The organism is Clostridioides sp. ZZV15-6383, assembly GCF_020657735.1.
In the GTDB taxonomy this organism is placed as follows: domain Bacteria; phylum Bacillota; class Clostridia; order Peptostreptococcales; family Peptostreptococcaceae; genus Clostridioides; species Clostridioides difficile_D.
In genome coordinates, this window is record NZ_JAGWCV010000013.1 from 1 (window position 1) to 57,671 (window position 57,671).

At 29.1% G+C, this 57,671-nt stretch carries 56 protein-coding genes and 1 riboswitch (1 of these 57 running past the window's edge); of the genes, 47 read left to right on the top strand and 9 right to left on the bottom strand.

The features are described 5' to 3' along the window. The first annotated feature begins 4 nt into the window (after positions 1 to 4). Positions 5 to 82: an IS3 family transposase gene (locus KGF42_RS20440; RefSeq protein WP_227826039.1), complete on the top strand. Its 78-nt coding sequence runs from the start codon at positions 5 to 7 to the stop codon at positions 80 to 82. A 196-nt stretch (positions 83 to 278) separates the two neighbouring features. Here the strand turns inward: KGF42_RS20440 and KGF42_RS06875 are convergent, their stop codons facing one another. Continuing rightward, entirely contained in the window at positions 279 to 1,817 is a 1,539-nt protein-coding gene (locus tag KGF42_RS06875) for an ABC-F family ATP-binding cassette domain-containing protein (protein ID WP_227826014.1), read from the bottom strand. A 32-nt stretch (positions 1,818 to 1,849) separates the two neighbouring features. On the opposite strand from KGF42_RS06875, the gene KGF42_RS19815 reads away from it, so the two are divergent. The 3 genes from KGF42_RS19815 (at position 1,850) to KGF42_RS06885 (ending at position 3,938) form a co-directional block, all read left to right on the top strand. Then, on the top strand, positions 1,850 to 1,975 hold the full coding sequence (locus KGF42_RS19815; RefSeq protein WP_255650934.1) for a hypothetical protein: 126 nt from the start codon (positions 1,850 to 1,852) through the stop codon (positions 1,973 to 1,975). Positions 1,976 to 2,819: 844 nt separating this feature from the next. Next, entirely contained in the window at positions 2,820 to 3,281 is a 462-nt protein-coding gene (locus tag KGF42_RS06880) for an Lrp/AsnC family transcriptional regulator (protein WP_413926998.1), read from the top strand. 72 nt (positions 3,282 to 3,353) lie between these two features. Continuing rightward, positions 3,354 to 3,938 carry a DJ-1/PfpI family protein gene (locus tag KGF42_RS06885; RefSeq protein ID WP_227826015.1) on the top strand — a complete coding sequence of 195 codons (585 nt, stop codon included), beginning with the start codon at positions 3,354 to 3,356 and terminating at the stop codon, positions 3,936 to 3,938. Between the two features lie 4 nt (positions 3,939 to 3,942). On the opposite strand, the gene KGF42_RS06890 is transcribed toward KGF42_RS06885, so the two are convergent. Together KGF42_RS06890 and KGF42_RS06895 are read right to left on the bottom strand one after the other, a co-directional pair. Beyond that, the gene (locus tag KGF42_RS06890; protein ID WP_054275236.1) at positions 3,943 to 4,266 is read right to left on the bottom strand and encodes a winged helix-turn-helix transcriptional regulator; all 324 of its coding nucleotides are present in this window, start codon (positions 4,264 to 4,266) and stop codon (positions 3,943 to 3,945) included. Between the two features lie 342 nt (positions 4,267 to 4,608). After that, entirely contained in the window at positions 4,609 to 4,965 is a 357-nt protein-coding gene (locus tag KGF42_RS06895; protein WP_227826016.1) for a phenylalanine--tRNA ligase beta subunit-related protein, read from the bottom strand. Between the two features lie 88 nt (positions 4,966 to 5,053). Between KGF42_RS06895 and KGF42_RS06900 the strand changes: the two genes are divergently transcribed. The 7 genes from KGF42_RS06900 (at position 5,054) to KGF42_RS06930 (ending at position 11,897) form a co-directional block, all read left to right on the top strand. After that, on the top strand, positions 5,054 to 5,527 hold the full coding sequence (locus tag KGF42_RS06900; RefSeq protein ID WP_227826017.1) for a helix-turn-helix domain-containing protein: 474 nt from the start codon (positions 5,054 to 5,056) through the stop codon (positions 5,525 to 5,527). Further along, positions 5,524 to 6,102 carry an ATP-dependent Clp protease proteolytic subunit gene (locus KGF42_RS06905; RefSeq protein WP_227826018.1) on the top strand — a complete coding sequence of 193 codons (579 nt, stop codon included), beginning with the start codon at positions 5,524 to 5,526 and terminating at the stop codon, positions 6,100 to 6,102. The genes KGF42_RS06900 and KGF42_RS06905 overlap by 4 nt, the downstream gene beginning before the upstream one ends. Positions 6,103 to 6,409: 307 nt before the next feature. After that, positions 6,410 to 7,486, top strand: coding sequence for a glycosyltransferase (locus KGF42_RS06910; protein ID WP_227826019.1), 1,077 nt, complete (start codon positions 6,410 to 6,412; stop codon positions 7,484 to 7,486). Between the two features lie 66 nt (positions 7,487 to 7,552). Next, on the top strand, positions 7,553 to 9,505 hold the full coding sequence (locus KGF42_RS06915; protein WP_227826020.1) for an exosporium glycoprotein BclB-related protein: 1,953 nt from the start codon (positions 7,553 to 7,555) through the stop codon (positions 9,503 to 9,505). Positions 9,506 to 9,674: 169 nt separating this feature from the next. Next, positions 9,675 to 10,436 carry an epoxyqueuosine reductase gene (locus KGF42_RS06920; RefSeq protein ID WP_227826021.1) on the top strand — a complete coding sequence of 254 codons (762 nt, stop codon included), beginning with the start codon at positions 9,675 to 9,677 and terminating at the stop codon, positions 10,434 to 10,436. A 314-nt stretch (positions 10,437 to 10,750) separates the two neighbouring features. Then, positions 10,751 to 11,026, top strand: coding sequence for a CD3324 family protein (locus KGF42_RS06925; RefSeq protein WP_227822282.1), 276 nt, complete (start codon positions 10,751 to 10,753; stop codon positions 11,024 to 11,026). 295 nt (positions 11,027 to 11,321) lie between these two features. Next, positions 11,322 to 11,897, top strand: a complete 576-nt coding sequence (locus KGF42_RS06930) for a DUF1062 domain-containing protein (protein ID WP_227822283.1) — start codon at positions 11,322 to 11,324, stop codon at positions 11,895 to 11,897. A gap of 106 nt (positions 11,898 to 12,003) precedes the next feature. Here the strand turns inward: KGF42_RS06930 and KGF42_RS06935 are convergent, their stop codons facing one another. After that, entirely contained in the window at positions 12,004 to 12,837 is an 834-nt protein-coding gene (locus KGF42_RS06935; protein ID WP_038809763.1) for a prenyltransferase, read from the bottom strand. Positions 12,838 to 12,904: 67 nt separating this feature from the next. Continuing rightward, on the bottom strand, positions 12,905 to 13,534 hold the full coding sequence (locus tag KGF42_RS06940) for a DUF3786 domain-containing protein (protein WP_227822284.1): 630 nt from the start codon (positions 13,532 to 13,534) through the stop codon (positions 12,905 to 12,907). A 292-nt stretch (positions 13,535 to 13,826) separates the two neighbouring features. Between KGF42_RS06940 and cprR the strand changes: the two genes are divergently transcribed. The 8 genes from cprR (at position 13,827) to KGF42_RS06980 (ending at position 21,723) form a co-directional block, all read left to right on the top strand. Further along, positions 13,827 to 14,486 carry a two-component system response regulator CprR gene (cprR, locus tag KGF42_RS06945; RefSeq protein ID WP_227822285.1) on the top strand — a complete coding sequence of 220 codons (660 nt, stop codon included), beginning with the start codon at positions 13,827 to 13,829 and terminating at the stop codon, positions 14,484 to 14,486. Positions 14,487 to 14,697: 211 nt separating this feature from the next. Next, entirely contained in the window at positions 14,698 to 15,756 is a 1,059-nt protein-coding gene (locus KGF42_RS06950) for a lysylphosphatidylglycerol synthase transmembrane domain-containing protein (protein ID WP_054275224.1), read from the top strand. A 252-nt stretch (positions 15,757 to 16,008) separates the two neighbouring features. Next, positions 16,009 to 18,153: a formate dehydrogenase subunit alpha gene (fdhF, locus tag KGF42_RS06955; RefSeq protein ID WP_227822286.1), complete on the top strand. Its 2,145-nt coding sequence runs from the start codon at positions 16,009 to 16,011 to the stop codon at positions 18,151 to 18,153. Positions 18,154 to 18,201: 48 nt separating this feature from the next. Further along, positions 18,202 to 19,035 (top strand): formate dehydrogenase accessory sulfurtransferase FdhD, encoded by an 834-nt coding sequence (fdhD, locus tag KGF42_RS06960; protein WP_227826022.1) that lies wholly within the window; start codon positions 18,202 to 18,204, stop codon positions 19,033 to 19,035. A 10-nt stretch (positions 19,036 to 19,045) separates the two neighbouring features. Then, positions 19,046 to 19,219, top strand: a complete 174-nt coding sequence (locus KGF42_RS06965) for a hypothetical protein (RefSeq protein ID WP_227826023.1) — start codon at positions 19,046 to 19,048, stop codon at positions 19,217 to 19,219. A 36-nt stretch (positions 19,220 to 19,255) separates the two neighbouring features. After that, positions 19,256 to 19,807, top strand: a complete 552-nt coding sequence (locus KGF42_RS06970) for a 4Fe-4S dicluster domain-containing protein (protein WP_054275220.1) — start codon at positions 19,256 to 19,258, stop codon at positions 19,805 to 19,807. A gap of 24 nt (positions 19,808 to 19,831) precedes the next feature. Continuing rightward, positions 19,832 to 21,208, top strand: a complete 1,377-nt coding sequence (locus tag KGF42_RS06975; protein ID WP_227826024.1) for a [FeFe] hydrogenase, group A — start codon at positions 19,832 to 19,834, stop codon at positions 21,206 to 21,208. Beyond that, entirely contained in the window at positions 21,208 to 21,723 is a 516-nt protein-coding gene (locus tag KGF42_RS06980; RefSeq protein ID WP_021386201.1) for a 4Fe-4S dicluster domain-containing protein, read from the top strand. Before KGF42_RS06975 ends, KGF42_RS06980 begins: the two co-directional genes overlap by 1 nt. Positions 21,724 to 21,799: 76 nt before the next feature. Here the strand turns inward: KGF42_RS06980 and KGF42_RS06985 are convergent, their stop codons facing one another. After that, complete coding sequence (locus KGF42_RS06985; protein ID WP_227822289.1) at positions 21,800 to 23,083, bottom strand: conjugated bile salt MFS transporter; 1,284 nt, start codon at positions 23,081 to 23,083, stop codon at positions 21,800 to 21,802. Positions 23,084 to 23,271: 188 nt separating this feature from the next. Here KGF42_RS06985 and KGF42_RS06990 point away from each other — a divergent pair, with 188 nt between their 5' ends. From KGF42_RS06990 to clpX, 8 genes are all read left to right on the top strand, one after another. After that, on the top strand, positions 23,272 to 23,694 hold the full coding sequence (locus KGF42_RS06990; RefSeq protein WP_227826025.1) for a DUF3783 domain-containing protein: 423 nt from the start codon (positions 23,272 to 23,274) through the stop codon (positions 23,692 to 23,694). Positions 23,695 to 23,795: 101 nt separating this feature from the next. Then, positions 23,796 to 24,734: a phosphoglycerate dehydrogenase gene (locus KGF42_RS06995; RefSeq protein WP_227822291.1), complete on the top strand. Its 939-nt coding sequence runs from the start codon at positions 23,796 to 23,798 to the stop codon at positions 24,732 to 24,734. 187 nt (positions 24,735 to 24,921) lie between these two features. Then, positions 24,922 to 26,946, top strand: a complete 2,025-nt coding sequence (ligA, locus tag KGF42_RS07000) for an NAD-dependent DNA ligase LigA (RefSeq protein WP_227826026.1) — start codon at positions 24,922 to 24,924, stop codon at positions 26,944 to 26,946. Between the two features lie 159 nt (positions 26,947 to 27,105). Further along, positions 27,106 to 28,455 carry a ribonuclease PH gene (gene rph / locus KGF42_RS07005; protein ID WP_227822293.1) on the top strand — a complete coding sequence of 450 codons (1,350 nt, stop codon included), beginning with the start codon at positions 27,106 to 27,108 and terminating at the stop codon, positions 28,453 to 28,455. Then, a complete protein-coding gene (locus KGF42_RS07010; RefSeq protein ID WP_054275213.1) occupies positions 28,455 to 28,925 on the top strand; it encodes a metallophosphoesterase family protein in 471 nt (156 codons plus the stop codon). Before rph ends, KGF42_RS07010 begins: the two co-directional genes overlap by 1 nt. A 193-nt stretch (positions 28,926 to 29,118) precedes the next feature. Further along, entirely contained in the window at positions 29,119 to 30,405 is a 1,287-nt protein-coding gene (tig, locus tag KGF42_RS07015) for a trigger factor (RefSeq protein WP_227826027.1), read from the top strand. Positions 30,406 to 30,554: 149 nt separating this feature from the next. Beyond that, on the top strand, positions 30,555 to 31,139 hold the full coding sequence (gene clpP / locus KGF42_RS07020) for an ATP-dependent Clp endopeptidase proteolytic subunit ClpP (RefSeq protein ID WP_021386274.1): 585 nt from the start codon (positions 30,555 to 30,557) through the stop codon (positions 31,137 to 31,139). An 18-nt stretch (positions 31,140 to 31,157) separates the two neighbouring features. Further along, positions 31,158 to 32,408, top strand: a complete 1,251-nt coding sequence (gene clpX / locus KGF42_RS07025; protein WP_003417105.1) for an ATP-dependent Clp protease ATP-binding subunit ClpX — start codon at positions 31,158 to 31,160, stop codon at positions 32,406 to 32,408. Positions 32,409 to 32,478: 70 nt separating this feature from the next. On the opposite strand, the gene KGF42_RS07030 is transcribed toward clpX, so the two are convergent. Together KGF42_RS07030 and KGF42_RS07035 are read right to left on the bottom strand one after the other, a co-directional pair. After that, positions 32,479 to 33,006, bottom strand: a complete 528-nt coding sequence (locus tag KGF42_RS07030) for a chromate transporter (protein ID WP_054275210.1) — start codon at positions 33,004 to 33,006, stop codon at positions 32,479 to 32,481. Continuing rightward, positions 32,994 to 33,506: a chromate transporter gene (locus tag KGF42_RS07035; protein WP_003417110.1), complete on the bottom strand. Its 513-nt coding sequence runs from the start codon at positions 33,504 to 33,506 to the stop codon at positions 32,994 to 32,996. The genes KGF42_RS07030 and KGF42_RS07035 overlap by 13 nt, the downstream gene beginning before the upstream one ends. A 179-nt stretch (positions 33,507 to 33,685) precedes the next feature. Between KGF42_RS07035 and lon the strand changes: the two genes are divergently transcribed. Both lon and yihA read left to right on the top strand, forming a co-directional pair. Beyond that, a complete protein-coding gene (gene lon / locus KGF42_RS07040; protein WP_227822295.1) occupies positions 33,686 to 36,049 on the top strand; it encodes an endopeptidase La in 2,364 nt (787 codons plus the stop codon). Continuing rightward, positions 36,039 to 36,650: a ribosome biogenesis GTP-binding protein YihA/YsxC gene (yihA, locus tag KGF42_RS07045; protein ID WP_227826028.1), complete on the top strand. Its 612-nt coding sequence runs from the start codon at positions 36,039 to 36,041 to the stop codon at positions 36,648 to 36,650. Before lon ends, yihA begins: the two co-directional genes overlap by 11 nt. A 365-nt stretch (positions 36,651 to 37,015) precedes the next feature. Here yihA and KGF42_RS07050 read toward each other — a convergent pair whose 3' ends face one another. After that, positions 37,016 to 37,246 (bottom strand): hypothetical protein, encoded by a 231-nt coding sequence (locus KGF42_RS07050; protein ID WP_227822297.1) that lies wholly within the window; start codon positions 37,244 to 37,246, stop codon positions 37,016 to 37,018. Positions 37,247 to 37,377: 131 nt separating this feature from the next. Continuing rightward, positions 37,378 to 37,493, bottom strand: a riboswitch (FMN riboswitch). Between the two features lie 275 nt (positions 37,494 to 37,768). Between KGF42_RS07050 and KGF42_RS07055 the strand changes: the two genes are divergently transcribed. From KGF42_RS07055 to proC, 18 genes are all read left to right on the top strand, one after another. Then, a complete protein-coding gene (locus tag KGF42_RS07055; protein ID WP_227822298.1) occupies positions 37,769 to 38,848 on the top strand; it encodes an ATP-binding protein in 1,080 nt (359 codons plus the stop codon). 393 nt (positions 38,849 to 39,241) lie between these two features. Beyond that, entirely contained in the window at positions 39,242 to 39,922 is a 681-nt protein-coding gene (locus KGF42_RS07060; protein WP_227822299.1) for a DUF881 domain-containing protein, read from the top strand. Further along, positions 39,915 to 41,294, top strand: coding sequence for a GspE/PulE family protein (locus KGF42_RS07065; protein WP_227826029.1), 1,380 nt, complete (start codon positions 39,915 to 39,917; stop codon positions 41,292 to 41,294). Before KGF42_RS07060 ends, KGF42_RS07065 begins: the two co-directional genes overlap by 8 nt. Positions 41,295 to 41,465: 171 nt before the next feature. Beyond that, positions 41,466 to 42,551 carry a type II secretion system F family protein gene (locus KGF42_RS07070; protein ID WP_054275203.1) on the top strand — a complete coding sequence of 362 codons (1,086 nt, stop codon included), beginning with the start codon at positions 41,466 to 41,468 and terminating at the stop codon, positions 42,549 to 42,551. 53 nt (positions 42,552 to 42,604) lie between these two features. After that, on the top strand, positions 42,605 to 42,955 hold the full coding sequence (locus KGF42_RS07075; RefSeq protein ID WP_227822301.1) for a type II secretion system protein: 351 nt from the start codon (positions 42,605 to 42,607) through the stop codon (positions 42,953 to 42,955). A 53-nt stretch (positions 42,956 to 43,008) separates the two neighbouring features. Beyond that, on the top strand, positions 43,009 to 43,881 hold the full coding sequence (locus KGF42_RS07080; RefSeq protein ID WP_227826030.1) for a pilus assembly protein PilM: 873 nt from the start codon (positions 43,009 to 43,011) through the stop codon (positions 43,879 to 43,881). Beyond that, entirely contained in the window at positions 43,882 to 44,325 is a 444-nt protein-coding gene (locus KGF42_RS07085; RefSeq protein ID WP_227822304.1) for a hypothetical protein, read from the top strand. It begins immediately after the preceding gene. A 14-nt stretch (positions 44,326 to 44,339) separates the two neighbouring features. Next, positions 44,340 to 44,915, top strand: a complete 576-nt coding sequence (locus KGF42_RS07090) for a hypothetical protein (protein WP_227826031.1) — start codon at positions 44,340 to 44,342, stop codon at positions 44,913 to 44,915. Between the two features lie 252 nt (positions 44,916 to 45,167). Then, on the top strand, positions 45,168 to 46,205 hold the full coding sequence (locus KGF42_RS07095) for an SEC-C domain-containing protein (RefSeq protein WP_227822306.1): 1,038 nt from the start codon (positions 45,168 to 45,170) through the stop codon (positions 46,203 to 46,205). An 80-nt stretch (positions 46,206 to 46,285) separates the two neighbouring features. Continuing rightward, the gene (locus KGF42_RS07100; RefSeq protein WP_054275197.1) at positions 46,286 to 46,651 is read left to right on the top strand and encodes a hypothetical protein; all 366 of its coding nucleotides are present in this window, start codon (positions 46,286 to 46,288) and stop codon (positions 46,649 to 46,651) included. A 4-nt stretch (positions 46,652 to 46,655) separates the two neighbouring features. Next, the gene (locus KGF42_RS07105; RefSeq protein ID WP_227822307.1) at positions 46,656 to 46,973 is read left to right on the top strand and encodes a hypothetical protein; all 318 of its coding nucleotides are present in this window, start codon (positions 46,656 to 46,658) and stop codon (positions 46,971 to 46,973) included. 47 nt (positions 46,974 to 47,020) lie between these two features. Next, positions 47,021 to 48,625 carry an FAD-dependent protein gene (locus KGF42_RS07110; RefSeq protein ID WP_227826032.1) on the top strand — a complete coding sequence of 535 codons (1,605 nt, stop codon included), beginning with the start codon at positions 47,021 to 47,023 and terminating at the stop codon, positions 48,623 to 48,625. 123 nt (positions 48,626 to 48,748) lie between these two features. Further along, the gene (locus KGF42_RS07115; protein WP_227822309.1) at positions 48,749 to 50,377 is read left to right on the top strand and encodes a Na/Pi cotransporter family protein; all 1,629 of its coding nucleotides are present in this window, start codon (positions 48,749 to 48,751) and stop codon (positions 50,375 to 50,377) included. Between the two features lie 261 nt (positions 50,378 to 50,638). Then, positions 50,639 to 51,988: a glucose-6-phosphate isomerase gene (locus KGF42_RS07120; RefSeq protein WP_227822310.1), complete on the top strand. Its 1,350-nt coding sequence runs from the start codon at positions 50,639 to 50,641 to the stop codon at positions 51,986 to 51,988. A 153-nt stretch (positions 51,989 to 52,141) separates the two neighbouring features. Then, complete coding sequence (gene htrA, locus KGF42_RS07125; RefSeq protein ID WP_227826033.1) at positions 52,142 to 53,221, top strand: serine protease HtrA; 1,080 nt, start codon at positions 52,142 to 52,144, stop codon at positions 53,219 to 53,221. Positions 53,222 to 53,565: 344 nt separating this feature from the next. Then, positions 53,566 to 54,474, top strand: a complete 909-nt coding sequence (locus KGF42_RS07130) for a trans-4-hydroxy-L-proline dehydratase activase (protein ID WP_227826034.1) — start codon at positions 53,566 to 53,568, stop codon at positions 54,472 to 54,474. 4 nt (positions 54,475 to 54,478) lie between these two features. Next, positions 54,479 to 56,848, top strand: a complete 2,370-nt coding sequence (gene hypD / locus KGF42_RS07135; RefSeq protein WP_227823050.1) for a trans-4-hydroxy-L-proline dehydratase — start codon at positions 54,479 to 54,481, stop codon at positions 56,846 to 56,848. Between the two features lie 323 nt (positions 56,849 to 57,171). After that, positions 57,172 to 57,671 carry the 5' portion of a pyrroline-5-carboxylate reductase gene (proC, locus tag KGF42_RS07140; RefSeq protein WP_227826035.1) on the top strand. The gene runs 304 nt beyond the window's last position, so the window shows 500 of its 804 coding nt (coding positions 1-500); the start codon lies at positions 57,172 to 57,174; the stop codon falls past the right edge of the window.

The window sequence follows — 57,671 nt, forward strand, 5'->3', positions numbered from 1 at the left end:
TTATATTTATTTTTATAATAATGAAAGAATACAATTAAAAAACGGAATGAGTCCGATTGAATATCGAACTCATTCCGAGTAAAGATAGCCTTTTTTAAGTCTGTCTACTTGACAGGGACATATCCAATTTTGAGACAGCCTCTTTAAATTTTTATCCTAGTAATATGATTTATGCTCTAATAGATATTTATTTTTCTAGTTTACTTGAAATGAAACATTAACTAGAACATTGAAACTATCATTGAAATACTAGTTAAACAATACCACATATTATAAATTTACACTAGTTGTTTTTCTATATTATATACTTTGTCAATCCAACCTTTATAAAATTTTTCTTCATGAGAAACTAGAATTATACTACCTTTAAATTGTTTCAAAGCACTTTGTAAAGCATCCTTTGTTTCTGCGTCAAAGTGGTTAGTTGGCTCATCTAGAATCAAAAAATTACAAGGAGATAACATCATACAACATAATTTAACCTTAGATTGTTCACCACCACTTAACGTAGATACACTCCTTGAAACATGCTCTTCCTTTACACCACATCTAGCTAGATGTCGTCTAATCTCTTTTGTATTCAATTTTGGATATTTATCTGCTACTATTTGAAGTGGTGTTTTAGTAGGATTTTCCCACTTTAAATCCTGCTCATAATAACCAAGTTTCACTTGTTCAGAAAATTGGAAATCTCCAGAAATACAAGGAATATCTTTGACTAATGTTTTTAACAAAGTAGATTTACCAATTCCATTAAAACCAGTTATAACTATTTTTTGCCCCCCCTCAACAGAGAAATTTAATTTTGGAAGCAAAGAATAGTAGTAGCCAACTTCAAGATTTGTTACTGTAAGAGCATTTTGAGCAGATATTTCAATTTCTGAAAATTTTATATTTGGTTTTCCTGTAAAACTAGGAGGAGCTATTCTTTCTATTTTATCCAGTTGTTTTTGTCTTCCTCTTGCAATTTTTGAATTTACTCCAGCTTTGTTTTTACGTATAAATGCTTCTTCTTTTTCTATTTTCTTTTGTTGTGATTGATATCTTCTAATATAATCCTCTCTTAAATGTGACTTTTGTTTAAGGAATTCTGAGTATTTTCCATGATACTTTTTAATCATACCAAATTCTATATCAAGAATACCTGTAGAAATTTTCTCCAAAAAGTCAAAATCATGGGAAACTACAATAAATGCTCCATCAAATGTATTTAAATAGTTTGAGAGCCACTCAACATGTTCTTTATCTAAAAAGTTTGTTGGTTCGTCTAATAATAAAACTTCATGGTTAGAAAGTAGTAATTTTGCTAAAATTACTTTTGCTCTTTGCCCACCACTAAGTTTTCCAACAACGCGATTCATTCCTATTGAATCTAATCCAAGACCAGTTGCTATTTTGTTTACTTCATTATCTATAGAATAGAAATTGTTTGCTAGTAGTTGCTCTTGATAATCTGATGCTTTAATTAGTTGTTGCTCATCTCCAGATACAGCACTTTCTTGATATAGTAAATTCATCTCCTTTTCTATTTTATAAAGGTCTTCAAATGCAGTGTGTAAATAGAGTGATATTGTTGTATCTCTATTGATTTCTGCATATTGGTCTAAATGGCCTATATTGATATTAGGTTGCCACTTGATTTCTCCTGAATCTGGAACGACTTCTCCCAATAAAATTTTAATTAAGGTACTTTTGCCTGCTCCATTTTGACCAACTACGCCTATATGTTCACCTTTGAATAAATCAAAGTTAGCTTTCTCATACAGTGATTTATCCATAAAACATTGTGATAAATTAGTTACTTTTAATAAACTCATAATTCAAACTCCTTTTCTTTTATTAAAAATTTATGAAAATAAAAAAAGCAGAGGAATGGCATTATAAAATGCCGACCTCTGCTTTTGGAAAAACAAAAGGTCATAGACAAGCATTGTTGTCTATGACCAGAAAATCTATATTATCTATAGACAAATAGGCAATTTTAAATAAGCATAGCTAAAAAACTACACTAAACCTATATTTGCCGATGAAGATAGAAAGCTTTAAGCTTTCAGATTAACCTCTACACAACGCTTCATCGTATACATTTGTGTAGAGTTAAGTTTTCTAACAAGTTTAACTAATTCTATATAAATCATAATTATTCACATCCTAATCTTAGTATTAATTCTAGTTTATCTATATTTAAATTGTACTTTCGTACTTTGTGTATTACCTTATTTATTTAAAATATGTTTTATTAATTATAGCTTAAATTATGTTATCATAATACTTAGTTATAGTCAATAAGAAAGTTATATTTACTACATACCCTATTAATTTAGTAAATCTATCATTACAAAGTTATTTGAAGACTCTTCACCAATAAAATTTTATAATCTATTAAGAAAATTAAGATTATGAGATTTATAATTTTGATACAGGTATACTATCTTCATTAAATATTACAACATGTAGAAGTAGATGGATAATATTGTTGAATTTTCAATGATATGCTAAGGTACATATATAATTATTAGAAATAAAAATATAACAATATGAAAGTAACTGATATAATAACTAAACGATTAAACATATAGTAAAAACACTTCATAAATTATGGAGTGTCTTTTATTATCGCAAAAATAAGTAACATATTATACAAAATAAAAACATTAATTCAACTTAAATAATTTTAAGTGTCATATGTATTTTGATTAAATAAACCTAAAATTTTAAGGAAAAATAATATATTTGTATTAAATTTTATTGAAATAATTAAAATTATTTACTTAATATAAATTATTGGCTAAAATTGTACTAAATAATTAAGGAGGTGAGTGGCTCTGGATGAGATAGATTTAAAAATAATTAATTCTCTAAAAAAGAATAGTAGGGCTTCAACCTCTGAAATAAGCAGAAAAATTAATTTATCAATACCAGCAGTCTCAGAGCGTATAAGGAAAATTGAGCAATCAAATGTAATTCAAAAGTACACTATTCAAATTAATCGGGAAAAAACAAAATATAAGCTTTTGGCTTTTATATTTATCAATACTGATTTATCTAAAAGTATGAAAGAATTCAAGAAAACTATATTGGAATATGATACTGTATTAGAATGTCATCATATTTCAGGAGAATATGATTACTTAATAAAAGTATTAGCAGAAGATACAAGTAATCTTGAAGAGTTTATATCAGTGACTTTGAAAGAAATTGGGGGAATTCAGAAAGCTAATACAACTATTGTTTTATCTACAATTAAAGAAGAATTTAATACAATCAAAGATATTTTTTAAATAATTGAATAGTAAAATATTAATTATGTAATCCATACTTGTTTTAATTATATTTTAGGAGGAAAATAGAATATGAAAATTTTAGTTTTTTTAGCAAAAGGTTTTGAAACTATGGAATTTAGTGTATTTGTAGATGTTATGGGATGGGCTCGTAACGATTATGGACATGATATTGATGTAGTGACTTGTGGATTTAAAAAGCAAGTTATGAGCACATTTAATATTCCAGTATTAGTTGATAAGACTATAGAAGAAGTATGTGTTGATGATTATGATGCTCTAGCTATTCCTGGAGGATTTGAAGAGTTTGGATTTTATGATGAAGCATATGATGCATCTTTTTTAAATCTAATAAGGGAGTTTAATTCAAAAGAAAAAATAATAGCTTCTATTTGTGTGGCAGCATTGCCAGTTGGGAAAAGTGGTGTTTTAAAAAATCGTAAAGCTACTACATATCATTTGAAAAATGGTAAAAGACAAAGACAGTTAAGTGAGTTTGATGTAAATGTAGTTAATGAACCAATTGTTGTAGATAAAAATATTATAACCTCATATTGTCCAGAAACAGCTCCATATGTAGCTTTTAAGCTTTTAGAAATGTTGACATCTAAAGAACAAATGGATGAAGTTAAATTAGCCATGGGATTTAAACTGTAATGGTTTAGAGCTTTTCTAAGTAATCAGAACCCCAGTCACACATGGAATCTAAAATTGGAATAATACTCTTTCCAAAATCGGATAGTGAGTATTCTACTTTTGGAGGGACAACAGGATAAACCACTCTTATAATTAAACCATCTGCTTCTAATTCACGTAATTGTTGAGTTAACATCTTAGGTGTTGCTTTAGGAATTAATTTTTTTAATTCATTGAACCTTAATATAGTGTCTTTAAGGTGCCAAAGTATAAGTGTCTTATATTTACCACCAATCAATGCAAGTGTTGCTTCTATTGGGCAACTGTAATTATCTAAACATTTTTTCATTTTTGGGCTCCTTTATGTATTTTAAAGTATCTTTTTAGGTACTATATTACAAAAAAGTGCATTATTGTAATATAGTACCATAGTGATAAAATTATAGCATAGGTTAAATAAATCATCAACTTAGCCTAATAAAACAATAGGAGGTAAACAAAACTCAAAATGAATAATATCTACATATAATTAATTTTAGTGAAGTATATCTAGTTTAATTAGAATATATACTTCACTAATTTATTTGTTCAAAATATTTACTATGTATGAAGATTTTGATATATTAACTAAAATATATCAATTGAATTAACTTTTAAATCTGGAAAAGCACTTGAAATATAGTCTTTTATATCATTTAAATGGTCTTGAATTTGTTTTTTTGATATTCTTAGACCCATATACAAAATACATAATATTTTTAGTATCTTTTGTTATAGCTGTTCGATTATCGGGTCCATTGAGAATACTAGATAATATACCAATATTATCTGATAAAGATAAATCATCTTTTGTAAGAATCTGTTCTTTACCTCCTATTCCATAAAAATGTTCACTTCCATTTGCTAAGTCTACTTTTAAAGGGAATTCTATTTTATCAAGGTCATGACCTGCTGTTAGAAGAAGATTTTTCAATTCTGCTAAAAACATTGACTCAATTGTTATACCTACATCTGGAATACCTTTTGATTTTAATAGAATAGATTCCAACTGAAACAATACAGGGTAAGTTTTCTTGAATTTTTTATAATACTTTATATAACTTGAAACAGGTTCTGTCTTAATTTTTTCTTTACGATTGTATTCTGGATGTTGTTCTATAATATTTTTAATAGAAGAAAATCTTACAGAAAATCTAAATTTAGATAAAATAGCTAATATTGCTAATTATTCAAAATACCATTTACATAGAATGTTTACAAACATTGTAGGATTTACTATTCATCAATACATACAGAGGAGGAGACTTACTGAAGCAGCTAGACAACTTGTATTTACAGATAAATATATTATAGACATAGCTATTACAGCAGGATATTCTACACATCAATCTTTTACACTAGCATTTAGGAATTTATATAAAGAATCTCCACAAGTATATAGAAGTAAAGATGAATTTTATCCTATTCAACAAAGATTTGTTTTAAATCCAAATCATCAAATTCAAAATATAGAGTGTATTTCTTATACAAGTATTAATTATGAACGAAGAAGAGATGAAATCAATTCTTATCTCAACTTTAATATTAATTGTGAGGTGAAAGTAGCATGAGTTTAGTACCACATGTGATTGAGCAGACAGGTCAAGGTGAAAGGTCTTATGATATATATTCAAGACTATTAAAAGATAGAATTATTTTTATAGGAGAAGAAATTAATGATACTATTGCAAGTTTAGTAGTAGCTCAATTACTGTTTTTAGAATCAGAAGACCCAGATTCAGATATAATTATATATATAAATAGCCCAGGAGGAGCTGTCACAGCAGGATTTGCTATATACGATACTATGAAATACGTCAGATGTGACGTATCAACTATTTGTATTGGCATGGCTGCAAGTATGAGCGCTTTTTTACTTGCAGGAGGTACAAAAGGAAAAAGATATGTTTTACCTAATGCAGAAATTATGATACATCAGCCTATGGGTGGAGCTAAAGGTCAAGCAACAGATGTAAAAATAGCAGTAGATAATATATTGAAAACAAAAGAAAAATTAGATAGAATTCTTTCTGAGAATACAGGAAAATCAATAGAAGATATTAGAATAGATAGAGATAATTTTATGACTGCACTGGAAGCTAAAGAATATGGATTAATCGATTATATAATGAATAAGAGCGAGTAAGTTGTTATTTTAGAGGATTAATTTATAATTTATAAATATTGTTAAAATAATCATGTTTAAATAAACATGGTTATTTTATTTATTTCAAATCTATTTGACCCTATGGTAGCTAAAAAATTCACATCAATTAAATCAAAGAATTAAAATTTTGAATTCAATAAAAATGAACTATAGAAATACATGATAAACAAAGTTATATACTAATTTTTTGTCGTTAAAAATTTTCAAGATTTCAATAACAAAACAAGAGAAAGTACCATATATTACTTATGTCTGCAATATATAAAAGACAAAGGAGTTGTACATTATGATTACAATAAGTTTGTGCATGATTGTCAAAAATGAGGAAGAAGTTATAGGCAGATGCTTAGAATGTGTAAAGGATATAGTAGACGAAATTATAGTTGTAGATACTGGTTCTACAGATTCCACAAAAGAAATAGTCTCAAAATATACAGACATGGTGTACGATTTCGAATGGATAGATGATTTCTCTGCTGCAAGAAATTTTTCATTTTCTAAAGCTTCTAAAGACTATATAATGTGGCTTGATGCAGATGACATAATTTTAGAAGATGATAGAGAAAAATTATTGAAAATTAAAGAAACTTTGGATACTTCCATTGATATTGTTATGGCAAAATACAATGTATCCTTTGATGAAAATGGCAAACCAACTCTCTCATATTATAGAGAACGATTGTTTAAAAGAAGTTCTAATCATAAATGGGTTGACCCTATCCATGAGGTAATACCTCTCGTTGGAGAAATATTTTATTCAGACATTGCAATATCTCATAAAAAACTCCATAGACAGGACCCCCTAAGAAATCTTAGGATTTTTGAAAAAATGATTTCGGAAGGTAGAGTATTGGAGCCAAGGCATCAATTTTATTATTCAAGAGAGTTGTACTATAATGCGAAGTATAAAGAAGCAATAGAAGGTTTTACTAAGTTTTTAGATTCAGCGAGAGGATGGATTGAGGATTGTATCAGTGCTTGCAGAGATTTAGCCACATGTTATTACTTAATTAATGATGAAAAGAGTGCCTTATATTCTTTGTTTAGAAGTTTCGAATTTGATGAACCAAGAGCAGAAATTTGTTGTGATATAGGGAAGCATATGTTTGATAGACAAAAATATAAAGAAGCCATTTTTTGGTATAAGGTAGCATTAACAAGAGATAAAAATGATACTAATGGAGGATTTAAGTCAAATGATTGTTATGGATATATACCATATATACAATTGAGTGTTTGTTATGACAGATTGGGAGAAATAGATAAAGCTATTTACTGTCATGAAAAAGCAAAAGAAATCAAGCCTAAAGATAGTTCTATTTTATACAATGAAAATTATTTTAGTAAATTTAAAAATAACTGATAAATCACAATAATACTAATTTTGACATATTATATATAGAGCTTAAAAGCTCAAATATATCAGGAGGTGCTTTTAATAATGAGTAGAAATAAATATTTTGGTCCATTTGATGATAATAATTATGATAATGGCTATGACAAATATGATGATTGCAACAGTGGTTGCGATAGTTGTAATAGCTGTGATTGTCATCATGGTTATCCATCATCATGTGTAGGGCCAACAGGACCAATGGGTCCAAGAGGTAGAACAGGCCCAACGGGTCCGACTGGTCCAACAGGGCCAGGTGTAGGGTCAACAGGATCAACAGGCCCAACAGGACCAACAGGTCCGACTGGCCCAACAGGAAATACAGGGACAACAGGATTAATAGGTCCAACAGGAGCAACAGGGTCAGTAGGTCCAACAGGAGCAACAGGAGCAACAGGATTTGGAGTAACAGGTCCAACAGGAATAACAGGAGCAACAGGCCCAACAGGAGCAGATGGAGTAACAGGTCCAACAGGGGCAACAGGAGTAACAGGAGCAAATGGAGTAACAGGTCCAACAGGAGCGACAGGGGCGATAGGATTTGGAGTGACAGGTCCAACAGGTCCAACAGGGGCGACAGGAGTAGGAGTAACAGGAGCAACAGGATTAATAGGCCCAACAGGAGCAACAGGAACACCTGGAGCAACAGGTCCAACAGGTCCAGCAGGAGCAACAGGAATAGGAATAACAGGTCCAACAGGGGCAACAGGAGCAACAGGAGCAGATGGAACAACAGGGGTAACAGGCCCAACAGGAGCAACAGGAGCAACAGGAGCAGATGGAGTAACAGGTCCAACAGGGGCAACAGGAGCAACAGGAATAGGAATAACAGGTCCAACAGGTCCAACAGGAGCAACAGGAGTAGGAATAACAGGAGCGACAGGATTAATAGGTCCAACAGGAGCAACAGGAGCACCTGGAGCAATAGGTCCAACAGGTCCAACAGGGGTAACAGGAGCAGCAGGGCTAATAGGTCCAACAGGAGCAACAGGGGCAACAGGGGCAGACGGAGCAACAGGAACGACAGGGGCAACAGGAGCAACAGGCCCAACAGGAGCAGATGGATTAGTAGGTCCAACAGGGGCAACAGGTCCAACAGGAGCAGATGGATTAGTAGGTCCAACAGGAGCAACAGGAAATACAGGAGCAGATGGAGTAGCAGGTCCAACAGGGGCAACAGGAGCAACAGGAAATACAGGAGCAGATGGAGCAACAGGTCCAACAGGGGCAACAGGCCCAACAGGAGCAGATGGATTAGTAGGTCCAACAGGGGCAACAGGAGCAACAGGAGTAGCAGGAGTAGCAGGTCCAACAGGGGCAACAGGGGCAACAGGCCCAACAGGAGCAGATGGATTAGTAGGTCCAACAGGGGCAACAGGCCCAACAGGAGCAGATGGATTAGTAGGTCCAACAGGAGCAACAGGCGTAACAGGAGTAACAGGTCCAACAGGAGCAACTGGAATAGCAGGAGCTGGTGCAATAATACCTTTTGCATCAGGTATACCTCTATCACTTACAACTATAGCTGGTGGATTAATAGGAACACCAGGATTTGTTGGTTTTGGTAATTCAGCTCCAGGGGTAAGTATAGCTGGAGGAACAATAGACCTTACAAACCCAGCAGGAACACTAACTAACTTTGCATTTTCAATGCCAAGAGCTGGAACAATAACATCTATTTCAGCATATTTTAGTACAACAGCAGCACTTTCACTTGTTGGCTCAACAATTACAATTACAGCAACACTTTATGAATCAACTGCACCAGATAACACATTTACAGCTGTACCAGGAGCAACAGTTACACTAACTCCACCACTTACAGGTATATTATCAGTAGGCTCAATTTCTAGTGGAGTTTTAACAGGATTAAATATATCAGTAGCAGCACAAACTCGTTTATTGCTAGTATTTACTGCAACAGCTTCAGGTCTTTCATTAGTTAATACTGTAGCAGGATATGCAAGTGCAGGAATTTCGATTAACTAGATTAGATAATTAAAAGAGGCTTCTAGTATCTTGTTGATATTAGAAGCTTTTTAATATTAATTGCTAAGTATAATTTTAATATAATTGCTAAGCATAATTTAGAGTACTATTATATAATATAAAATAATAATATAAAATTGGAAATAGAGAATTGTCTAGGGGGAATATTATGAAAAATAAGATTGAAGAATTAATGAATAGTTTTGTAAAGGATTATCATAAATCAAATAATATAACTACAAAGTGGCAAGAACTTTTATTTGCTTATGCATATGCCGAAGATGATATGTTTCAGAAGTTAAAAGGAGCTGTAGGAACATCTCATGCCTTGCCAAAAGATTTTTTGAAAGATGGTAAAACTATAATTACATATTTTATACCTTTTGATAAAAGTATAAATAATAGCAATATTGGAGGATTTGAATGTTCTGAAATATGGGCAAGAGCGTACATAGAAACTAATATATTGATTTCAAATTTAAATAGTTTTTTATGTGAAGAACTAGAGAAGATAGGATTTAATTCATATTCTATTCCTGGGTCATATAATTTTGATAGTGAAAAATTGGTTAGTGATTGGTCACAAAGACATGTAGCATTCATAGCGGGTCTTGGAACTTTTGGTTTAAATAATATGCTTATTACAGAAAAAGGGTGTTGTGGAAGAATAGGAAGCATAATCACAAGCTTAGAATTGGAACCAACTAAAAGACCAGAAAATGAATACTGCTTGTATAAACATAATAATAGTTGCAAAAAATGTGTTAGTAAATGCGTAAAAGGAGCTTTAAAAGAAGATGGATTTGATAGAAATAAGTGTTATGAAATGTGTATGATAAATGAAAAGAAATATGCTCATATAGGTGGATGTGACATTTGTGGAAAGTGTATAGTTGGAGTTCCTTGTTCAGTAATAAAACCATCAAGATAATGGATTTATGTTTATTAATAATTTTAAATATAATTTATAATGAAAAAATATTAGCTACCAAAATAAATATAATATAATATGAAAATTAAATAAATATAATTTAAAAATTAGATAAATAATTTACATCGATTGACAATTATTTATACTGTTGATAGACTTATATGTATCGCTGTGATATATAAGGAGGGTTGAGACTTTATGTTTGATTTAATCTTTATAGTTGCATAGCAAGGGCTATTGCAATTATAAAATTTAATATATAAATAGCCCTTTGCTATTCCTAATAAAAAATTACTATTTAATAGGAGAGCAAAATGAGCTATAAAAAGGCAATACATATATTACCAGAAGAATTACTTGAATTGATACAGGAATATGTAGATGGCGAATGCATCTATATTCCTAGAAAATCTAATAACAAAAAAGAATGGGGAAGTAATACTTCTACTCGTGAAGATTTGGCAATTAGAAATATGAAGATTTATGAAGACTATCAAGTTGGATACGATTTGCAATATTTATCCGAAAAGTATTATTTATCTTTGAAAAGTATTCAAAGAATTGTATTACAAGAAAAAAGAAAAAGATAGCTAAGAATGAGTCAGTATAGTTTTATAATTATACTGGCTCATTTTCTTTTGAGAAAAGTGTTTGAGGTATAGTTTCTTCTAGGTGGATGTTATAATTTAAATAATTTCAAAACTTATACAACATATAATAATTCTAGTTGTAAAGTACATATAAAAAGCAATAATTTTTTATATGTGTGAAATTAAAATTTATCAAAAATTAGGAGGTATTGTTTTGAAGAAAATACTTGATTATATTCCACCTTTTCATAACTTTCTATTAGTTTAGTAACTTTATAGAAAGGAAATTGTATTTATGCAAAAAATTACTTGGGAGGTGGAGTATACCTCCCAATTACCAGTAATTAGGTATTGTAAAAAATGTGGAAAAAAGACTGAATATATTTGTTCAGGTTTATTTAGAGTTAATGCTCAACATAAATATTTGGATATATGGCTAATATATAAGTGTTCAAACTGTGACTCAACATGGAATTCAACCATATATTCTCGTGTCAATCCAAATAACTTAAATCCAGAAACACTAGAACAATTCCATACGAATGATGATAATCTTGCTAATCAATATGCTATGAATGTAGAACTTTTACATAGAAATGGAGCAGAGGTTGGTATTCCAGAATATAAAATAGTAGGACAAGAAATTGATATTAATGACCTTACACAAGTTCGTATTGTAAGTAAGTATCCATCTCAATTAAAGGTGTCAAGATTATTGCGTGAGAAACTAGGTTTATCTAGGAAGGCATTTGATGAGATGTTAGATTGTGGAACTATTAAAAGTATATCTGGAGTTGATTTAAGAAAAAGTAAATTAAACTATGAAATTATGTTAGAGATAGGCAATGAGAAGCAAAAGTCTTCAAATTGATTAGAATAACTAACTTAATATATTTTCAGGAACATCATTTAAAAAAAATAGTGACTTTAAAAAATTTAAAGCCACTATTTTTTAATATGTTTTATCTATATAACTATTATTTTTCTAGGTTTTTTAATATTTCGTAATAGTGTGTTGTGGCTATTTCACTTGATTCGCCTTTTTTACAAAAAGATAATTTAGATAGTTTTGGAACTACACGTTCAACGACAATTTTATTACCTATCATTTTAGATTCAAGTATCTTCAATGCTTCTAAAAACCTCTTATCCTTTTTTGCACGATTATAAAATGATAAAACGTAGACATAAAGGAATAGGTTATAATTACGGAAAGGATATTCAACTTGCATAAATAATGTTCCAATTCCATAGTGACAAGGGCCGATTGGTTTTTTAATAGTCCAATGGTCAAGTAGAAAATCTACAGCTTTGTCAAGTTTTGATTCTTTATTTAGATAATTACTAAAACGGAATGCATTTAATATATTAAGAGTTGGTAGTGGATTTGAGTATTCAGTTTCTGGACCTCGACCAAAACTAAATTTATTGCAACGCCACCCACCATCAGCATACTGTGTATCTAAAAAATGTTGAAACGTTTTTTGCATTCTAATGTCAGATGCATATCCCATATGACAGAGTACGTTAGCAGCATTTGCAGTATGACAAGGGTAAATACCTCCATTTGGATATAGTTTGAAACGTCCATCTTCTCGCCATGTGCTAAATATCAAGTCAGCACATTCTTTAAGTAAAGTATCATCAGGGTTCACACCTAACTCTAATAGATAAAGTACACTATCAAGAGTAGAGAAAGGAGAACCTTTTATTAAACGCTTATCAGGTGTAGTCCAATAGTCTGCACCATTATCATACCTGTGTGATAATATTATTTCAATATCTGATAAATATTTATTTTCTACATTCATTTTTTACTCCATTTCATATTATATTCTATTAAATCTATCAAAAACTTTATTATAATATTATTTATATTTATAATTGATTTATTTTATTTAAAATTGCATCTATAGCTGTATCAGGAACAACTGCTAAATCTTCTGCATTGAAGTAATAAATTATATTAGAATCAAATAATATATTTGAATTTGGAGGGAATTCGTCATCTCCAAACCAAAATATAAATATCATAGATGTATTACCCATATATGTAAACCTATAGGCTAAATCTCCCATATCTACTTTTTCAGCTCCCATATTTTCCATAACCAACTTATACCTGTTTATTTGAGATGTAAAAACCTCTGAAAGTCTAGACAGAGTTCTGTTTAAAAAATTTGGATAGTAAACATTGCCTCCTGGTATTTCTTTAAAAGTCACATATTTATTAGTTCTAGGTACACCATTAGCATTGATTAAGTATCTAATTATTAAAATTTTAAGTTCAAAGTTTTTGCAGATACTACCATCATCATTCCAAACTTCTCCACTTGGATAGTCTATAATATATTGTCTATCAAAGAAATTAAGTGTGAATTTATTTGAATCACTGTTAAAAGATATATTACTTAAATTACTAATTGTATGAGGGTCTAATTTTTTTAATTTTTCTCGAGCATAGTCAAATGGAACATTATAGTTACTTCTTGTTACTTTTTCATCCAATTTAAATAATTAAAGATATATTTATAAGAAGTTTTCTTATTATTGATTTTATTACATTTTTAAAATATTACAATAATAAATTGTCAAATAAATTTTTACAATTAAATAAATATATGTAAAATAAGTATAGAGTATTTGAAATATAAAGTTTTGAATCTAAAATGTTTTATTTGTAAAATATCAATTATTGTGTAAGCTATAATATGAGAGTATAATGATTCATACAAACTTGAAAAAAGTTATTAAATATAAGTATTAAAATGTTATTAAACATATAAATGGAGGCGTTAGTATGTCTAAGATACTAGTAATAGATGATGAGTTAGATATGTTAAAGTTGATTGAAAATATATTAAAAAGAGATGGACATGAAGTAAAGGTAATTAGTGATGTAGAAAATGCTATAGATATAGACTTTAATTCTTTTAATCTAATAATATTAGATGTAATGATGCCTAAGATGGATGGATTTGAAGTGTGCAAAGCTATAAGAAATAAGGTTGATTGTCCAATACTATTTTTGACAGCCAAAAATATGGAAAGTGATATTATGTATGGTCTTGGTATAGGGGCAGATGATTATATAACCAAACCTTTTGGTGTAGGAGAATTAAGAGCTAGGATAACTGCTCATTTAAGAAGAGAAAATAGAGAAAAAAAGAATTTATTAACTATCTCAAATGTTCAATTTAACTTTTTAGGTAAAGAAGTTTCAATTGATGGTAAAAAAATCAATTTTACTAAAAGTGAATATCTAATATGTGAATTTTTAGCAAAAAATAAGGGACAAGTATTTTCAAAAGAGAGAATATATGAGTCAGTATATGGCTTTGATAGAGAAAGTGATATAAGTACTATCACAGAACATGTAAAAAATATACGAAGCAAATTAAAACAATATGATATTTATACAATAGAAACTGTATGGGGGATAGGGTATAAATGGGTGTAATAAATATAAGTGTTACTTAGTGCAAATATTATATATATCTACAAAATGTTTGTAAAATATTAATCTATATATTAAAATTTAATTTATAGGTTAATATTTTTTGTAAATGACAAAATTGTAAGGTATTTTGTTATAAAATATTAAGATTTGTGGTGTATACTAATAATATAGTATTTAGTATAAATCTTGAGCAAAGGACGGTTATCTCTATATGGATAGACTAAAGAATATTAGAAAGAGTTTACTACAGTATACATTTTTATTTTTATTAATAGGTGTAACAATTTACCTAGTGTTTAAAACATTGGATATTAAAATGCTATCAAATGTTATGGTTATGGTAGATAAGAAGTTTTTATTCATTGGTGCTTTGGCAATTATGTGTCACATAATGCTTGAAGGAGTAGTAATGAAGATAATTATAGAAAGCACTCACAAAGTTAATATTAGATTTATTGGCTTTAAGCTAGCCATTATGGGATTTTATTATAATTTAATAACTCCTTTTGCTTCAGGAAGCCAACCAGTACAGATATATGTACTTAAAAAATGCAAAATGCCACTTAGTAAGGCAAGTGCAGTTGTTACTAATAAGTCTATTATTTTCCAAATAGTAGTTACTTTTTATTGTACAATACTTGTGTTAATGAATTTTAATATGTTAGAAAAACAAATGAAAGTGATTATGCCTTTAGTGTTTCTAGGGATAGCTATTAATTCATTTGTCTTAATTATGATAATATTAGTTATTTTAAATCCTCAAAAAATAAAATATATTATGAGAGTTTCTATAAAGCATTTATCAAAAATCAAGTTTTTAAAATTTTTAGATAATAAGATTGAATCCATAGAAAGTTTTATAGATGATTATAGTAAAGCAATAAATTTTTTTGCAAAGAATAAAAAAGTATTAATTTCAACTATAATAGTGACTTTTATTCAATTAAGTGCTTACTTTAGTGTTTCTTTTTGGATATATAAAGCATTTAATTTGCAAGGTTATAGTTATATCTATATATTGACACTGCAAGCATTTTTATATATGGCAATATCTCCAATACCAACACCTGGGAATGTAGGAGCTAATGAATTAGCGTTTTTCACTATATTCAAATCAGTATTCCCTCAACCTTTAATGGGATATGCAGTATTTTTATATGGTGGATTTATGTACTATTTGATTCTAATTGGAAGTGGAATATTTACTGTAATTACTCACTATAGAATGAAAAATAGAATTGGTAGGAATATTGTTTTGAGTGAAAATTAAATAAGTTTAAAGAAATGTATATTAAGTATATTAAAAAATATGTCATAAGAACTAGAATATTTTAATTAAATGGTTGAAATATAAAGATTATTATGACATATTTTTTTTAAAAATTTAAAAGGAATTGTGAGAAAATTGTTGAATTTAATAGATAGTATTGCAAAATATTTATGATTTTGCATATTATAAAAACACTCATTATCTTTAAGATAAATTTTACTTATCAGGGGATAAATCTAAGGGGGGAAATGTATGGAGAAAAAAATTTTAACAGTTTGTCCATACTGTGGAGCTGGATGCCAATTATATCTAGTCGTAAAAGATAATAAGATATTAAGAGCTGAACCAGCTAATGGTAGAACAAATCAAGAAAGTTTGTGTTTAAAAGGTCGTTATGGATGGGATTTTCTAAATGACCCTAAAATTTTAACACCTAGGCTAAAAAAGCCAATGATAAGAAAACAAGGTGTACTAGAAGAGGTTGAATGGGATGAAGCCATAAGCTATACGGCTTCAAGATTAAATGAAATTAAAGAAAAATATGGGCCTGATTCTATTATGGGAACAGGTTCTGCAAGAGGACCTGGTAATGAAGCAAACTATATAATGCAAAAATTTATGAGAGCCACAATAGGAACTAATAATGTTGACCATTGTGCTCGTGTCTGACATGCACCATCTGTAGCCGGTCTGGCTTACTCATTAGGTAGTGGTGCAATGTCTAATTCTATACCAGAGATAGAAAATGCAGATGTTTTATTTATATTTGGATATAATGGAGCAGATTCACATCCAATAGTGGCAAATAGAATAGTGAAAGCTAAAAAAAATGGTGCTAAATTAATTGTCACTGACCCTAGAGTAACTGAATCTGCAAGAATTGCTGATATACATCTACCTATAAAAGGTGGAACAAACATGGTTTTAGTAAATGCTTTTGGAAATGTTTTAATAGAAGAAGGTCTTTACAATAAAGAATTTGTTCAAAATCATACACAAGGATTTGATGAGTATAAAGAAATTGTTAAACCATATACAGCTAAATATGCTGAAAAGATTACAGGAATTCCAGAAGAACTTATAAGAAAAGCTATGAGGGAATATGCAAAAGGTAAAAAAGCTATGATGCTTTACGGAATGGGGGTCTGTCAATTTGGTCAAGCTGTCGATGTAGTTAAGGGGCTTGCATCAATTGCTCTACTTACAGGTAATTTTGGTAGAGAAAGCGTTGGAATAGGACCTGTACGTGGACAAAATAATGTCCAAGGAGCTTGTGATATGGGAGCTCTTCCTAATGTATATCCTGGTTATCAAAATGTAACTGATGATAAGATAAGAGAAAAGTTTGAAAATGCTTGGGGCGTAAAACTATCTCCTAACAATGGTTATAGTTTAACTCAAGTTCCAAACTTAGTACTAAAAGAGAAAAAGCTTAAAGCTTATTATATATTTGGAGAAGACCCAGTGCAAAGTGACCCAGATGCATCAGAAGTTAGAGAAGCTTTAGATGAATTAGAGTTTGTCGTTGTTCAAGATATATTTATGAATAAGACAGCACTTCATGCTGATGTTATACTTCCAGCTACTTCTTGGGGAGAACATGAGGGAGTATATACATGTGCAGATAGAGGATTCCAATTGATGAGAAAGGCTATAGAACCACAAGGAGATGTAAAACCAGATTGGCAAATTATAAGCGAAATTTCTACAGCAATGGGATACCCTATGAATTATAAAAATACTAGGGAAATATGGGATGAACTTAGACAATTATGTCCAAGTTTCTTAGGTGCTACTTATGAAAAGATAGAAGCTCAAGGATGTGTTCAATGGCCTTGTAAGAGCGAAAGTATGGAAGATAAAGGAACTATGTATCTATATGAAGGTCAAAAGTTTTCTACTCCTAATGGCAAAGGTAATTTGTTCGCTGCTGAATGGAGACCTCCTATGGAAGTTGAAGATGATGAATATCCATTTAGCTTATGTACTGTAAGAGAAGTTGGACACTATTCAGTAAGAACAATGACTGGTAATTGTAGAACTCTTAGTTCATTAGAAGATGAGCCAGGACGTGTTCAAATAAATTCTAATGATGCTGAAAAATTAGGAATTGAAGGCGATGAATTAATTAGAATTAGTTCAAGAAGAGGAAGCGTAATAACAAGAGCAACAGTTACTGATAGAGTTAAGGAAGGTGCAACATATATGACTTATCAGTGGTGGGTTGGAGCTTGTAATGAACTTACAATAGCAAACTTGGACCCTATATCTAAAACACCAGAGTATAAATATTGTGCTGTTAAACTTGAAAAACTTGAAGACCAAGAACTAGCAGAAAAATGTGTGAGAGAAGAGTATCAGAGTCTTAAAGATAGAATGACTGCTACAAATATTTAGTGGTTAATTAGATTCAAGACTTATAAAAAGTGGAAAGGCTAATATTTTATGAACAATATATACTCAAAAACTAAATTACAAGAGAATAGTAAGGATGAAGTTTTTGAAAACAGTTATAGTCTAGTGGATTACAAATATTTAAATTCTTTTAATATAGAAGTAAGTAAAATAAATGAACATGAATTATCAATAGAGGACGAAGAAATAATTGCAGAATATCCGCTTAGTTTTATCTTAAATGATAAATATGTAAATACATTTTTATGTACACCATATAATTTGGAAGAACTTATAGTAGGCTTTTTGAAAACAAAAGGATATATAGAAAATAAAAGAAGCTTGCTAAGTCTGAAGATAAATGAGGAGGAATGTTTTGCGAAAGTAACTATCAAAAAGAAACAAAAAAGTCAAGATGAGCAAATTATATTTTTGAATTCACTAGACTATATAAAATGTACTCCTGTAGAGAGTAATATAAAAGTAAATTATGATACGATTTATAGTATAATGGATAGAAATTTGAATTCGTCAGAATTATTCAAAAATACAGGTGGGGTACACAGTGTATCCATATTTGATTTTGATGAAATTATAGTGACTTGTGAAGATGTAGCAAGACATAATGCAATGGATAAGGCAATAGGATTTTGTGTTTTAAATGAAATATCATTGGAAGATAAAATTATAGTTGTAAGTGGAAGAATATCACTGGAGATGATATTAAAAGCAGCCATGACTCAAATTCCTATTGTAGTATCAAAATCAGCACCAACCAATTTATCAATAGAGCTTTCTAAAAAATTAAACATAACCCTTATTGGATTTGTAAGAGGAAGACGAATGAATATTTATGCAAATCCACAGAGAGTTATCAAAAAGTGAGACTGAGTATATGTGTGCTAAAAAAGAAGAGCGAAAATATTCAAAATGTGAAATCTGTGGAGTATTAATTGATGATACTGATAAAGTGTATGATAACGCATACAATTTGTGTAAAAAATGTAAGCGAAATATAAGTACTGAGAAAATATTAAAATATATAAATATATATGATGAAAGTAACTAGGGCGTTAGAAATATACAAATTGAAAGGTGGGATAATATGAAGAATAAAATAGGCTCTTTTGTAATAGCAGACCCAAATAAATGTACAGGTTGTAGAGCTTGTGAAGTAGCTTGTTTTACAATGCATAACCAGCATAATAATGTAGGTTATACAGTTGGAACGGTTGATATACCTGTTATACCTAGACTTTATTTAGTAAAAGGTGATACTTTCTGTATGCCAATACAATGTAGACATTGTGAAGATGCTCCTTGCTTAAACTCATGTCCACAAAAAGCTATAATCAAAGAAAATAATATTATGTCTGTAAATGAAGAAAAGTGTATAGGATGTAAAACTTGTCTGCTAGCATGTCCTTTTGGAGCTATAGACTTACTTCCACAATATGAAGATGGTAAAGAAGTAGAACAAGTAATTTTAGACGAAAATAAAAAGATAGCTTATAAATGTGACTTATGTAAAGACAATGAAAAAATAGCTTGTATAAGTGCATGTCCTCAGGAAGCATTAAAACTTGTTACTCCAATAGATGACAAAAAAGCTAAGAATAGACAAGCAGCACTTAGCTTATTGTTAACAAATAAATAAAGGATACAGGGGTAGGTGACGTTTATGATAATAAATATAGATAAAGATTTATGTACTGGATGTAGAGAATGTTCAAAAGTCTGTCCAGTAAATGCTATTGAAGGTGAAGAGGGAAAGCCACAAGAGATAAATTTAGATAGATGCGTTATGTGCGGTCAATGTGTTCAAACTTGTAAATCTTATGCCTCAGTTATAGATGAAGGATTTGAGTTTTTACAAGAGAAAAAACAAGAAAGAGAGATACCAGAGTCTATAAATGAACCTATATTTGCAGCATATAATGTATGTGATGTAGATAGGGTGAAAAAAGCTTTAAGTGACCCAAATGTATTTACAATGGTTCAATGTGCACCAGCAGTTAGAGTGGCTTTGGGAGAAGATTTTGGATATTATTTAGGATACCTAGGTGCTGGGAAGATGGCAGCAGCACTTCGAGCTTTAAATTTTGATAGAGTATATGATACTAATTTTGCAGCAGATTTGACTATCATGGAAGAAGGTAGTGAGTTAATTAAAAGAGTAACAGAAGGTGGAACTCTTCCAATGTTTACATCTTGTTGCCCAGCATGGGTAAAATTTATGGAAAAAAATTATCCTAAATTAACTAATCATCTGTCTTCTTGTAAATCACCTCAACAGATGGGTGGTGCAATATTTAAAACTTATGGTGCAGAAATAAATAATATAGATGCCTCAAAGATATTTAGTGTTTCTATAATGCCATGCACATGTAAAAAATATGAATGTGATAGAGAAGAAATGGATTCTAGTGGATATAGAGATGTAGATGTAGTATTAACTACTAGAGAATTAGCTTATTTAATAAAAGATATGGGAATTGATTTCAAAAATTTAAGAGAAGAAAAGTTTGATAGTCCTTTAGGTAGTTATAGTGGGGCTGGAACTATATTTGGTGTTACTGGTGGAGTTATGGAAGCTGCTATAAGAACAGGTTATGAGTTTATAACTGGAGAAAGTATTCCTGATGTAGAAGTAAAACAAGTAAGAGGAGAAAATGGCTTTAGAAAGTCAACTATTAAAATAGGAGACTTAGACCTAAGAGTTGGAGTAGTAAGTGGACTAAAAAATGTAATACCAGTACTTGAAGATTTGGAAAAAGGAAAATTAGATGTAGATTTTATTGAAGTTATGACTTGTCCTGTTGGGTGTGTAAGTGGTGGTGGTCAGCCAAAAATTTTACTAGAAGAATATAAAGAATTGGCCTATGAAAATAGAACAAAAGCAACATATGTGCATGATGAACATTTAGCAATTAGAAAATCTCATGAGAATCTTGATATTAAAAAGCTATATGATGAATATTTGGTAGAACCATTAGGAGAAAAGTCTCATCATCTATTACACACTACATATTGTATAGGAAAGGAAGTGGCTAAGTGATGAACTATTTTGTTATAGCAGACCCTGATAAATGCATAGGATGTAGAACTTGTATGATAGGATGTGTAGTTGCACATTCAGATGAAGATATTTTTTACAAAAATCCAGATGAAATAAATTTTAACCCAAAACTTTCTGTCATAAAGACAAAGGAAGTAAGTGCTCCAATACAATGTAGACATTGTGAAGATGCTCCTTGCGCAAAGGCATGTCCAAATGGTGGTATAGTTAGGGTTGGGAACACAATAAAAATAAATGAAGAAAATTGTATAGGATGTAAGACTTGTATGTTAGCATGTCCTATAGGTGCAATAGACATAGTTACATTAAAAGATATAGATGAAGGAAAGCTTTGTTTTAGAGAAAGAATGACAGCAAATAAGTGTGATTTTTGTATAGAATCTCCAGAAGGACCTGCATGTGTAAATGTCTGTCCAACTAAAGCATTTACTATAGTTAAGGATGAAGATATAGATAGTAAGGTTAAAAACAAAAGAAAATTAGCAATATTGTAATATAAAAAAGATGGAGCGCTATTTGTTATTAAAAGCTCCATCTTTTTTATATAATATTTAGATATCTAAGAATTAATTATTGTATCAGTTTATCTAGTCTTTCTTTATTCATTTTTTTCATTCCTATAGAAGTTATAATAAGCAAAGTATAGGCTATTATAACTGATAAAATTATAATAGACCAAGAAAATCTATATCCAAAATTATCAACTAGTAATCCAAATAATGTTGAACCTAATGCAAACCCTGCTGCAAAAATTAATTGTACGATTCCATAGATACTACCAAATTCCTTTTGACCAAAGAAAGTTCCTGTCAAATAAGCAGGACCAATCATATAAGCAAATACAGAAAGTCCTTTTAAGACAGCAAATGCAAAAGCAAATGCAGGAGATTTATCTACAAATAGCAATGATAAAGTTGCTATAAGGACCAATATAAAAGATATAATAAGTGGTTTTATTTGACCAAACTTGTCAAACAATAATCCTCCAAATAAATTACCAATAAGAGCAAATAAAGCAAAAGTGGAGCCGACTGTTCCTATTAGAATCGGATTTAGATAGTTCCTAAGATAAGTGGGATATTGTACAGATAATGATGAAACATATATACCAACAAATATAAATCCAATTGTCATAATCCAAAAATATTTAATTTTTTTAGCTTCTTTTAATGTATAACCCCATACTGAAGGAGAAATTGCATCAGATGCTTTCTCTTTTTTACCTTTAGATTTAACTTTCTCACTAACATCTTTAGGCATCCTAAGTATGAATAATATTACAGGTACACCAACTATTAATGCTACAATTCCAAATATTAGATAAGAACGACTGTATCCTTGAGTTGCCAATAAGCGAACTGCAAGTGGTTGTAGAAATATACTGCCAATAGAGCCACCAGCAAAAGCAAAGCCCAGAGCTTTTCCTTTACTTTCTTCATCAAACCAAGCACTTATTAAAACTGGTATCCCTATAGCAGATATAATTGTAGCACCAATTTGCACAATACATGATACAGTGTAAAATTGCCATAGTTCAGTACATATAGAAAAAGTAGCAAAAGCAATACTAGAAATTATACAACCTAATAAATATAGTATCTTAATATTGACTTTAGAAAATAATACACCTATAAAAGGTGATGCAATTGCTGAAGCAATAGTACCAATAGTGAATATTAGAGAAAAAGATGCTAAGCTAAAACCTTCTCCTTCTACAACATAACTTATAAATTGAGGTTGTATGCTTGCTACTATACTAAATGGCACAGCTTGTATCAACATACAACCAAGTACTATAACCCAAGCATTTGAAAAGTTTTTAATGCTAAAATTCTTGTTTAGTAGTGTATTCATGGTATCTCTCCTTTAGATTATGATTTGTAGATATTAAGCTAATTATTCTAATTTTATATATTAGTTTTAGATAGTCGAATTATTTAAATGTAATTTTGGGTATTAATATAAAAATTAGCTATAAAAATTGATTATTTTAAATGGATGGGGTAAATTAAAATATATAGATAAATGAAAGGATGGATAAAATGTCATTTGAAAAAATAAATAATAATAATCTAGATAAGATACACAGTAGGAAGTGTATTATATTTGTAAATTTTAATAAAAAAGAATTATCATTAATTAAAAATGTTAGTAATTTTGCTGGAATAAGAGACCATATTATTTTAACTGATAAAAACGGAGAAAACACAATAAGAGACATTTTGGATGGAAATATATCAAATGAATGTGAAAATGGGATTAAGAGTAAGTCTGTAATATTTAATAACACTCCAAGTACGCAAGTAAATGCATTTTTAGAAGGATTAAAAAAAGTAAGAATAAATAGACCTTTTACAGCTATGGTAACTGAAACATCTATTGATTGGACGCTGAATAACTTAATAGAAAATTTAGTTCAAGAACGTAATGCTATGTCTTTAGGAAAAACAATTGAACATAAGTAATTTGAGACATCTTCTAGTAAGTTTAACTAATGTACATTAAGTATCATATATTATACTGTAGGATATAAAAATTTTAATGTGAGTGAATGAAGGAGATTAAGATGAAAGTTTTGTTTACAATAAATTATGGAAAAGAGAAATTTGAGAAAATAAGAGAATTAGGCTATGATGTTATACATTACCCTGAAGATAGTATTGAAAATAATGAAGATGTAAATACTGCAGATGTACTAGTTACATACAATCCTTTTAGTAGATTAGATATTTCTAAGATGAAAAATTTAAAATATATACAGACAACTAGTGTAGGTATAGACCAACTTCCAAAAGAAGAAGTGTTAAAGAGAGATATTAAGATAGCTAATAATAGGGGTGGATATAGTGTACCTATTGGTGAAAGTATAGTTCTGTATATTTTAGAAATTTATAAAAATAGTGCAAAGTTTTTTAAACAACAACAAAATAAAGAATGGAAGATGGATTTTTCTGTATCAGAATTGTATGGACAAAGAGTTGGATTTCTTGGAACAGGTACTATATCTTCAGAAGCAGCAAAGAGATTAAAAGCTTTTGGTCTAGAAATATGGGGGGTTAATACTAATGGAAGTAGTAAAAAATACTTTGATAAATGCTTTGCCACTGATGATATGAATATTATATTTGAAGAATGTGACATAGTCGTTGTAGCAATGCCTTCTACAAAAAGTACAGACGGAATAGTAAACAAAGAAATGCTTAAACTTATGAAAGAAGGTTCTGTATTTATCAATGTGGGTAGAGGAAATACAGTTAATCAAAAAGACTTAGAAGAATGTGTAGATAAATTTAGAGGTGTAGCATTAGATGTATTTGAAAGTGAGCCTTTGAGTAAAGATAATAAGTTATGGGAGTGTGAAAATGTCATAGTAACTCCTCATAACTCTTGGGTATCTGATAAAAATAAAGAGAGAACATTTAATATGGTTTATAATAATTTAAAACACTATATAATGGAAAATAAACCTGTAGATAATGTTGTAGATATATCAAGAGGTTACTAAATATATAAAAATTTTAATAAGAATAAAAAACTCTTATTAGTATTATTAGAGATACTAATAAGAGTTTTTTTTGTAATAAATTTAAAGTCAAAAAAGTGATATACTAAAAAATATATAAATAGGAAATAATTAATTATAAGGGAATTTCAAAATAATTTAATTTAAAAAATATGAAGAGGTGCAAAAAGTGAGCGTTAAAGATGAAATTAATAAACTTATAGAACAAATAAACTATCATAATGAAAGGTATTATAATCAAGATAGCCCAGAAATATCAGACTATGAATATGATAAGTTAATGAAGGAGTTAATTTCTTTAGAAGAAGAAAATCCAAATCTAAAGAGAATTGATTCTCCAACAAATAGGATAGGAGGTAAGTCATTAGACAAATTCAATCAAATTGTACATAAAACTCCTATGTTGAGTTTATCAAATGCTTTCTCAGAACAAGATTTGAGAGACTTTGATAAGAGAGTTCAAGAATATGTAGGAGATAATGTTGAATATGTTGTTGAATTTAAAATAGATGGTCTTTCTGTAGGTCTAACTTATAATAATGGAGAGTTTGAAAAAGGAGCAACTAGAGGAGATGGAATTGTAGGAGAAGATATTTCTCAAAACCTAATGACTGTAAAAAGCATACCTCTTAAAATAAATGAAAAAAAAGAACTAATAGTTAGAGGAGAAGTATATATATCAAAAGATAACTTTAGAAAAGTAAATGAGCAACAAGAAGAACAGGAACAGCCCTTATTTGCTAATCCAAGGAATCTTGCTGCAGGTTCATTAAGACAATTAGACCCAAAATTAACTGCAAAGAGACCATTAGATATATTTGTATTTAATATGGAAAATATAGAAGAATATGATTTAGAAAGTCATAGTAAATCACTAGATTATTTAGAAAAACTAGGATTCTCAGTAAGCCAGAATTATAAAGTCTGTAAAAATATAGATGAAGTTATTGAACATATTGAATACTGGACAGAGAACAGAGGTAATTTGGAATATGAAATAGATGGTATGGTAATAAAAGTAAACAATATAAAACAAAGAAACGAAATGGGGTATACAGCAAAAAGCCCTAGATGGGCAATTGCATATAAATTCCCAGCAGAAAAGAAAAAGACTAAAATAGTAGATATAATAGTAGAAGTTGGGAGAACTGGTACAATAACACCTTCAGCAATACTTGAACCAGTCAGACTTGCAGGTACTACTGTAAGTAGAGCTACACTTCATAATGAAGATTATATAAGAGAAAAAGATATAAAAATAAATGATACAGTATTAGTTCAAAAAGCAGGAGATATAATACCTCAAGTTTTAGAAGTTATAAAGGAAGAACGTACTGGAGATGAAATAGATTTTAAAATGCCAGAAAAATGTCCTGTTTGTTCAGAGCCAACAGTAAGATTAGAAGGAGAAGCTGCTGTAAAATGTATAAACATGTCTTGTCCAGCTCAAATAAGAAGGGGAATTATACACTTTGTATCGAGAGATGCAATGAATATAGATGGTTTAGGAGAATCTATAATTACATTGTTATTAAATGAAAAAATAATACAAGATGTATCTGATTTATATTATATAAAAAAGGAAGATGTAGTTGACTTAGATAGAATGGGTGAAAAGTCTGCTGATAATTTAATAAATTCAATTGAAAAGTCAAAAGAAAATGATTTATGGAGACTTATAAATGGATTAGGTATTAAATTTATAGGAGTTAAAGCAGCTAAAATACTTGCATCTAGCTTTAAGGATTTAGATGATGTGATTTCTGCAATGAGTGAGCAACTAGAAGAATTAGAGGAATTCGGAAGTATAATGGCAAACAGCGTTGTCGAGTTTTTTAAGGAAGAGAAAAATATGAATGTCATAAACAAATTGAAAAATGTAGGAGTAAACACAAAATCCTTAGATAATACAGGTGAAAAAGTAGAAAAAATATTTGAAGGAATGAAAATAGTCTTGACTGGCACACTTCCTACACTAAAAAGAAATGATGCAAAAGATATGATAGAAAAAAGAGGTGGGAAAGCTACATCTAGTGTAAGTAAATCGACAACATTTGTTTTAGCAGGAGAAGAAGCTGGTTCTAAACTCACTAAAGCAAATGATTTAGGAATTAAAGTTATAGATGAAGAGAGATTTTTAGAATTATTAAATTTACCATCGAAAGATGAAGTAAAAGCTGTATTAGAGAGTTAAAAAGTCGCTTAATTTAGTAGAAAACTACTATAATTAATGATAGAATAGTTCAGTAAGCTAATAAGATTATGAAAAATGACAGTACTTAATATTTGACAAAATTAAAAATTATAAAAATAACTTTATAAAATATAAAAAATATAAGAAAGGATATGAAAAATGACCAGAAGTTATGATAGAAGTAACGAACAGATAAGACCTATAAGAATAACTAGAAATTATACAAAGTATGCAGAAGGTTCTGTTCTTATAGAAATGGGAGAGACAAAGGTTATATGCACTGCATCAGTGGAAGACAAAGTACCTCCTTTTTTAAGAAATAGTGGTACTGGATGGATAAATGCTGAATATTCTATGTTACCAAGAGCAACACAACAAAGAAAAATAAGGGATGCATCTAGGGGAAAAATAGATGGAAGAACACAAGAAATACAAAGGTTAATTGGAAGAGCAATAAGGTCTGTTGTAGACTTGAATAAATTAGGTGAAAGAACTATTTGGGTAGATTGTGATGTGATTCAAGCAGATGGTGGAACTAGAACTGCATCTATAACAGGGGCGTTTGTAGCAGTTGCAGAAGCAATATATAAATTATATAAAGCAAAGACAATAAAAGAAATGCCAATAACAAATTTTGTATCTGCAATTAGTGTTGGTATAGTAAATGAAACACACATGCTAGATTTATGTTATGAAGAAGATTCTAAAGCACAAGTAGACATGAATATAATAATGACTGATAAGTGTGAGTTTGTAGAAGTGCAGGGGACTGGAGAAGAGAAACCTTTTTCAAGAAAAGATTTAAATTTATTGTTAGAGTTAGGAGAAAAAGGGAATAAAGAATTAATAAGGGTTCAAAGAGAAGCTTTAGGTGAAATAACAGATGAGATATTAGGTATGGATTATGGTAATGAAGTAGTGATAGCCACTAATAATGCTCATAAACTAGAAGAAATAGGTGAAATTTTAAAAGACTTTGAATATAAAGTATATTCTTTAAAAGATGTTGACCTAGCAGGTATAGAAATAGTAGAGGATGGAAAAACATTTGAGCATAATGCATTGATAAAAGCTAGAACAATAGCTAAAAAGACTAAACTTATAGCTATATCAGATGACTCTGGCTTAGAAGTAGATGCCTTAGGCAAAAAACCTGGTGTTTATTCAGCTAGATATGCAGGAGAACATGCAACAGATGAAGAAAATAGAGAAAAGCTATTAAAAGCTATGCAAAATGTACCAATGAGTAAAAGAAATGCAAGATTCGTCTCTGCAATAGCAGTAGTTTTTCCTGATGGAAAAGAATTTGTAGTAAGAGGAATCTGTGAAGGAATTATAGGGTTTGAAGAAAAGGGTAAAAATGGCTTTGGATATGATAGCTTATTTATAGTAAAGGGATATGATAAGACTTTTGGTGAAATACCTAGTGTTATAAAAAATTCAATCAGCCACAGAGCAAATGCACTAAAACTTATGAAACAAGAGTTTATAAAAAGGGTAGTGAAGTAATGAAAATAGGCATAGTAAGTGATACACATATGATGATTAAAAATATGGAAAAAACAATACCATATTTAAAAGAATGTGACCTAATAATTCATGCAGGAGATAACTTTACAGACTCAAGATATATTCATAGTATGACTAATGTAGGCATTATTGCAGTTAAAGGTAATTGTGACTTTGATGCTGTTGAGGAAGAAGTTGTCTTTGAAGTGGCAAATAAAACTATATTTTTGTGCCATGGAGATAAGTATGGTGTAAAGTATGGAACACATATGTTAGAAAAAAAGGCAACTGAAGTTGGTGCTGATATAGTTATATTTGGTCATACCCATACTCCGTTTAGAGAAGTTAAAGATGGTGTGCTTTACATAAATCCTGGAAGTATTTCACTTCCAAGAGGAGTATCGTATAAAAGTTTTGTTATTATGGAAATGGAAGAAGATGACATAAATATTGAAGAAATACGTATATAAAGGTGTATTTATCTAAAAAAACAGCAAAAAAAGCTCAAAAAATTAAATTTTATCAAATAAGTACAACGATATTAATGGAACACTTGTAAATAAAAAAACTTATGTGATATAATTAAGTGGTTGAATTATAAATAGAATGAATTATGATACCATTATCGGGTATTACATAAATATCACTAGGAGGATTAGAAGGATGAAAGCAGAACTAATTAAAAAAGAGGGTAATAAAGTTACTTTAAAAATAACAGTAGATAACAATAAATTTGAAGCAGCAGTAAATAAGGCTTATAATAAAAGCAGAAATAAATACAATATACCTGGATTTAGAAAAGGTAAAGCTCCAAGAATTGTTATAGAAACTCAATATGGAAAAGGTATATTCTATAATGATGCTATAGAAATATTATTCCCAGAAGTTTATCCAGAAGCTATCAAGGAATTAGATATAGACCCAATAGACAATCCAGATTTAGATATAGAAGAAATAAGTAAAGATAATGGATTAGTTATGGTTCTTAATGTAGAAGTTAAACCAGAGTTTGAATTAGGAAACTACAAGGGTATAGAAATAGCTAAGGTTGAGAATACTGTAAGTGACGAAAATGTTGAAGCTAAACTACAAGAAATGGTTGAAAAAAATGCTAGATTAGTAAGTGTAGAAGACAAAGCTTTAGAAGATGGAGATACAGCTATAATAGACTTTGAAGGCTTTGAAAATGGTGTAGCTTTTGATGGTGGTAAAGGTGAAAATTATAACTTAGTTATAGGTTCAAACACATTTATCCCAGGATTTGAAGAACAATTAGTGGGTAAAAAAGCTGGTGAAGAAGTAGAAGTTAATGTTACTTTCCCAGAAGAATATCACTCACAAGACTTAGCTGGAAAACCAGTTGTATTTAATGTAAAAATAAACGATGTAAAAATAAAAGAATTATCTGCACTTGATGATGAATTTGCTAAAGATACTAGTGAATTCGATACTTTAGAGGAATTAAAAGCAGATGTAAGAGCTAAATTAGAAGAAGAAGCTAAAAATAGAGCAGACGCAGAAACTAGAAATTCAGTAGTAGAAAAAGTTGCTGAAAATACAGAAATAGAAATACCAGAAGTTATGATACAACATCAAATAGATAATATGTTAAACGAACTTAACTATCAATTACAATATCAAGGATTTGGATTACAACAATTACTAGATATGACTGGTAGAACTATGGAAGAATTAAGAGAAGAGAGAAAAGAAGATGCTAAAAAACTAGTTAAGTCTTCTCTAGTATTAGAAGCAATAACTAAAGCTGAAGGAATTGAAGCAACAGAAGAAGAATTTAAAGCTGAGTTAGAAAAAATGGCTTCTACTTACAATATGGAAATAGAAAAAATAGAAGCTTCTTTAAGAGATGCTGACAAAGAAGATATAAAAGGTCAAATAAAAATAAGAAAAACAATAGATTTACTAGTTGAGAATGCAACAATAGCTTAATAAAATAAACGCTAACTAATATAGTTGACGTTATAGAATGTTTAGTATATAATGATTTGCAAATATAATTTAGTTAAATGCGTATAATAATTTACAGTAGCTTACAAAAAGCTACTGTAAATTATATAGAATAAAGGGGGTATGAAACCATGGCATTAGTACCTGTAGTTGTTGAACAAACAGGAAGAGGAGAAAGATCTTATGATATTTTTTCTAGACTATTAAAAGACAGAATAATCTTCTTAGGAGATCAAGTTAACGATGCCACAGCAGGGCTTATAGTAGCACAGCTATTATTCTTAGAAGCTGAAGACCCAGACAAAGATATACATTTATATATAAATTCTCCAGGAGGAAGTATAACTTCTGGAATGGCTATATATGATACTATGCAATACATCAAACCAGATGTAAGTACTATATGTATAGGTATGGCTGCTTCTATGGGAGCATTCTTGCTGGCAGCAGGAGCAAAAGGAAAAAGACTAGCACTACCAAATAGTGAAATAATGATACATCAACCATTAGGTGGAGCTCAAGGTCAAGCAACAGACATAGAAATTCATGCAAAGAGGATTTTAAAAATAAAAGAAACTTTAAATGAGATATTATCTGAAAGAACTGGTCAGCCATTAGAAAAAATTAAAATGGATACTGAACGTGATAACTTCATGAGTGCAATAGAAGCCAAAGAATATGGTTTAATAGATGAAGTATTTACAAAGAGACCGTAGATAGAGAGAGGTGTTAATATGTCTAAATATGAAGAAAAACGACAATTAAAGTGTTCATTCTGCGGTAAAAATCAAGATCAAGTAAGAAGATTAATTGCAGGTCCAAATGTATATATTTGTGACGAGTGTGTTGAACTTTGTGACGAAATTATTCAAGAAGAGATAGAAGATACTATAGATGAAGATACTACATCTTTACCAAAACCAAAGGAAATGATGGAGATTCTAAATGATTATGTAATAGGTCAAGAAAAAGCTAAAAAAGCTTTATCAGTTGCAGTTTATAATCATTACAAGAGAATATACAGTAAAAAATCTAGTAGTAAAGATATAGAAATTCAAAAGAGTAATATACTTTTATTAGGGCCAACAGGTTCTGGGAAGACATTACTTGCTCAAACTCTAGCAAGAACATTAAATGTACCTTTTGCAATGGCAGATGCTACATCATTGACTGAAGCTGGATATGTTGGAGAAGATGTTGAAAATATACTTTTAAAACTTATTCAAGCTGCTGATTTTGATATAGAAAAAGCTGAAAGAGGTATAATATATATAGATGAGATAGACAAGATTGCAAGAAAATCTGAAAATCCATCTATAACTAGGGATGTTAGTGGTGAAGGTGTTCAACAAGCACTTCTAAAAATATTAGAAGGTACTGTTGCAAATGTTCCACCACAAGGAGGAAGAAAACATCCTCATCAGGAATTCTTAAAGATAGATACTACTAATGTATTATTTATATTAGGTGGAGCTTTTGATGGATTAGAGAAGATAATTCAAAAACGTGGTGGAGATAAAACACTAGGTTTTGGAGCTAAAATAGAAAGTAAAAAAGAATTAGATTTAGGTAAGTTATATGAAAAAGTACTTCCAGAGGATTTATTAAAATATGGTATAATACCAGAATTTATAGGAAGAATACCAGTTTTAGCTACTTTAGAATTACTGGATGAAGATGCACTAATGCAGATATTACAAGAACCTAAAAATGCTCTGGTAAAACAATATAAAAAATTATTAGAGTTAGATGATGTTGAGCTAGAATTTGAAGAAGGTGCTCTTCGTGCAATAGCTAAAAAAGCTATAGAAAGAAATACAGGAGCTAGAGGGCTTAGAAGTATAGTTGAAAGTGTAATGATGGAAACTATGTTTGAGGTACCATCTAGAGATAATATAAAGAAGGTTATAGTAACAGAGAAATCTGTGAACGAAGACTCAGTAAATCCTATCATAGTACTTAAGGATCAAGAGGAAAGTGCATAAGATGATGAAAAGGAGCTTTAAAAGCTCCTTTTTTTATGTTAATATGCTAAATATAAATTAGATATCAGTATTATAAAAATGTGAGTAGTATACCTAGAATACCAAAGACGAATACAATTGCAATAGAACCAATTTTTCCTTTATATAAAAGATAAAATGATGCTATAAATGCAATTATTCCATATAAATCCCAATTAACTTCTTTGGCAGATGAAAAAGCTGCTGCTAATATGAATCCTAGAGTAATTGGTCTAAGAACTATCAATAAGTTTTCCACTTTTTTATTGTTTTTGAACTTAGAAAATAACTTTGATATAATAGTTAGACCTATTAACGCAAAAATCGTGACACCAACAGTTGCAGCTAGAGAACCAAAGAAGCCAGCAGTCTTAAATCCTACAAATGTAGCACTATTTATTGCTACAGGACCTGGTGTAGATTGTGATATAGCAAGTAAATCCAAAAATTCTTGATTAGTTATAAGGTGGTATTTAGATATAAATTCTTGCTGAATAAATGGTAACATAGCATACCCGCCACCAAAACTAAATGCTCCTATTTTAAGGAATATTAAGAAGAGTAGTGTTATTTCTGACATAGACTATATACACCTCCTCCAATTATTAAATAAATAGGACTTATATTGAATACACCAACAGATAAAACTGCTATAATTAATAGTAGTATGTTAGTTTTAGACTTTGGCAGTTTCTTAAACATGCTTGTAAAAGAATACAATATAAGAGCTATTACAACAGGCGCAACTCCTTTAAAAAATCCATCTAAAATTTTAGATGATGAATTTTTAAAATACAGATACGATAAGACTAAGACTATACAAAATGATGGTAAAGCAGAACCTAAGGTACATATAAGAACTCCTGGTATACCATAAAGTTTATATCCTAATAATACAGAGATATTAACTGCCAGTACTCCAGGATAACTTTGAGCTATGGATAAATAATCAATAAATTCTTCCTGCTCTAAAAGTTTTTGTTTGTTTACAAGTTCATCTTGTATAAGAGGAACCATAGCGTATCCACCACCAAATGTAAACGCACCAATTTTTAAAAAGGTTAAAAACAATTTCAACATAATAGAAACCTCCAAAAGATAAATAACATCTAAGTATACTAATATTAATATTATATCATAATAAAATAATAATATAGTATGATAGTATTCTAAGAATTTATCATTAATGTTGAAAATTAACTTGTTCGAATATATAATATTAAAAGCAAAATAATTAGACTAGAAAAGGAGTAATGTTGATGGAACAAAATTATACTAAAATAGATCATGAATTACCATTAATTCCTCTAAGAGGATTAGCTATATTTCCATATATGATATTAAATTTTGATATAGGAAGAGAGATATCTCTTAAAGCTTTAGACCAAGCCATGATGGATGAAGAGCTTATATTTTTAACATCTCAGAAAGAAGCTGAGGTAGATGAGCCAGGAGAAGAAGACTTTTATCATGTGGGAACAATCTGTAAAGTTAAACAAATGATAAAATTACCAGGAGATACAGTTCGTGTTTTAGTTGAAGGTGTATCAAGAGGTAGAGTAAAAAAAATAGAACAAGAAGAAGGGTATTTTAGAGCAGTAATAGAAGAAATAGTTTTTGACAGTGATAATCTGGATAGTGAAACAGAGGTTGAAATCGAGGCATTTGTAAGAAATGTATTTGATGCTTTTGAAGAATATATAAATATTGGAAACAGGGTATCTCCAGAAATATTGATATCTTTAGCGGATATAGAAGATGTAGATAGATTTATAGATACAATAGCTGCAAACATATACCTAAAATCAAGTCAAAAGCAAGAAATATTAGAAGAATTTGATATCAAGAAAAGACTTGAACTTATCTATTCTATATTATTAGAAGAAATAGATATATTAAAAATAGAAAAGAAGATAACTTTAAGAGTAAAAAAACAGATGAATAAAGTTCAAAAAGAATATTATCTTAGAGAACAATTAAAGGCTATACAGAAAGAATTAGGTGAAGAAGAAGATATAAATTCTGAAGCAGATGAATATAGAGAAAAACTTAAAAAAATAAAAGCACCTAAGACAACTAAGGAAAAAATAGAAAAAGAAATAGATAAATTTTCAAAGATATCTTCAATGTCTCCAGATGTATCTGTAAGTAGAAACTATTTAGACACTATATTCTCATTGCCATGGAACAAAGAGACAAAAGATAAATTAGATATAACTAAGGCAAAAGATATATTAGATGAAGACCATTATGGGCTAGAGAAAGTTAAAGAAAGAATATTAGAGTATCTAGCTATAAGAACTCTTGCTAAGTCACTTAAAGGTCCTATAATATGTCTAGTTGGACCTCCAGGAACAGGAAAGACATCTATAGTAAAATCAATAGCTAAAGCATTAAATAGAAAATTTGTAAGAATATCTTTAGGTGGAGTTAGAGATGAAGCAGAAATAAGAGGTCATAGAAGAACATATGTAGGCTCAATTCCAGGAAGAATAATTAATGGAGTAAAAGAAGCACAAACAAAAAATCCTGTATTCTTATTTGATGAAATAGATAAAATGGCAGCAGATTATAAAGGTGACCCAGCTTCAGCTATGCTAGAAGTGTTAGACCCAGAGCAAAACAAGGATTTTGTAGACCATTACTTAGAAATACCTTTTGATTTGTCAAAAATACTATTTGTTACAACAGCAAACAGTTTAGGTAATATACCAAGACCATTATTAGATAGAATGGAAATAATAGAAGTATCTGGATATATAGAAGAAGAAAAACTAAATATAGCAAAGAAATATTTACTTCCAAAACAAATTAAAGAACATGCTTTAAAAGAAAACTTTATAAAAATGGATGATGAAACTTTAAGAAGTATAATAAACCATTATACAAGAGAAGCTGGCGTAAGAACATTAGAGAGAACTATTGGTAAAATTTGTAGAAAAATTGCAAAAAAATATGTTGAAGACCCAACTCTTGAAGAAGTTGTTGTAAATAAGTCTGACCTAGAAACATATCTTGGAAAAGACATGTTTAAGTATCAACTTGCAGAAGTTAATCCTCAAATAGGACTAGTAAATGGTCTTGCATGGACAGCAGTAGGTGGAGTTACACTTGAAGTAGAAGTAAATGTGCTTAAAGGTAAAGGGGAAATTGTATTAACTGGAAAACTAGGAGATGTTATGAAGGAATCTGCTAAGACAGGTATCTCTTATATAAGGTCAATAGTAGACAAGTTTGATATAGACCCTGATTTTTATAAGACTAATGATATTCATATACACATTCCAGAAGGGGCTGTTCCAAAAGATGGACCATCAGCTGGTATAACTATGGCCCTTGCAGTAATCTCAGCACTTACTAAAAGACCTGTACCAGGCAATATAGCCATGACAGGAGAGATAACTTTAAGAGGTAGAGTATTAGCAGTAGGAGGAGTTAAAGAAAAATTATTAGCAGCTCATAGAGCTGGTATAACAAAAGTATTAATTCCTAAAGAATGTGAAGCTGATTTAGATGAAATACCAGAAAATGTAAAAGAGAAAATGGAATTTGTACTTGTAGAGCATATGGATGAAGTATTAGAACAAGCTTTATTAAAGAGTGGTGAAAAAAATGAAAATTAGAAGTTCAGAGATAACTATGAGTGCTGTGAATAAATCACAGTATCCAGCAGAAGGTATCCCAGAGATAGCATTGGCTGGTAGGTCAAATGTTGGAAAATCATCAATAATAAACACATTGCTTAACAGAAGAAACTTTGCTAGAACTAGCCAAACACCAGGAAAAACTAGAACTATAAATTTTTATTTAATAAATAATGAGTTTTACTTTGTGGATCTTCCAGGCTATGGATATGCAAAGATAGCTAAGTCTGAAAAAGAAAAATGGGGAGGTATAATGGAAAGGTATCTAGAAAGTAGACAAGAGTTATGTTCTATATTCCTACTTGTAGATATTAGACATGAGCCTACAGCAGACGATAAGCTTATGTACGAATGGATAAAGCACTTTGGATATAACTGTGTAGTTATTGCAACTAAGGCAGATAAAATATCTAGAGGACAATATCAAAAACACATAAGTATAATAAGAAAAAAATTACAAATGGAAAGTAGCGAAAAAGTAATTCCTGTTTCTTCGTTAAAAAAGACTGGTGTTGAAGAACTCTGGGAAGAAATTGTAAATCAATACAATCAACATGGATATGATATAACAGTAGATTAAATCTAGAATGTTAAATGTTGATATAAAATTTATTTGAATAATAAATATAATATAATAGTAAGTTAGTTTTAATTGTATCAATATTAAAATATAGGATGCCTCAAAATGGCTTTAATGGTCATTTTTTGGCATCCTTATTGTTTATAAACAATGAAAATCAGTAATTTGTTGCTAAATATTAATAAAATCTAGTAAAGTATAGTAAAATTAGTATAAATTGGCTTAATTAAAAAATTATTGACTTGTATAGTCATCAATAAATCATAGTTAAGAAATAGATTTATCTGTTTTTCTCATAAATAAAATAGTTAATATAAGTCCTATAAAGCATACTGCTGCTGCAATCCAATAAGATTGATTGCTAGCTATAACATAGGCTGATGTATGACTTTTAAACTTTTGATTGTATGTAAGGCTTTGTGCAAAAAACCACTAAAAAATGCTGTTCCAAGAGCAAATGACAAATTACGAACAGTTGCAAGAAAACTGCCTCCATATCCTTTTTCATTTGCGGGGAATGCATTAGAAACTATACCAAGTCCAGTTGCCATTAAAATACTTGCTCCAACTGCTTGAAATATTCTTGAAGAAATCAATGTTGATTAAACAACAAAAAAAGCACCTACATCTTAGGTACCTTGAATGTGTCTAATTTCATGAATAAATACGGTAGTTGAAGGATTTGTATAGATTGCTCATGTAAAATTACATAAAGATACTCATATACTATTTTCTTCTACCATCCAGATTTTACTGTCGGCTTTGGAATCTGACCAAATTATGCCATAAGGCTCGTGGGCTTTTACCGCCGATAGGGAATTTCGCCCATTTCTGAAGAAAAACAGATGTGTTTTGTAATATTATTTTAACATAAAATTAGAATAGAGACAATTGGATTTAAGTAATATGCAGCTATATTAAAATACAAACACTTAAATTATATTTATAGATAAAATCTAAATCATATTATGAGAATCTATAGTAATTAGATAAGATTAACATGTTATTAGTATTAGATAATAAGTTTTAGATTTATCAAAAGCATAAAGCTGTAACAAAACTCGTATAATATTAATATCTTAATTAAGAGATATTGTAAATTATGAGGAGGCGTTAATATGGAAGGAAAGGTAAAGAAGGCATTTCCGGGTGGAAACACATCACAAGGCTCATATTCTTTTTTTGACTATATAATTCCTGAAAATGTAAAAAGAGTTTTTTGCTTAAAGGGTGGACCTGGAGTAGGAAAATCCTCACTTATGAAAAAAATTTATAAAGAATTTTTGCATAGAGGATACGACATTGATTTATATCACTGCCCTTCTGACCCAAGTTCGTTGGATGGTTTAGTTATAAAGAAATTAGGCGTGGTACTTATGGATGCAACTGCTCCACATACTATGGACCCAAAGCTACCTGGAGCTTTGGATGAAATAATTAATTTAGGCGATTACTGGAATACAGAAGAGTTAGAAAAAAATAGACAAGAAATATTAATTTACGATAAAGATATTAGTAATTCATTTAAAAGAGCCTTTAAGTTCTTAAAGTCGGCAGAACCAATCTTTAGAGATATAGAGGAAAAATATTCTGATTGTATGGATTATGGTAAGGTGAATCTACTTACAGAAGAATTTATAAAAAAATTGTTTGATGGAGTTGAAAGTACAGGAAATTTAAAAAGAGAAAAGCATTTATTTGGTTCAGCTATAACTCCTGTAGGGTGTTTGGATTATACAGAAAACATTTTAAAAGACGTAAAGAAGGTTTATTATTTAGCTGGAGAAATAGGAACTGGGAAGACTACACTATTAAACAAAGTATATAAGAAAGCTATTGAAAAAGGTCTAAATGTAGAAGTTTATCATTATCCACTTATTCCAGAGAAAATTGAAACTGTACTATTAACTGACCTAGATATAGGCATAACTATAAGCACAACTTTTAAAGACGAAGATGTGATTGATTTAAATCAATTTTTAAATAGAGAAAAATTACTTAAATACGAAGAAGATATTAAATTTGATGAAAAAGTTTTAGATGATTTAATTTGTTGGGCAGTGTTAAATCTTAAGAGAGCTAAGTCTAAACATGATATTATAGAAAGTTACTATAGCCCTAATATGAGATTTGATGAAGTTGGAAAGTTAAGAGACAAACTAGTTAAAAGAATTTTAAAATATGAGGAAAACTTATAAACACATATGTTTAAAATGAATGTTGATTATAATATAATTTTTAGTAAATTGGTGTAGCTTTGAAGCTATGCCATTTTACTTTTTTTGATAAAAATAATTATTAATAATCCCTAAAGCACTTATTTGTTTTTTCATGATTATTATCTTCTTTTCTAATTTATGTTTTTTTATAATATCACAACAATGTTTATTGAAAGTTTATATATAATTTTAAGAACATCTAAAAATACATATTCGATATTGGTAAATTAGTGATAGGAGTTCGATGTATGATATTATATACTAAAGATGAATTTTAATATATAACTTTGATATAATAAGCATATGTAAATGTTTAATATTTGATTAAAGAAAATTATCATATAAAAATAAATTTGTAAGGAGCAATACAGTATGAAAAAACAATATGTGTTTATAATACTAGCAAGTACTCTTTTAGGTATACTTGTTGGAACCATATTTAGAGATTATAGAAATGAAGAAACAGTTTATACAAGTAAGGATAAGTCAATAAGAAAAGAAATAAAGATGACAAGAAAATCTATAAAAGAATTAACAAAAGAAAAAGTCAAGTTAGATAAAGAAATTAATTCAATAAAAAAAAATCAAAAAAATTCTGAAGAAATATCAGAAATAGAAACTCTTAGAGATAGTCTATCATATTCAGATGTGAAAGGTAGCGGAATAATATTAAGTATAGATGCTATAGATGAAAAAACAGGGAACATAGCTAATAGTATAGACTATAATAAAATTCTTGTAAAAGTTATAAACGAGTTAAAATTAAATGGAGGAAAGTACATAGAAATAAATGGTCAAAGAATTAATCAGTATTCAGAAGTTGTACTTGCAGGAAGCCATATAAATATAAATGGAGTTCCTGTAGCACAACCATATGAAATAAAGTGTATTGGGGATAAATATAAGCTATCTAGTTATGTAGATAAAGGTAGCAAGTATTTAGACAGCATACAAACTACTTATCCAATGAAAATAAGCATAAAAACTGAAGAAAATATCTCTATAAAAAAGATGAATATACCTAATAAATTAAAGTATATAAAGGGTGATTAAGATTATATTAGAGGAAAGCAGTTTACCAATGTTAATACCAGAAAAACTTGCAAAAAAATATAATGTGTTTCCAGTGGAATTTCAAGATGATAATTTAGTTGTAGAAATAGAAGATGAAGATATATATGCTCTACAGGATTTGAGATTAGCCACAGGTAGAGAAATTATATTGAAAAAGGAGAAAAAAGAACTTATAAGTGAGAAGATTGAAAAATATTACAATAGCTTTGAACTTGATGAGGATTATGCAAAAAAATTATTTGAAAATCTTTTAGAAAAAGCTATAAAAGAAAACGCAAGTGATATACATATAGAACCATTTAAAGAGCATTTAATAGTGAGGATGAGAGTAGATGGAGAACTAAAGGAAGTGTCAAAGTTTTTAATTGATGTCTATCCATCATTATCTACAGTTGTAAAGTTGAAAGCTTCAATGGACATAACAGAAAAAAGGCTTCCTCAAGATGGTAGAGTGGATATAAAGTTAGGTGGTAATCTAATTGACATTAGAGTTTCATCAATACCAACTGTATATGGTGAAAAAATTGTTTTGAGAATACTCAATAGAGATACTTTTTTAAAAGACAAACTAGAACTTGGCTTTTCAGAGGAAGCTATAAAATCTATAAATCGTATAATAAATAAAAAAGCAGGAATATTATTAGTGACAGGTCCTACAGGTAGTGGAAAGACTACAACAGTATATTCCTTATTAAATGATTTAAAAGGTATAAATAAAAATATAATGACTATAGAAAATCCTGTAGAGTATAAGATGGATGGTATAAGTCAGATTCAAGTAAATTCAAAAGTAGGCTTAAGCTTTGATGTGGGTCTTAGAGCGATATTAAGACAAGACCCAGATATAATAATGGTTGGAGAAATAAGAGATGCAGAAACAGCTAAGATAGCTGTAAGGGCAGCAATAACAGGTCATTTGGTTATAAGTACTTTACATACTAATGATGCAGTGTCTTCCATAGCTAGATTATTGGAAATGCAAATACCACCATATCTTTTAAATGCTTCTCTTATAGGTGTTATATCTCAAAAATTGGTTAGAAAAGTTTGTAATCATTGTAGTCATGAGATTGTGATAAGAGATGATTTTAGTGGAGATGTAAATACTAAAGTGGCTGTAGGTTGTGAAAGATGCAATGATAAAGGATACTTTGGAAGAACAGCAATTTATGAAATCTTAGAAATCAATGATGATATAAAGACATGTATAAGAAATATGGAAGATTCTAGTACTGTTAAGGAAGTGGCACAAAACAATGGAATGATAACATTTGAAGATAGTTGTAAAAGATTAATAAATGAGAAAATAACGACACTAGAAGAATGTTTAGTCGTAAATGAAATGATTTAACTGAATTGTATAGTTAAACTTCATTTAGACAGTTGGACTTTATTTAATATATTTTAATTAAAATGTTTGAGTATAAATTATATTCAAGTGAAATAAAATTAAATTCATTAAATTAGAAAATATTAAGTTTATTTAATTGTAATTAATATAATTTGGAAGGTATTATAGTACATGAGATTATCTAAAAGTATATTTTATAATTTAGAAAAGTTTTACTTAGTATTAAATAGAATTAGCGATAAAGAAGTTAGGGTAATTTGCAAAGAGATAGGCATATTATTGGAATCTGGATGTGAAATTACAAAGATATTTGAAATCATTGAGAGTCAGTCTAGTAAAAAAGTAAAAAAATTGCTTAATATAGTATCAAATCATATCCAAAAAGGTAACTCAATATCAGAATCATTTCAAATAACAGGTACATTTTCTAAGTTTTTTATAAGTATGGTAAAAGCAGGAGAAACTAGTGGAAACTTAGATATAATAATGAGTGATTTATCTAATTATTATGATAAAGAATACAAATTAAAAACAAAAGTAGTAACTATTTCAATCTATCCAATAATACTCATAGCATTATCTATCATATCAATGATATTTATATTCATATTTGTAATACCTAATTTTCAGGTGGTTTTTGCCAGCAATGGAATTGAACCACCTTTAATAACTAAAGTTTTAATGGAAATGTCTACAATAGTTACAAATAACTTAGGTTATTTGACATTTAGTTTTATATTGTTTTTAATAGGGGCTATTTATTTTCTTATAACAAATAATAGTGTAAAAAGGTTGATTAATTCATTGAAATTCAAGTTACCTTTTGTAAGAAGAATTAATCAGCTAGTAGCTACAACAAGATTTTCAAGAGCATTGTCTATTTTGATTAGTAGTGGAATACAAATTGTGGAAGCTATAGACATGTCAGCAAGTGTTATAGATAATGAATTTATTTATGAAAGACTAAAGATTTCTAATAATTATATAAAAAAGGGAAATGGTATAGGTAAGTCTTTGAATCTAGCAAATATTTTTCCGAAATTATTCATTTCAATGGCAAATACAGGAGAGGAAAGCGGGAAGCTAGATAAAAGTCTAGATGTAATAAATAAATTTTATGAAAATGAATTAAATAACAAAATAGAGCAAATAATGAAATTTATAGAACCTATGTTAATTGTATTTATGGGGTTAATTATTGGAACTTTTATTTTGGCAATGGTTATTCCTATGTTTGATGCAATTACTAGTTTTTAGGATAAAAAATAAATTTTATTAGACAATACTTTTGAAAAGGAGAGAATATTTAATTGATAAATAAAAAACGAAAGGGATTTACACTTGTTGAAATGATTGTGGTGGTAACAATTTTAGGAGTTATATCTAGTATAGCATTAGTTAAGTACAGTAAGGTCCAAGAAAGTGCTAAACTAAATGCAGACTACACGAATGCTGCTAATATAGTAACAGCAGCTAGCATGGCAATTAATGATGATGAAAAGATAGCAGAATCGCTAAGTGTAGAGTCATTAAAGGAAAAGGGATACTTGAATACTGTTCCAGTTCCTCAAAGTACATCAGGTAAATTTGAACTTGTTATAAGTGCTAGTGGAACGGATATAAGTGTAAATATAAATTCTAAACAATTTTATCCAAGATAGTATTTTATATTGATTGTTATAAATTTTAAAATTTATTTTTATTTGAGAAGGAGATGGCTATAATTAAAAAAATTTTAAATTTAGAAATAAATGATGATTATATAAGGCTTGTATTTTTAAGAAAAAATCATAAAAAAGTTTTTATAGATAAATCAATTATAAAAGAGATTAACTTTAATATAAAAAATGATAGTAACTCAGCTGTAAATATTAAATACATAGAAGATGTCGTTAGACTTGTAAAAGAGGAGGTAGGTAAATCAAAAATATCATATAAAAATTTATACTTTAACCTTCAAACTCAAGATATAGTCATTAGGAATATTGAAGTTCTAGATACTAAGAAAAAAAGAGATATATTAAATATGATTGAATTTGAAATAACACAATACATTCCAATAAACATAAATAACTATTCAATAAAATATAAAGTTATAAATGCCACCAATGACAAATTGAATGTACAAGTAATTCTTTTTCCAAAAAGTATTATTCAATTAATTAAAAACATTTCAGAAAGTCTAAATATGAACCCAAAAGTTATAAATATAAATTTTGATATACTACAAAAGCTTATAAATTTAAATTTGATAGAGAAATTTTCAGCAGAAGGAGTATTCATAGAATGTAAAAAAAATCAGTTCATTATAAATATAACGAAAGGTAAAAAAATAGAAGAAACATACTTACTATCAAAAGAAATAAAATCCTATGAATCAGTAAGAAAGCTATTAAGTAGCTTTAAGTACATTTATTACTATGGTATAGAAAATAATTTTATTGAAGAGTACTTTAAAGGTACAGATAAGTCTATTAAAATAAATCCATTGAGGTTAAATGATAAAGTAAGAGTAGAAAATAATTTTGATACAGAGTTAGAAGATAGTAGTATAAATTATATAAGCAGTATAGGAATGATTATTTAAATGAAAGTATATAAAACAATAAATTTTCTTAATGGATTGAAAAAAACTAAACCATGTAATAAGGTATATAAAGTAATGATAGTATTAATTTTAACATGTATTTTATTTAAATCGTTTATGTATGTGAAATCTATAAATGAACTTGAAAATTATATAAATCAAAATAAGTTAGTAAATGAAGCAAAACGTACTGTACCAACAACAGTAAAAACTAGGGAGAAATTTTCTAAAATAAAACTTAATGAAATAAAAAAAATATATGAAATAGTTGGAATACATAATATTACTCGGATATCAATAGATAAAAACAAGCTGGAAATGGAAGGTGTATGTAATGATTTAGATGTTTTAGACAATCTAAGGAAAATAAAGTATATAAAATATTATTACATAGATAGTATTGTAAGAAAAGGAGAATTTTACAAGTTTAGAATAAAAAGTTAGATGGGTGATTATTTTTGAGATTAAATAATAGAGAAAAAAATCTACTTAAAATATTGTTAATATTAAATACTATATTAGTAACTAATATAGTATTAAGCCCTTTAGAAGAAAATTTAGATAGCTTGAAGAAAGAAAAACAAAATATAATAAATAGGCAAGATAATTATCAAATAAAGGATAATAAGTATAGAGATGATAAATATATAGAAAATGTTGAATTAAATGGAAATGAAGAATTGAAAAATAATTTTAATAGTTCATTTTTAGATAAAAAAACAAATAAAGATATGGTGTTATTAGTAGAAAATGGACTGAGAAATATTGTGAATATAGAATATATTAATCAAGAAAGTAATTTAGATAATCATAATAAAAAACAAGTTAATTTAGAAATAAAAGTTAATGGAGAACTTGAAAATGTGTTGAAACTTGAAGATGTACTGAAGAATTTAAAGATAAACAATAAACTTGAAAAGATAGAAATCAACAAATTAAAAATGAATAATTTTGATACTCAAAATATTTCTAATGAATATAAACAAGAAAAAGACAATATTGTTGAATGTAAAATGACAATTAGAGTCATATAACAAAAAAGAATAGATAAAGTAAAAAACTATTATCAATTAATAAAATTTTATAGAGGAATTAGTTTTACGATAATCCATTTCTACAAGAGGGATTGTTAGTGATTTTATCGAAATCCTAATTAAAGTTAATATATTGTACCAAAATATAAGTGAATTTAAGAGAATATTTACTTATACTATAGATTGATTAATAAAAAAATGGTATAATAACAAATTGTACTTTAATTTAATAATAAGGGAGTGGAAGTCATATTGTTAGGGAGAAATGAGCTATGCCCTTGTGGAAGTGGCAAAAAATACAAGAAATGTTGTTTAAATAAAGATATTGTTTCAGAAAGAGCATGCAGAAAAACTGAACTTTCACAAAAACAATATATAGATTTATATTCAAAGTTATATGATTATTCAAGACAGAATAAGTTTAAAGACGAATGTGAAAAAGCTAAAGAAATGTTTTATATAATGCAAAATGATAGTGTAAATGAAAAATTTGAAAGATTTTTTAATACTTATTTAATACAAGACCACATAATGGAAAATAAAAAGGTTATGACAGTTGGTTTTCTTGAAGAAAATGGTGCAAACTTAAGTCAATCAGAAGTATCAATATTAAAAAGTCTATTTGAATCATATGTAAGTATCTATGAAGTAAAAGAAGTCTCTGTTGGAAGAATAGTCTTAAAAGATTGTTTAAGTGGAAATGAACTTTACACAGAAGATGTAAAACTTCTAAGAGGCTTTAAAATCGGAAGTTGTATGATAGCTAGAACAGTTGATATTGAAGGAACTAACATACTGATAGATGTAACTATAAGTATATCAAATGAAGTTAAAGACATAATTTTAAAGGATATTATGAATTTATTCAATCAATATCAAGATGTATACAAGGATATGAAGACTTTCTTAATTTATCATACACATATACTATACAAGTATATACAACAGCTTTTAGACCCAAGTATAGCTGAATACTTAAAGAGAGAAAGAGATAAGAATGATACAAAAGTTAATTCAGAAAATAAATTAGCTGAAGGAGAATGTAAAGTTTTAGATACTCTTAAAGAAAATGTAGAAAAAGAAAATATAGAAGCATGTATAGAGTTTTGGAATGAATATAAGAAAAATCACGAAAATATAAAAGGAGCTGAAAATGGTTGGGCAGCTGCTGTTGAATATTATGTTAAGAAAGAAGCAGGACAACCCATAACTCAAGTACAAATATCAAAGAAATATGATATAAGTTCTAGTACACTAGGAAAGAGATACAAAGATTTAAAAATATCTTAATTAATTATAAAAAGCTTTAAGTCATAGATAAAGAATCTATAGTATAATATATGTATAATGTTTAGAAAGAGGTATTAATAATGAGTCTTAGTTTAGGAAATGCAATTGCTGTATCAACGAACTTTATAAAATCTAACCCAGCGGTACCTGTGTACAATGGAGAAGAAATATACGCAGTTATTTATCATATAGAAATAGGATATAACAATGGTGTATCACCTGATACCAAACAATATATAATAATAGACTATAAAGAGTTTGATTTATCTATGGATAAAAAAAATGAACTAATAGAAATTGCTAAAGAGTACTGTAAATCTAAAGGTATTGTAGAAAACGAAAATCTTGAAATAAATCTTTTAGATAATGAAGAAGCAGAAAATTTCTTAGAAAAAGTATTTAATAACATGAAAGTTATAAGAGGTCTTATAACTAAAAGAGGATAAATAAATGGACTATGTAGGAATAGAAAATATAACACCTTATGAAAATGTGTATGAATTTAATGTGTATAAATATGATGATGAAATTACCTTAGGTAGTGAAGAATTATATGTGTGTGAATTAAGGGTTGTATTAATTAAAGTTAATTCTCTGTATGTAAAAAGATTGAATAAGTCAGTTGAAGCAATGGTCTTAGTAAAAAACTTGAAAAAAGATTTAGATAAAGCACTTGTTGTAAACAAAATAAAGAATTTTGTGCTAGACGAGATTTGGGTAGAAAATCTAGTAAAAGAGAATATAGAAGTTATATTTGTAGAAAGCTAGGAATAACCCTAGCTTTTTTATATTACAATCTAAGAGAGGAAAACAATATGTTAAGAGTATCTAATATAAAACTTGGAATCGATAAAGATATATCTTTATTAAAAGATATTGTACTTAAGAAGCTAAGAATAAAAGAAAAAAACTTAGTCAAATATAGTATATATAAAGAATCTATAGATGCTAGAAAAAAAGGAAAAATGGAGTTTGTTTATTCTGTAGATGTAGAAGTTAAAGATGAAAATAAAATACTCAGCTCAAAAATAAAAGATGTAACAAAAATAAAGGAAACTAGATATGTAAATGTAACCATGGGTGATAAGAAATTAAAGAATAATCCTTTGGTAATTGGTAGTGGACCAGCTGGTTTGTTTGCAGGTTTGATTTTAGCTCAAATGGGTTATGAACCAATCATACTTGAAAGAGGTCTTGATGTAGACAATAGAACTAAAGATATAAGTGATTTTTGGACAACTAGAAAATTTAAAAATAATTCAAATGTTCAGTTTGGAGAAGGTGGAGCAGGAACTTTTTCAGATGGTAAACTTACAACTAGAATAAAAGATATACGATGTAGAAAAGTATTAGAAGAATTGGTTCAGTTTGGAGCACCAGATGAAATATTATACTCACATAAGCCACATGTTGGAACAGATATATTAAAAAATGTAGTTAAAAATATAAGAAATGAAATAATAAATCTAGGTGGTCAACTTAGGTTTAATTCAAAAGTGACAGATATAGTTGTATCAAATGATTCTATACAATCTGTAATAATAAATGATACTGAAAAAATAGATACAGATACGATTATATTAGCCGTCGGACATAGTGCAAGAGATACTTATGAAATGTTGCATTCAAGAGGTGTAAAAATAATTCAGAAACCTTTTGCAATAGGAGCTAGAATTGAGCATCCACAAGATTTAATAAATAAAGCACAGTATAAGGAGTTTTATAACCATCCTAGATTAGGAGCTGCTGATTATAGACTTATAGAGCATGTTTCAAATGGAAGAACAGCATATACTTTTTGTATGTGTCCAGGAGGCAGTGTCATAGCATCTGCATCAAATGATTTTGAAATAGTTACAAATGGTATGAGTGAACATGCAAGAGATAAAGTAAATGCAAACAGTGCATTCTTAGTAAATGTAACTCCAGAAGATTTTAATAGTGATAATCCACTAGCAGGTGTAAATTTCCAACAAAAATATGAAAAATTGGCTTTTGAATTAGGTGGAAAAAATTATAATGCACCAGTCCAGCTTGTCGGAGATTTTATCAATAATAAAACTTCTACAAATTTAGGAAGTGTTGAGCCATCATATAGACCCGGATATACACTTACAAATTTAAGCGAATGTTTGCCTAGCTTTGTAACAGATACTATGAGAGAAGCATTCATATCTCTTGATAAAAAATTGAACGGATTTGCAATGTATGATGCTGTTTTAACTGGAGTAGAAACTAGGTCATCATCACCAATAAGAATAGTAAGAGATGAAAATACTTTAGAATCAATAAGTGTTAAGAATTTATATCCATGTGGTGAAGGTGCTGGATATGCAGGTGGAATAGTCACAGCAGCAGTTGATGGTATAAAATGTGCAGAAAAAATAATACAAAAATACACTAATAATACAAAAATTTAACATAAACTTAATGATTTTTTAATATTTAACATGAATTTAACATTATAGCTCCTATAATTTGATAAAATACAATAGGTTATAAAATTTTTAGATACAGTAATCTCTTTACAAGGAGGAAATAATTTGAACATTATAATAAGTCTAATGGGTGGATTAGGTCTGTTCTTATATGGTATGAACCTTATGGGAGAAGGTCTTCAAAAGTCTGCTGGGACAAAGCTAAAAAAGATAATAAAATTACTTACTAGTAACCTATTTATGGGAGTTTTGGTAGGTACAGGAGTTACAGCAGTAATACAAAGTTCAAGTGCTACTACTGTAATGGTTGTTGGTTTCGTAAACGCTGGAATAATGACTTTAAAACAGGCAATTGGGGTTATAATGGGTGCTAACATAGGTACTACTGTTACAGCCCAATTGGTATCTTTTGACTTAACTGGGATGGCTCCAGTAGCATTAGGTATAGGTATCATACTTTATTTATTTGGAAATAAGCCTAGGATAAAAAATATAGCCGAAATACTTATAGGTTTTGGTATATTATTTACAGGTATGGATTTTATGAAGATGGCAGTGGAACCATTAAGAGATTATCAAGGGTTTACTGATTTACTTGTCACATTTGGTAGATATCCACTACTTGGATTATTATTGGGATTTGGTATTACAGCAATAATACAAAGTTCAAGTGCATCTATGGGTATGTTAGTTGCGTTGGCAGCAGAAGGTCTAGTACCATTATCAGCAGCGCTACCAATTCTTTATGGCCAAAATATTGGTACATGTGTAACTTCACTGTTATCGAGTATTGGTGCCAACAAAAATGCACGAAGAGCAGCTATGATGCATCTAATCTTTAATGTTTTAGGAACTGTGATATTCTTAATATTATTGAATAAACCAGTAGTAAGCTTGGTTACAAGTTGGGACCCAAGTAATGTTGCAAGACAAATAGCTAATACACATACATTGTTTAATATAATATCTGTCTTAATACTTTTACCATTTACAAGTCTTATCATAAAACTAGCTATAAAACTTGTTCCTGATAAAGTAGGTGACATAGATGAAGATGAAACTAAAACTATTAAATATATAGACGATAGAATGATAGAAACTCCTTCTATAGCTCTTGCAAATACAATAAAAGAAGCACTTCGTATGGGTGAAAAGGCTAAGGAAAGTTTAAATGCATCTATGGAAGCTTTAGTAGAACATTCAACCGAAAAAATAGACAAGACATATAGACGAGAGAAATTAATCAATGATTTACAAAAAGCAATTTTGAATTATTTACTTAAACTTTCAAAAGCTCCTTTAGATGATGATTCAAGAGAAGTTGTAGATACCTTGTTTAATACAGTCAATGATATAGAGAGAATTGGTGACCATGCTAAAAATATAGCTGAATTATCACAAGTTGCAATAGATTCAAATATTTCTTTCTCTGAAGAGGGACAATCTGAACTTGATGTTATGTATAATAGAGTTGTTTCAGCATATACTTATGCATTAGAATCAATGAGAGCTGATAATGTAGATTTGGCTTGTAAAGTTATAAAAATTGAAGAGCAAGTTGATATAATGGAGAAATCTTGTAGAGCTAATCACATGTATAGATTGAACAATAATTTATGCAGTATAGAAAATGGCGTTATTTATTTAGATGTAATAAGTAATCTAGAGAGAATATCTGACCATGCCGTCAACATAGCACAACAAGTTATAGCGAAGAGATTAGGTAATGATTAAAAATAATTAATTTAAAATAATATAAGAATTAAATTAGAAAATAAATAAAAAGAAATTCTAAATCATATGTTTAGAGTTTCTTTTTTGTAATTTATTTAATTAAAAATTTATAATTTATAGATAGTTATAATATTTAGAAGAATCGATTTCCTAACAATGAATAATGATGTATGTATGATTTTGTGGTAAATTTTTAAAAAAAATACCCATATTTTGTGTTATAATCTCTTTAAAACGAATATGCTGAAAAGAGGGATTTAAATGGGAAAAATAAATTTTGATTATAGTAGAGCTACAGAGTTTTTTTGTCAAAACGAAATAGATGTCATGCAACCATATGTAGATGTTGCACACGACATGTTACATAATAAAACTGGCTTAGGAAATACTTTTTTAGGATGGGTAGACCTTCCTAAAAATTATGATAAGGAAGAGTTTGATAGAATAAAAAAATCTGCTGAAAAGATAAAATCAGACTCAGATGTTCTTTTAGTAATAGGCATAGGAGGTTCTTATTTAGGTTCAAGAGCTGCTATAGATATGGTAAGTCATTCTTTTAGAAATGGACTTAAAAAAGAACAAAGAAAGGCTCCAGAAGTATATTTTGTAGGACATAATATAAGCTCAACATACATTATGGATTTATTAGATATAATTGAAGGAAAGGATATTTCTGTAAATGTAATATCTAAATCAGGGACTACTACAGAACCAGCTCTTGCTTTTAGAATATTTAAAGATTATTTAGAGAAAAAGTATGGTAAAGAAGAAGCGAGAAAGAGAATTTATACAACAACAGATTCAAGTAAAGGTGCACTTAGACAGTTAGCTACAGAAGAAGGGTATGAGACTTTTGTAATACCAGATGATGTAGGTGGTCGTTTCTCTGTATTGACAGCAGTTGGATTACTTCCTATTGCTGCTGCAGGACTTGATATTGATGCTATGATGAAAGGTGCAAATGATGCTAGAGAAGCATTTCAAAATCCTGATTTAAAAAATAATGATAGTTATAGATATGCTGTTGCTAGAACAATTTTACATAGAAAAGGAAAAGATGTAGAACTATTGGTTAACTACGAACCTCAATTACATTATGTAAGTGAGTGGTGGAAACAGCTTTATGGAGAAAGTGAAGGGAAAGAAAATAAAGGTTTATTCCCTGCTTCTGTAGATTTCTCAACAGATTTACATTCTATGGGGCAATACATACAAGATGGAAAAAGAATCTTATTTGAAACAGTACTTAATGTTGAAAACTGTAAGAGAAATATAACTATAGATTCAGAGGAAGTAGATTTAGATGGTTTAAACTATCTAGCAGGTAAGACTGTAGATTTTGTTAATCATAAAGCTTTTGAAGGAACTCTATTAGCTCATACAGATGGAAAAGTACCTAATTTAGTAATAAATATACCTCAATTAGATGAGTATAATTTTGGATATTTAGTGTATTTCTTTGAAAAAGCTTGTGGAATAAGTGGATATTTATTGGGAGTTAATCCATTTGACCAGCCAGGAGTAGAAGCTTATAAGAAAAATATGTTTGCTTTACTAGGAAAACCAGGTTATGAAAAAGAAAAGGAAGAATTAGAAAAAAGACTTAAATAATTTTAAATAGTTAAGGTTTAATTAAGATTAAAATAATATAATGAAATCATCGAAAAGGAGTTTACTCAAAATAGATGATTTCATTTTTTTATGAAAAATTGGGAAAAATATATTTTGATAATTTATATTATATTAGATAGGGAGTGGTATGAGATGTCAAGAAGAAAGAAAGGTATCAGTTTAGTAATATTAGTCGCTATAATAAGCTCAATACTTAGTAGCTTACTAACAATAATTTTAGTTAAGGATAATTTAGGAAGTAAGTCTGCGGCAAATTCTACACCAATAGTCGTAAATGATGATGGTAAGAGTCAAAATATTTATCAGGCAGTTGCAGAAAAAGCCACACCATCTGTTGTAGGTATTACGACAACTAGTGTCGATACTAATAATATGTTTGCAATACCAACTGAAACACAAGGTGTGGGAACTGGAATCATAGTCGATTCAAATGGATATATACTTACTAATTCTCATGTTATATCAGATGGTCAAGCTACAAGTGTGAATGTATTATTCAATGACGGTTCAACAACTTCAGGTAAAGTAGTATGGTTTGACCAACAACTTGATTTGGCTATAGTTAAAGTTGATAAAACTGGGCTAACACCAGCAGAATTTGCTGATAGTGATAAAGTAAAAGTTGGTGATATATCAATAGCAATAGGTAATCCTCTTGGATTAGATTTCCAAAAAACAGTTACTCAAGGGATAATAAGTGGATTAGACAGAACTATACAAACAGAAAAAACTAATATGACTGGTTTATTACAAACTGATGCAAGTATAAATGCAGGAAATAGTGGAGGACCATTATTAAATCAAAAAGGTCAAGTAATTGGTATAAATACAGCAAAAGCTTCTCAAGCAGAAGGTTTAGGATTTGCAATACCAATTAATACAGCTAAAAGTATAGTTGAAGAAGTAATAAAAACTGGAAAATATGAAAAAGTAACTTTAGGTATAAAAGGTACAGATGTATCAAATTATGAAGCAGCTACAGGTACAAAATTAAGCACTGATAAAGGTGTTTATGTTGCAGAAGTAATATCTGGTTCATCAGCAGAAAAATCTGGAATAAAAGTAGGAGATATTATAACTAAAGTGGGAGATACAAATATAACAGGTATGAATGACTTAAATAAAAAGTTATATACTTTCTCAAAAGGTGCTAGTACAAAAATCACAGTAAATAGAGGCGGAAAAGCAGTAACTATAAATGTGAATTTCTAAATATGACTAGAAGGAGAGAGACTACATGGTAAAGTGTAGTCTCTATTTTTATTTAATTTTTATAGTATATATATCTAAATTAACTAAAATAATATATTGTTTATAGATTATTGTTATATTTACTTATAAAAATAAATTTAATAAGTATTTAAATTTAATTTACAAAAACAATATAAATATCATAATAAAATAAAATTTTTTAATATTACTAAAAATATATAGACAAAATAATAACAAATATAGTATTATGTAATTGTAGAAATGCTTTTCATAGATATAATCTATGGAGATGAATTACATAAAGATGAAAAAATGGAATGGATATTATTTAGGGGTGAAAAATTATGAATCCATTAGTTATAAACTTACAAAAATGTAGCATACATGATGGACCAGGGATAAGAAGCACAGTTTTTTTTAAAGGGTGTCCACTTGAATGTGTTTGGTGTCATAATCCAGAGAGCCAAGCATATACAAAACAAGTTTTGTATAATGAAGAAAGATGCTCAAAGTGTGAAGCATGTATAAATATATGTCCTCATAAAGCAATTTATAAAGGTGAAACAAAAATATGTCTAGACCAAGAGAAGTGTGAGTTTTGTGAAACTTGTTTAGACTATTGTGTAAACAATGCAAGAGAGATTGTTGGTCAAGAGTATTCTGTAAGAGACTTAGTTAAAGAGATAGAGAAGGATAGAATTTTTTATGAAGAATCAGGCGGTGGAGTAACTTTATCAGGTGGAGAAGTAATGGCTCAAGACATGGATTTTATTTGTGGAGTAATAAACATGTGCAAGTCAAAGGGAATTCATGTAGCAATTGATACCTGTGGTTATGCAAAGTCAGAAAATTATGAAAGAGTTGCGAAGTGTGCAGACTTGTTCTTATATGATATTAAGCTTATTGATGAAGAAAAACACATAAAATTTACAGGAAAGTCAAATGATTTAATACTGAAAAATGTTAAGATTTTGAGTGAATTAGGAGCTAATATAAATATAAGAATACCATTAATTGTAGGAGTAAATGTAGATGATGAAAATTTAGAGGTTAAAAAAATGATAGAGTTTTTAAAGCCTTTGAATATAAAAGCAGTAAGTCTTCTTCCATATCATAATATTGGTAAACATAAGTATGATAAAATTTATAAAAAGTATGAAGGAGAAGAATTACAAAGACCAACTGAAGAAAAACTAGAAGAAATAAAAAACCTGTTTGAAGCAAGTAATTTCAATACTAAGATTGGGGGGTAATAAAATGTCAAGAGGAACTTTTGAGAGAACTAAAAAATTAAGAGAAGAAAGTATTAATGCAGAACCACACATATCTATTGAAAGAGCAGTACTTATGACAGAGGCTTATAAAAAATATGAAGGAAGTGTAGAGATTCCTGTACTTCGTGCTTTATCATTTAAGCATTATATTGAGAATAGAACTCTTAGCATAAATGATGGAGAATTAATAGTAGGTGAAAAAGGAGATTCTCCTAATGGAGCACCAACATATCCAGAGATTTGTTGTCATACAATGGAAGATTTAGAAGTAATGCACAATAGAGATATAATAAATTTTAGCGTATCTGAAGAAGCTAGAAAAATACATAAAGAAGAAATAATTCCTTTTTGGAAAAAGAGACAAACAAGAGATAAGATAATAAATTCTATGACACCTGAATGGTTAGCGGCATATGAAGCAGGTATGTTTACTGAGTTTATGGAACAAAGAGCTCCAGGACACACAGTTTGTGGAGACACAATATATAAAAAAGGATTTTTAGCTTTAAAGAAAGACATAGAAGCAAGGCTAAAAGAATTAGACTTTCTAAATGATTTAGACGCATATAATAAAAAAGCTGATTTAGAAGCTATGGCAATAGCTTGTGATGCAATGGTTATATTAGGTAAAAGATATGCTGAGAAAGCAAGACAAATGGCAGAAGAAGAAACAGATGAAGCTAAGAAAAAAGATTTATTACTAATTGCTGAAACTTGTGATGTTGTACCAGCTCACAAACCAGAAACTTATCATCAGGCTATACAAATGTACTGGTTTGTTCATATAGGGGTTACTACTGAACTTAATATATGGGATGCTTTTACTCCAGGAAGACTTGACCAGCATCTAAATCCTTTCTATGAAAGAGATGTGGAGGATGGAATACTAGATAGAGATAGAGCACAAGAATTACTTGAATGTTTATGGGTTAAATTTAACAATCAGCCAGCACCACCAAAAGTTGGTATAACATTAAAAGAAAGTAGCACATATACAGACTTTGCAAATATAAATACTGGTGGAATAAATCCAGATGGTCAAGATGGTGTTAATGAGGTTAGTTATATAATACTTGATGTTATGGATGAAATGAAATTGATACAACCTAGTTCAAATGTTCAAATAAGTAAAAAGACTCCACAAAAATTCTTAAAGAGAGCTTGTGAAATATCAAGAAAAGGATGGGGTCAACCAGCATTTTATAATACTGAAGCAATAGTTCAAGAGCTTATGGAAGCTGGAAAAACTATAGAAGATGCAAGACTTGGTGGAACTAGTGGATGTGTTGAGACTGGATGTTTTGGTAAAGAAGCATATGTTTTAACTGGATATATGAATATTCCCAAAATACTTGAATTAACATTAAATAATGGATATGACCCAATTAGCAAAAAGCAAATAGGCATTAAAACTGGAGACCCTAGAAGTTTTAAATCTTATGAAGAATTATTTGAAGCATTTAAGAAACAATTACATTATATGATTGACATAAAGATAGAAGGAAATGCTGTAATAGAAAATATATGTGCAAAACACATGCCTTGCCCACTTATGTCTACAATAGTTGATGATTGTATAGAAAAAGGCAAGGACTACCAAAGAGGTGGAGCAAGATACAACACTAGATATATACAAGGTGTTGGTATAGGAACTATAACAGATAGTCTAACAGCAATAAAATATAATGTATTTGATAAGAAAAAATTCGATATGGATACATTGCTTAAAGCACTTGATGCTAATTTCGAAGGATATGAAGCCATACTTAATTTAGTTTCAAATAAGACTCCTAAATATGGAAATGATGATGATTATGCTGATGAAATAATGCAAGAGACATTCAATGCATATTACAATGAGGTAACTGGCAGACCAACTGTTTGTGGTGGAGAATACAGAGTAGATATGTTACCAACGACTTGTCACATATACTTTGGAGAAATTATGGGAGCAAGTCCAAACGGTAGACTTTGTGCAAAACCAGTTTCAGAGGGAATTTCACCTGAAAAAGGTGGAGACACTAATGGACCTACAGCAGTTATAAAATCTTGTGCTAAGATGGACCACATAAAAACTGGAGGAACATTATTAAATCAAAGGTTTGCACCATCAGTAGTTCAAGGGGAAAAAGGATTAGATAACATGGCTAATCTAGTAAGAGCATACTTTAATATGGATGGGCATCATATACAATTCAATGTATTTGATAAAAATGTACTGTTAGAAGCTCAAAAGAATCCTCAAGATTACAAAGACTTAATAGTTAGAGTTGCAGGATATAGTGACCATTTCAATAATCTAAGTAGAACATTACAAGATGAGATAATAGGAAGAACTGAGCAAACATTCTAGGATTGTTTGTAAACAAAACTTCTTACTATGTAAAAACGTAACTGATATAATAGAGTATAGATGGTTAGATTCCATTTTAAAAATTTTAGATTAATTATGAGCTAACTTTCTAAATAGGAAGTTAGCTCATTAAGTTTAATGAAAAAATCGTTAAATTTATATTTAATAATTCATACATATATTAGTAAGTAATACATACAAAAAATAATTTATTATAATTATAATAAGGTTATATTTTATAAAAATAAGATAATTTTAAGCAGTTAAAATAAAGTCAATTTAGCTACTTTAAAATAAAACTAATAGAAAAAAGGAGATTTGATATGAAAACTTTAGGATTTATTGGTTCAGGAAATATGGGAAGTGCAATGATAGGTGGTATAGTACAATCAGGATTAGTAAAGGCAGAAGATATAACTGTATCAGACTTAAGTCAAGTTGCTTTAGATAAAGTAAAAGAAGAATTTGGAGTAAATACTACAACTGATTCAAAAGTAGCTGTTACAAACTCTGATGTGGTAATAGTAGCACTTAAACCTAATATATGTGAAAAGGCTTTAACACCACTTAAAGGATTGATAGATGCAAATAAAATAATAGTATCAATAGCAGCAGGTAAAACTATAGAAAGCCTTGAAAGTTTTATAGGTTCAGATAAAAAAATAGTAAGAGTAATGCCTAATACTCCAGCTCTTGTTGGTGAAGGAATGTCGGCTCTTTGTAAAAATAGTAATGTAACTGATGAAGAGTTAAATATGATTAAGGCTCTGTTTGAGTCTTTTGGTGAGGCGGAAGTAGTATCAGAATATTTAATGGATACAGT

Coding starts and splice junctions, on each gene's coding strand:
- KGF42_RS06875 (WP_227826014.1), bottom strand. CDS start 1,817: ATGAGTTTATTAAAAGTAACTAATTTATCACAATGTTTTATGGATAAA.
- KGF42_RS19815 (WP_255650934.1), top strand. CDS start 1,850: ATGAAAATAAAAAAAGCAGAGGAATGGCATTATAAAATGCCGACCTCT.
- KGF42_RS06885 (WP_227826015.1), top strand. CDS start 3,354: ATGAAAATTTTAGTTTTTTTAGCAAAAGGTTTTGAAACTATGGAATTT.
- KGF42_RS06890 (WP_054275236.1), bottom strand. CDS start 4,266: ATGAAAAAATGTTTAGATAATTACAGTTGCCCAATAGAAGCAACACTT.
- KGF42_RS06905 (WP_227826018.1), top strand. CDS start 5,524: ATGAGTTTAGTACCACATGTGATTGAGCAGACAGGTCAAGGTGAAAGG.
- KGF42_RS06910 (WP_227826019.1), top strand. CDS start 6,410: ATGATTACAATAAGTTTGTGCATGATTGTCAAAAATGAGGAAGAAGTT.
- KGF42_RS06920 (WP_227826021.1), top strand. CDS start 9,675: ATGAAAAATAAGATTGAAGAATTAATGAATAGTTTTGTAAAGGATTAT.
- KGF42_RS06925 (WP_227822282.1), top strand. CDS start 10,751: ATGAGCTATAAAAAGGCAATACATATATTACCAGAAGAATTACTTGAA.
- KGF42_RS06930 (WP_227822283.1), top strand. CDS start 11,322: ATGCAAAAAATTACTTGGGAGGTGGAGTATACCTCCCAATTACCAGTA.
- KGF42_RS06935 (WP_038809763.1), bottom strand. CDS start 12,837: ATGAATGTAGAAAATAAATATTTATCAGATATTGAAATAATATTATCA.
- cprR (WP_227822285.1), top strand. CDS start 13,827: ATGTCTAAGATACTAGTAATAGATGATGAGTTAGATATGTTAAAGTTG.
- KGF42_RS06950 (WP_054275224.1), top strand. CDS start 14,698: ATGGATAGACTAAAGAATATTAGAAAGAGTTTACTACAGTATACATTT.
- fdhD (WP_227826022.1), top strand. CDS start 18,202: ATGAACAATATATACTCAAAAACTAAATTACAAGAGAATAGTAAGGAT.
- KGF42_RS06965 (WP_227826023.1), top strand. CDS start 19,046: ATGTGTGCTAAAAAAGAAGAGCGAAAATATTCAAAATGTGAAATCTGT.
- KGF42_RS06970 (WP_054275220.1), top strand. CDS start 19,256: ATGAAGAATAAAATAGGCTCTTTTGTAATAGCAGACCCAAATAAATGT.
- KGF42_RS06975 (WP_227826024.1), top strand. CDS start 19,832: ATGATAATAAATATAGATAAAGATTTATGTACTGGATGTAGAGAATGT.
- KGF42_RS06980 (WP_021386201.1), top strand. CDS start 21,208: ATGAACTATTTTGTTATAGCAGACCCTGATAAATGCATAGGATGTAGA.
- KGF42_RS06985 (WP_227822289.1), bottom strand. CDS start 23,083: ATGAATACACTACTAAACAAGAATTTTAGCATTAAAAACTTTTCAAAT.
- KGF42_RS06990 (WP_227826025.1), top strand. CDS start 23,272: ATGTCATTTGAAAAAATAAATAATAATAATCTAGATAAGATACACAGT.
- KGF42_RS06995 (WP_227822291.1), top strand. CDS start 23,796: ATGAAAGTTTTGTTTACAATAAATTATGGAAAAGAGAAATTTGAGAAA.
- rph (WP_227822293.1), top strand. CDS start 27,106: ATGACCAGAAGTTATGATAGAAGTAACGAACAGATAAGACCTATAAGA.
- KGF42_RS07010 (WP_054275213.1), top strand. CDS start 28,455: ATGAAAATAGGCATAGTAAGTGATACACATATGATGATTAAAAATATG.
- tig (WP_227826027.1), top strand. CDS start 29,119: ATGAAAGCAGAACTAATTAAAAAAGAGGGTAATAAAGTTACTTTAAAA.
- clpP (WP_021386274.1), top strand. CDS start 30,555: ATGGCATTAGTACCTGTAGTTGTTGAACAAACAGGAAGAGGAGAAAGA.
- clpX (WP_003417105.1), top strand. CDS start 31,158: ATGTCTAAATATGAAGAAAAACGACAATTAAAGTGTTCATTCTGCGGT.
- KGF42_RS07030 (WP_054275210.1), bottom strand. CDS start 33,006: ATGTCAGAAATAACACTACTCTTCTTAATATTCCTTAAAATAGGAGCA.
- KGF42_RS07035 (WP_003417110.1), bottom strand. CDS start 33,506: ATGTTGAAATTGTTTTTAACCTTTTTAAAAATTGGTGCGTTTACATTT.
- lon (WP_227822295.1), top strand. CDS start 33,686: ATGGAACAAAATTATACTAAAATAGATCATGAATTACCATTAATTCCT.
- yihA (WP_227826028.1), top strand. CDS start 36,039: ATGAAAATTAGAAGTTCAGAGATAACTATGAGTGCTGTGAATAAATCA.
- KGF42_RS07055 (WP_227822298.1), top strand. CDS start 37,769: ATGGAAGGAAAGGTAAAGAAGGCATTTCCGGGTGGAAACACATCACAA.
- KGF42_RS07060 (WP_227822299.1), top strand. CDS start 39,242: ATGAAAAAACAATATGTGTTTATAATACTAGCAAGTACTCTTTTAGGT.
- KGF42_RS07070 (WP_054275203.1), top strand. CDS start 41,466: ATGAGATTATCTAAAAGTATATTTTATAATTTAGAAAAGTTTTACTTA.
- KGF42_RS07080 (WP_227826030.1), top strand. CDS start 43,009: ATGGCTATAATTAAAAAAATTTTAAATTTAGAAATAAATGATGATTAT.
- KGF42_RS07085 (WP_227822304.1), top strand. CDS start 43,882: ATGAAAGTATATAAAACAATAAATTTTCTTAATGGATTGAAAAAAACT.
- KGF42_RS07100 (WP_054275197.1), top strand. CDS start 46,286: ATGAGTCTTAGTTTAGGAAATGCAATTGCTGTATCAACGAACTTTATA.
- KGF42_RS07105 (WP_227822307.1), top strand. CDS start 46,656: ATGGACTATGTAGGAATAGAAAATATAACACCTTATGAAAATGTGTAT.
- KGF42_RS07110 (WP_227826032.1), top strand. CDS start 47,021: ATGTTAAGAGTATCTAATATAAAACTTGGAATCGATAAAGATATATCT.
- KGF42_RS07120 (WP_227822310.1), top strand. CDS start 50,639: ATGGGAAAAATAAATTTTGATTATAGTAGAGCTACAGAGTTTTTTTGT.
- htrA (WP_227826033.1), top strand. CDS start 52,142: ATGTCAAGAAGAAAGAAAGGTATCAGTTTAGTAATATTAGTCGCTATA.
- KGF42_RS07130 (WP_227826034.1), top strand. CDS start 53,566: ATGAATCCATTAGTTATAAACTTACAAAAATGTAGCATACATGATGGA.
- hypD (WP_227823050.1), top strand. CDS start 54,479: ATGTCAAGAGGAACTTTTGAGAGAACTAAAAAATTAAGAGAAGAAAGT.